Annotated in this window: 34 protein-coding genes (2 of these 34 only partly in view); 11 read left to right on the top strand and 23 right to left on the bottom strand. The window is 42.4% G+C overall.

Going from position 1 to position 57,671, the window contains the following annotated elements; genetic code table 11:
• Positions 1-2,107, bottom strand: the 5' portion of a protein-coding gene (locus tag V202x_RS12270; protein ID WP_145174963.1) for a PQQ-binding-like beta-propeller repeat protein. 914 nt of this gene lie to the left of the window's left edge; the window shows 2,107 of its 3,021 coding nt (coding positions 1-2,107); it begins with the start codon at positions 2,105-2,107; the stop codon falls past the left edge of the window.
• A gap of 511 nt (positions 2,108-2,618) precedes the next feature.
• On the opposite strand from V202x_RS12270, the gene V202x_RS12265 reads away from it, so the two are divergent.
• Entirely contained in the window at positions 2,619-3,938 is a 1,320-nt protein-coding gene (locus tag V202x_RS12265; RefSeq protein ID WP_145174960.1) for a hypothetical protein, read from the top strand.
• A 27-nt stretch (positions 3,939-3,965) separates the two neighbouring features.
• Here V202x_RS12265 and V202x_RS12260 read toward each other — a convergent pair whose 3' ends face one another.
• On the bottom strand, positions 3,966-5,036 hold the full coding sequence (locus tag V202x_RS12260; RefSeq protein ID WP_145174956.1) for a glycosyltransferase family 2 protein: 1,071 nt from the start codon (positions 5,034-5,036) through the stop codon (positions 3,966-3,968).
• On the bottom strand, positions 5,033-5,764 hold the full coding sequence (locus V202x_RS12255) for a class I SAM-dependent methyltransferase (RefSeq protein WP_197993358.1): 732 nt from the start codon (positions 5,762-5,764) through the stop codon (positions 5,033-5,035). Before V202x_RS12255 ends, V202x_RS12260 begins: the two co-directional genes overlap by 4 nt.
• 248 nt (positions 5,765-6,012) lie before the next feature.
• Between V202x_RS12255 and V202x_RS12250 the strand changes: the two genes are divergently transcribed.
• Positions 6,013-7,767, top strand: a complete 1,755-nt coding sequence (locus V202x_RS12250) for a hypothetical protein (RefSeq protein ID WP_145174950.1) — start codon at positions 6,013-6,015, stop codon at positions 7,765-7,767.
• Positions 7,768-7,840: 73 nt separating this feature from the next.
• Here the strand turns inward: V202x_RS12250 and V202x_RS12245 are convergent, their stop codons facing one another.
• From V202x_RS12245 to V202x_RS12225, 5 genes are all read right to left on the bottom strand, one after another.
• On the bottom strand, positions 7,841-10,270 hold the full coding sequence (locus tag V202x_RS12245) for a YfhO family protein (RefSeq protein ID WP_145174947.1): 2,430 nt from the start codon (positions 10,268-10,270) through the stop codon (positions 7,841-7,843).
• A gap of 269 nt (positions 10,271-10,539) precedes the next feature.
• Positions 10,540-11,394 carry a carbon-nitrogen hydrolase family protein gene (locus V202x_RS12240; RefSeq protein ID WP_145174944.1) on the bottom strand — a complete coding sequence of 285 codons (855 nt, stop codon included), beginning with the start codon at positions 11,392-11,394 and terminating at the stop codon, positions 10,540-10,542.
• A gap of 126 nt (positions 11,395-11,520) precedes the next feature.
• The gene (locus tag V202x_RS12235) at positions 11,521-12,234 is read right to left on the bottom strand and encodes a metal-dependent hydrolase (protein WP_144986213.1); all 714 of its coding nucleotides are present in this window, start codon (positions 12,232-12,234) and stop codon (positions 11,521-11,523) included.
• A gap of 135 nt (positions 12,235-12,369) precedes the next feature.
• Positions 12,370-13,173, bottom strand: a complete 804-nt coding sequence (locus tag V202x_RS12230; RefSeq protein WP_145174941.1) for an inositol monophosphatase family protein — start codon at positions 13,171-13,173, stop codon at positions 12,370-12,372.
• An 86-nt stretch (positions 13,174-13,259) separates the two neighbouring features.
• Positions 13,260-14,504, bottom strand: a complete 1,245-nt coding sequence (locus tag V202x_RS12225; RefSeq protein WP_145174938.1) for a lactate racemase domain-containing protein — start codon at positions 14,502-14,504, stop codon at positions 13,260-13,262.
• Positions 14,505-15,011: 507 nt separating this feature from the next.
• On the opposite strand from V202x_RS12225, the gene V202x_RS12220 reads away from it, so the two are divergent.
• On the top strand, positions 15,012-18,338 hold the full coding sequence (locus V202x_RS12220) for a DEAD/DEAH box helicase (protein ID WP_145174935.1): 3,327 nt from the start codon (positions 15,012-15,014) through the stop codon (positions 18,336-18,338).
• 8 nt (positions 18,339-18,346) lie between these two features.
• Here the strand turns inward: V202x_RS12220 and V202x_RS12215 are convergent, their stop codons facing one another.
• The 7 genes from V202x_RS12215 to V202x_RS12185 form a co-directional block, all read right to left on the bottom strand.
• Positions 18,347-21,892, bottom strand: coding sequence for a hypothetical protein (locus V202x_RS12215; RefSeq protein ID WP_145174932.1), 3,546 nt, complete (start codon positions 21,890-21,892; stop codon positions 18,347-18,349).
• A 156-nt stretch (positions 21,893-22,048) separates the two neighbouring features.
• The gene (locus tag V202x_RS12210) at positions 22,049-24,328 is read right to left on the bottom strand and encodes a glutamine amidotransferase (RefSeq protein WP_145174929.1); all 2,280 of its coding nucleotides are present in this window, start codon (positions 24,326-24,328) and stop codon (positions 22,049-22,051) included.
• A 49-nt stretch (positions 24,329-24,377) separates the two neighbouring features.
• Positions 24,378-26,864, bottom strand: a complete 2,487-nt coding sequence (locus tag V202x_RS12205; RefSeq protein ID WP_145174926.1) for a BatA domain-containing protein — start codon at positions 26,862-26,864, stop codon at positions 24,378-24,380.
• An 89-nt stretch (positions 26,865-26,953) separates the two neighbouring features.
• The gene (locus tag V202x_RS12200; RefSeq protein WP_145174923.1) at positions 26,954-27,814 is read right to left on the bottom strand and encodes a hypothetical protein; all 861 of its coding nucleotides are present in this window, start codon (positions 27,812-27,814) and stop codon (positions 26,954-26,956) included.
• 282 nt (positions 27,815-28,096) lie between these two features.
• Positions 28,097-29,377, bottom strand: coding sequence for a dihydroorotase (locus V202x_RS12195; protein ID WP_145174920.1), 1,281 nt, complete (start codon positions 29,375-29,377; stop codon positions 28,097-28,099).
• Positions 29,374-30,354, bottom strand: coding sequence for an aspartate carbamoyltransferase catalytic subunit (locus tag V202x_RS12190; RefSeq protein ID WP_145174917.1), 981 nt, complete (start codon positions 30,352-30,354; stop codon positions 29,374-29,376). Before V202x_RS12190 ends, V202x_RS12195 begins: the two co-directional genes overlap by 4 nt.
• 158 nt (positions 30,355-30,512) lie before the next feature.
• Entirely contained in the window at positions 30,513-32,843 is a 2,331-nt protein-coding gene (locus V202x_RS12185; protein ID WP_145174914.1) for a serine/threonine protein kinase, read from the bottom strand.
• A 242-nt stretch (positions 32,844-33,085) separates the two neighbouring features.
• On the opposite strand from V202x_RS12185, the gene V202x_RS12180 reads away from it, so the two are divergent.
• Entirely contained in the window at positions 33,086-33,895 is an 810-nt protein-coding gene (locus V202x_RS12180; RefSeq protein ID WP_145174911.1) for a hypothetical protein, read from the top strand.
• Here the strand turns inward: V202x_RS12180 and V202x_RS12175 are convergent.
• From V202x_RS12175 to gyrA, 5 genes are all read right to left on the bottom strand, one after another.
• Positions 33,867-35,171 (bottom strand): DUF1080 domain-containing protein, encoded by a 1,305-nt coding sequence (locus V202x_RS12175; RefSeq protein WP_145174909.1) that lies wholly within the window; start codon positions 35,169-35,171, stop codon positions 33,867-33,869. The genes V202x_RS12180 and V202x_RS12175 overlap by 29 nt on opposite strands.
• A 52-nt stretch (positions 35,172-35,223) precedes the next feature.
• A protein-coding gene (gene prfB / locus V202x_RS12170; protein ID WP_197993356.1) for a peptide chain release factor 2 occupies positions 35,224-36,334 on the bottom strand; the annotation gives its coding sequence in 2 pieces (ribosomal slippage) (positions 35,224-36,264 and positions 36,266-36,334; 1,110 coding nt in all).
• 134 nt (positions 36,335-36,468) lie between these two features.
• A complete protein-coding gene (locus V202x_RS12165; protein ID WP_145174903.1) occupies positions 36,469-37,779 on the bottom strand; it encodes a UDP-glucose dehydrogenase family protein in 1,311 nt (436 codons plus the stop codon).
• A 143-nt stretch (positions 37,780-37,922) separates the two neighbouring features.
• Positions 37,923-38,945 (bottom strand): dTDP-glucose 4,6-dehydratase, encoded by a 1,023-nt coding sequence (rfbB, locus tag V202x_RS12160; RefSeq protein ID WP_145174900.1) that lies wholly within the window; start codon positions 38,943-38,945, stop codon positions 37,923-37,925.
• A gap of 52 nt (positions 38,946-38,997) precedes the next feature.
• The gene (gene gyrA, locus V202x_RS12155) at positions 38,998-41,778 is read right to left on the bottom strand and encodes a DNA gyrase subunit A (protein WP_145174897.1); all 2,781 of its coding nucleotides are present in this window, start codon (positions 41,776-41,778) and stop codon (positions 38,998-39,000) included.
• A gap of 493 nt (positions 41,779-42,271) precedes the next feature.
• Here gyrA and V202x_RS12150 point away from each other — a divergent pair, with 493 nt between their 5' ends.
• The 3 genes from V202x_RS12150 to V202x_RS12140 all read left to right on the top strand — a co-directional run bounded on the left by V202x_RS12150 (position 42,272) and on the right by V202x_RS12140 (position 47,354).
• A complete protein-coding gene (locus V202x_RS12150) occupies positions 42,272-44,512 on the top strand; it encodes a serine/threonine protein kinase (RefSeq protein ID WP_145174893.1) in 2,241 nt (746 codons plus the stop codon).
• Positions 44,513-44,560: 48 nt separating this feature from the next.
• On the top strand, positions 44,561-46,333 hold the full coding sequence (locus V202x_RS12145; RefSeq protein WP_145180555.1) for an adenylate/guanylate cyclase domain-containing protein: 1,773 nt from the start codon (positions 44,561-44,563) through the stop codon (positions 46,331-46,333).
• Positions 46,334-46,757: 424 nt separating this feature from the next.
• Positions 46,758-47,354 carry a PleD family two-component system response regulator gene (locus tag V202x_RS12140; RefSeq protein WP_145174891.1) on the top strand — a complete coding sequence of 199 codons (597 nt, stop codon included), beginning with the start codon at positions 46,758-46,760 and terminating at the stop codon, positions 47,352-47,354.
• Positions 47,355-47,506: 152 nt separating this feature from the next.
• Here the strand turns inward: V202x_RS12140 and V202x_RS12135 are convergent, their stop codons facing one another.
• Both V202x_RS12135 and V202x_RS12130 read right to left on the bottom strand, forming a co-directional pair.
• On the bottom strand, positions 47,507-49,159 hold the full coding sequence (locus V202x_RS12135) for a hypothetical protein (RefSeq protein ID WP_145174889.1): 1,653 nt from the start codon (positions 49,157-49,159) through the stop codon (positions 47,507-47,509).
• Positions 49,160-49,533: 374 nt separating this feature from the next.
• Positions 49,534-52,020, bottom strand: coding sequence for a hypothetical protein (locus V202x_RS12130; RefSeq protein ID WP_145174886.1), 2,487 nt, complete (start codon positions 52,018-52,020; stop codon positions 49,534-49,536).
• Positions 52,021-52,347: 327 nt separating this feature from the next.
• On the opposite strand from V202x_RS12130, the gene V202x_RS12125 reads away from it, so the two are divergent.
• The 4 genes from V202x_RS12125 to V202x_RS12110 all read left to right on the top strand — a co-directional run bounded on the left by V202x_RS12125 (position 52,348) and on the right by V202x_RS12110 (position 56,928).
• Positions 52,348-52,851, top strand: coding sequence for a GAF domain-containing protein (locus tag V202x_RS12125; RefSeq protein ID WP_145174883.1), 504 nt, complete (start codon positions 52,348-52,350; stop codon positions 52,849-52,851).
• A 173-nt stretch (positions 52,852-53,024) separates the two neighbouring features.
• The gene (locus tag V202x_RS12120; protein ID WP_145174881.1) at positions 53,025-54,020 is read left to right on the top strand and encodes a M50 family metallopeptidase; all 996 of its coding nucleotides are present in this window, start codon (positions 53,025-53,027) and stop codon (positions 54,018-54,020) included.
• Positions 54,021-54,574: 554 nt separating this feature from the next.
• Entirely contained in the window at positions 54,575-56,233 is a 1,659-nt protein-coding gene (locus tag V202x_RS12115; RefSeq protein WP_145174878.1) for an HD-GYP domain-containing protein, read from the top strand.
• 65 nt (positions 56,234-56,298) lie between these two features.
• A complete protein-coding gene (locus tag V202x_RS12110) occupies positions 56,299-56,928 on the top strand; it encodes a hypothetical protein (RefSeq protein ID WP_145174875.1) in 630 nt (209 codons plus the stop codon).
• A gap of 9 nt (positions 56,929-56,937) precedes the next feature.
• On the opposite strand, the gene V202x_RS12105 is transcribed toward V202x_RS12110, so the two are convergent.
• On the bottom strand, positions 56,938-57,671 hold the 3' portion of the coding sequence (locus V202x_RS12105; RefSeq protein ID WP_145174872.1) for a beta-ketoacyl-[acyl-carrier-protein] synthase family protein. It continues 550 nt past the right edge of the window; the window shows 734 of its 1,284 coding nt (coding positions 551-1,284); the start codon falls outside the window, past its right edge; the stop codon is at positions 56,938-56,940.

The raw sequence follows: 57,671 nt of genomic DNA, 5'->3' as shown, positions 1-57,671 counted from the left end.
GGTGGTTGTTGACGGTCGGTGGATAATAAATAGCGCCTCCGGTATATCGTTTCCAGATCAATTTACCCTGCATATCAAATGCACTGATAACGCCATTCCGGTCGCCCACAAAAATCATTTCTCCTGCGACAATAGGTGCCGTAGGTAATGAGGACTTTGTTACTTGTGCTGTCCAGGCAAGTTTTGATTTCATCGGAATGGGGGATTTCGTCGTGGAAGATTGCCGATTGTCACCACGAAAAACAGGCCAGTCATCATTCTGGACTGATAGCGATTCGACATCTGACAGTTTACTTGTATAAGTCACTCTTCGTGGAGGAGTTTGAGCGGATGGCGTAGAGGAATTCTTTTCAGGGCCCAAGCAAATGTGTCCATACAGAGACAACTGGCAACCGCACATCCAGGGACCCCAGTATAACAGGCCATTAGAAACGATGACTCCATCCTGACAGGGAGGCCGCATAGGGGCAATATGCTGGGCAGTATGTGAGTCCGTTTCCAGTCGAACAGTTCCTCCACTAGTACGGAAAAAGATGCTGTCGACACTTCCTGTAGCTCGAGTACAAGCCCGGCGGGTTGGTAGTGAAGCGATTTTCTCTCCGGTTGCATAGTCGAGTTTCATACCTGTTTCTTTAGGACCAGCAGCGTAAATGCCGTCATCACGCAAAACTAATTGGAGATTTCCATGCTCTTTTTCCCACAACCAATAACCATCAGCGGCGGATGCCGTTACGAGATGTAATCGCTGTGGTCCTGCAAAAAACAGATAGTCGTCACTGCATTTCAAGTAGGTGGTCGTTGCGTAGCCTGTGACATAATGTTGCGCTTTTTGATTTGAGCCAATTGAAGCCAACAGCTTTTTATCATCATTTTTCCAGACTTGTTTTCCATTTTTGATGTTGAGACAGGCTAGAAATTTGTCTGGACAGTAGTAATAAATATTGTCATTTTTCATACAGACGCCGCGGCTGTCGATATAGTCTTTTTCACGAAAATGCCAGAGGATCTTTTTGTTGGCAGGATTGATGGCAACAAAGGTGCGACCAAAACCAAATGCGTTTTTGGGATCGGAATAATCATGCCCTTTCCACATCCCCCAAGGCCAGTGTCCTAATCCGCGTCTAGCAGATTTTTTAGTGTCCACCTGAACCTCTTTATTGCCAATCAATGCATACAGTGTACCATTCTGCATACCCATCCATTTCCAGACAGGACCATCGGCCATCTTCTCATCAATGACGATTTCATCCCGGATCTTTCCCGTTTCACTATCAATGATTTTACAGGATTCATTATCAGCCATATACAAGGCATCTTCGGTTCCGATCATAGTGTTACGGTGAATCATGAAACCTTCTGGCAGCTTACGTTTCCAGAGAATGGTTCCATTGTAGGCATTGATGCACATTAAAGTGTTTAAGATGGCGTTTTGATTTTCTTTATGCGCAATGTGGCCGAATGCTTTATAAACTTTTCCTCCGGCTGCAACGGATATTTCAGGCATTGGTGAAAATTTGGGATTTGCCAGAAATTGGGTGCGGTAAGGAGATCGCGCATTTTGATCAGTCGATTGAGGGTTGTTATCGGGACGATGATAGGGGTGATCCCAATAATCATTTCCTTTGGGAACTGGCTTTGTTATTTTGGAGTCCGATAAAAAAGCGATCCCCTGAGGTCGTAAGACACGTAAGAGTTCAGTCTTAGAGTCCCAATTTCCCGCGGTTTTTTGTACGAAAATCACATCAGCCAGATTACTGGCCAGAGCAATGGCATTCTTCGTTCCCCGATCAGCAAAAATACGTTGACCTAATAGTCCCGCTTCATCTGACAAGCGGCGGACTTGCGCCACTTCTGCTTGTGACTCTGACTGAAAATAAACTTGTAAATTGGTATTCTGAACTAATTCGACAACGAAGGACGCTTTATCTACCTGAGGTAGTCCCAGAACGACACACAGTCCTTTATTCGATTTCAATTTTTTGAGAGAGGCATCAGTATCGGAGGAAACGGTGTGCTTATTTTTCGGGGTTTCTGCCAGAAGTGGAGTATGAATCACTAAACACAAACAGTAGATGAGAAACAGTGAGCATATTTTGGTTCGATTCATAATTTGATTCCTCTGCAGGTCTTGTAGAGTAATAAGCTGTGAGAATCATTTCCATTTCGAGTTGGAATCTCAGATCCAATAACGTTGATTTGTTTTTTATCATCTCAGCATTGATTTCAAATTTCAAAGTGAAATTTGAAAAAAACAGTATTCCTATGTGAGTTTAGCAAATGATATTTATGAAGCAAATCATGCGAGTTTTTCTATATTGATGGGCTAATGATTGAAATCATGAGAGTGTGTGTCAGATTATTTATGTGTACTAATGACTCGTGTTGCATTCAGAATCTTTACCAACTTGAGAAAAATGCGATTAATCGACTGGTTATAATTTTCAAATCTTTAAACAATGAGTGCAGAATAATCCTCTAATCAAGATTAAACATTGATTTCAAAGATCAATCTTGGAATAGGTGTAAAAGTTTGGGTAAAAACAAGGGGACCTGTTTGACGCTCAAACAACGAATCGTTTCGACTGGTGATCAATTCTAATCACTGGCGGTATTCACGTATGGATCACATCTTACCCGATTATTTTGTCAGTGAAGCAACATGGTTCTATCTATCCTTGTTGCTGTCGATCGCGGTCTTTTTCCGATTTGATCGTATCCTGTCCTTGCGCAATTTAGACTTATTGTTGTTGCTTTCGATTTCTCCAGGTCTGTTGTTTGTCGGTACCAATCCTATATTGGGGAATGTCTGGTTGTTTGTGGGAACCGGGTTATTTGTGGTTCGGATGAGTGTTGATTGTTTTTTTCAACGCAGGCCGCGTGGTGAACAGAATCTGAATAGTTTCGGAATGGCTTTTCTGTGTATTTCAATATTCACCTTTTTGATGATTCGCGTATTCACGGAAATCCCTGCACCGGAAACCATTCAAACCGTAAAGCAGGCAGATAATTTATTGAGTATGCAAGATGTCACAAAAACTCAAATACAAAGAACTCCTGAAGCCGGGCCAACTGCTCGTTTATTAGCGACGCCTGTTGTTCCACTTTCAACTGCCATGGTTAACGGACTGGATGCATCCACTTTGGCAGCACGCATTATGGCGTTTCTAGCGCATGCCTTTGTCGTGGTAGGATTGATTATTATGGGAAAGGTTCATTTTTCCGATACTCAATTGGGACTAGCGATGGCATTACTTTATCTTTTGTTGCCATGTACTGCATATGATGTAAGTAAAGCAAATCACGTGCTGCCCGCTGCGTTACTGGTTTGGGCGTTTGTGACCTACCAGAAACCCATTCTATCGGGCATTTTTATGGGGCTGGCATGTGGCGCCATGTTTTTTCCCGTATTTCTGTTACCTTTGTGGGCCAGCTTTTATTGGAAAAATGGATTCAAACGCTTTGCTTTGTCCGGGAGTGTTGTTGGTATTATCTTATTAGGTAGTCTTATCCTGACATCTGTTGATCGCTTTTCATTTACAAAACAAACAATTGGTTCGATCGACTGGTCAGTTCTCAAATTTGAGGGAGGACAAAAAATTCCCGGATTCTGGGGGGATTATGAATCGGCTTATCGTATTCCCGTCTTTATTGGTTTTGTACTCTTAATTGCCTGTCTGACGATTTGGCCGCGTCGAAAGAATTTAGCCCATCTCATGTCACATTCGACGGCTATCATTATTGCGACGCTGTTGTGGTATCCTCAACAAGGAAGCGTTTATTTGCTGTGGTACTTACCGATGCTGCTCATGGTTGTCTTTCGTCCACGGCTCTTACATACTACCCAGAACAAAGACGTGGATCGGCATCAACAAAGTAGCGAAAAGCCCACTTCACGTTTTCAAGATTCAGTCAGCATTGTGAAACCGACGACTCAATAAGACTTCGATTGATCTCGAACAAATCTGCTAAGAAAAATTTTCGGCAGCATCAAGAGCGTCATCTTCTTTAGCGATTTGATTTTTTTCTAGTTTGGCTAGTAGTGGCGCTTCGATTTCAGGTGAGTCAAAATTGGTTTTAGATCCAACAATGAACATCGGCCGGGCTCTTACCTGGTCATAAATTCGGGTGACATATTCACCGAGAATTCCAATTCCTAATGCATTCAGCGCTCCGAAAAATGATGCGGTAATTGTAGTCGAAGCCCAGCCAGGAATTGCTAACTCAGTGAATAGCTTATGATAAAGCACAAAGGAAATCAGTCCGATACAGACAACAGCTGATAAGGCGGCGATCACATAAAAAATCGTAAGTGGTAAAAAAGAAAAGGAAAAAATAGCGGTTTTTGCTAAGCGGCACAGTTGAATAAAAGACACGCGAGGATTTTCGTCATAACGGGCCAGGCGTTCTACCGTAACACCTATCTGACGATAACCAACCCAGGATCGGAGTCCGGGAAAGTAGCGGTCTCGATCGTGAAGCTGTGCGATTTGAATGGCTACTTTACAGTCAATTAAACCAAAATTGCCAGCATCACGTGGAATGGGAGTACTGGAAATCAGATTCAGAATTTTATGGAAAGTTTGAAACGCCCACCGTTTTACAATATTCTCTTTTCGTTCTGTACGTACCGCGTAAACAACATCATATCCCGCTTGCCAGTGCATGATAAAGTCAATGATGGCTTTAGGACAATCTTGCATATCAGAGTCCATAATCACAATGGCATCACCGGTTGTGTGCAGCAAACCCGCTTGAACTGCTGCCTGATGTCCAAAATTTTTGGCGAAATGGACGACTCTAACACGAGAATTTAATTCGGCAAGATCATCAAGAATGATTCCACTTTTGTCGGACGATCCATCGTTAACAAAGATAATTTCATATTGACATCCTGCTGTTTGTAATGAATCTTCAACAGCTTGTAGTAATTGCGGTAGCACATCCTGCTCATTAAACACAGGTAGAACAACCGAAATCAGGGCATCTGCAATCGGTTTCCTCACAGAATGAGAATGTTCATGATTACATTCATTCATTTGACCAATACTCCTACCAGTGAAAGGCCAAATGGGACTCCTGTCGAATGAATTAGTTTACGTTCAATATTGGCACACGATTTCAGACAGGCGTTTGTAAATCGTGAAACTCTGGCAAAGCGCGGAGGAGAATCATCAGTACGTTTCAGAATTTTATCTTTTCCTCTAATCGCTATAGCAGCGGGTAAAGTAAACGAATTCCAGTATGTCAACCATTTTACTTTCAAGCCTGCTTGCTCAGCATGTTCACGAAATTTTGATTTTGTGTAGCGTCGGAAATGTCCCAATTTTCGATCCCAGTCCGAATAGAGCATGGGGTAAGCGGGGACTGTAATAATGATCCCACCATTGTCAGCTAATGTTTCCTTAGCATTTTTTAATAACTGAACCGGGTTCTCCATATGCTCCATGACATCTAACAGAAGCACCGCTTTTGCAGTGGCCGGAGGAACGGGCCAAGGTTGACTGAGTTCGTGTACGAAGAGATTGTTTAATCCACGCGAACGCCCATGTTCTACTGCATCTTCCATGAGGTCAAATCCAGTCACTTCGTATCCTAGTTGGCTGAATTCCAGTAAGTTACGTGCAGAACCAATTCCCCCTTCGATAATTAAGCCGGGAGCGGGAAATTCGGAGGTTAGAATTTCAGTTACCAACTTACGTTTAGCAACGTGCCACCAATAATTCTCTTCTAATTCAATAAGTTCAGTGAGATGTCCGGGATCCACAATTCTTCTGTTTTCGTTATGGGTTTTAAAATAAAATCGTAATAAGATCTCTGACTAAAAAAATGGCCTACTAAGCCCAGCATAACAGTGCAAATAGGACAACTCTTCCTGTTTCTCCACAAAAATGGCAGTTTTTCATCCAATCTACAAGGATTTATTTTACCTATAGTGTTTATGCCGTCTATAGTATTGGCTCCATCTGGTTCTCATGACAGCAGTAATATGTGTAAATATGTGGAGTATTGATTGTGGAAAGCCAGCCAGCCCGGCAAATCACAGGCTTAACCTGGGTTGCTCTTATTATTTTTTTTCTGATTCTGATCTTGAATGTCCCATTGTTTATCAGGATGCCTTTAGCAACAGATGTCGTCTTATATGACCTTCAAGCGCAAATGGCTCTTAATGATGGGGTTTTATACAAAGATATGTTTGAGACGAATCTGCCGGGAATCGTATGGTTACACATGCTGGTTCGTTCTTTAGTCGGGATGAGTTCTGACGCGATTCGGATTGTAGATTTGATCATTTTCAGCGGCAGTGCCTTGCTTTTGATGTTGTGGAATCGTCGAAACCAACTCTCTATGACCGGCATGATTTGGATCGGTATTGCTTTATTTTCATTTTACTTTTCGATCTCAGAATGGTCTCACTTTCAGCGAGATACATTGATTCTCTTTCCCGCTTTGGCTGCGGTGTGGTTAAGACGTAGACAAAGCGATCAACTCATTGAGAATAGACAGACAGCAGGTAAGCGTTCGTTCGCGTCTGTATGGAGATGGGCTTTCCTGGAAGGTCTCTTGTGGGCAACCGCTTTTTGGATCAAGCCCTTTGTAGCAGTACCAGCCTTATGTGTTTGGATTGGATCACTGTTCATAATACGACAACCTAAAAAAATGCTGATCGATTTTTCTGGTTTACTGTTGGGCGGCTTAGCTTTGGGAGCAGCAGGAAGTTACTGGATGTGGCAGAATGGCGCCTGGCCTGCGTTTTATGAGACCTTTACTGAATGGAATCCAGAGTATGTCGCAGCGCGTAAAGCAGGATGGGAACCTCTACGATTTGCTCAGTTTTTATACCGATTTTACCCCTGGGTTTTTCTGCATTTAATTGCTGTGCCTCTCGCTTTGATGGCTATCAGGGACTATTGGAAATATAGAGGTAACTCCGAACGTGATACTCTCGTTGAATCTGGGAAGCGAGATTCAGTATTGTTGGCTTTAATGTATTTAGGCTGGGTCGTTCAATCTTTTGCTTTTCAACATTTGTTTGATTATGTGCATCCTCCTTCTCTCTTATTAGCAATCACCCTTATTGGAGGATATTTGGACAATCGATATCAGAATGAGGGGCTTAACTGGGGATGGAAAAGTGGATTGGCATTCTTTCTGATGATGGTTGTCTTATCATTCCCTGGATTCAGACCAAACCGCATGATGTTGTGGAAAACTTGTTTATTGAACTCCAGCAATGCGGAATTAAAGTCACAGCTAGCTCTGTTAGTGCAAGTGGACTGGAAAGATCTGGATGCTGTAAAACAATTTCTGCAATCACAAAATTTAAAGGATGGGCAATTGCACTGTTATAACAGTACGCTGGTTTATTTATACCCTGAGCTTGCTGTCAGGCCAGCTACCCGATTTGTCTTTTTTGATTCTGTATTGATTTTTTGTCCTAATCATCGCAAAGAACTTTATAAGGCTGTGAATGAAAGCCAACAGAAATACGTTGTGACTGACCTGATCGATAGCGGTTTTAATAGACAAATGGCTTTAGCTATATCACCTGACCCAAAACAAACGACACCTACAGATTATCCAGTCAGTCTGAAAGGTGCTTATCCCTGGTCGCATCCCGTTGTTTTTCGTTCAGGAAGATATCTGGTTCATAAAATTGAGCGCCCTATCGGGAGATTTGTGGGAGTTGGAAATCTTCCCACTGAGGCACAAGTCAAAGAGTACTATCGACAACAGAAAAAAAAGAAGCAGACAAAACAGTCAGGCTAGTCAAAGAAACCATGATTGCAGTAACACAACATTTATCATATTTGTTCTGTTGATTTCTCAAAGACCAACAGCATTAGTTCGGCTTAACCTCTTTGGACGAACGTGAAGACATTAGCAATAAGATGAGTATCACAGCGAGAGTGGTCAGCGAAATGATGCGACCAATCTTGAATCCTGGCGGAGTGAATGAGAGTTGAACCACATGTTTACCGGCTGGAAGAGGAATCGCTCGCAATGAAAAATTGGCAGGTAAAATTGGAATTGATTTATCTTTGACATGTGCAGACCAGCCCGGGTAATAAATGTCGGAGAGAATAAGATAGCCTGGTGTATCTAACTCAGCCTGTATTTCCAGGTGATCAGGGCCTGCACTCTTAATGGTAGCTGCTTTATAGGATTGCCGTTTGCCTTGGGGCAGGATATCAGCTTGCAGGAATACTTCATTCTTTGGCTGTAGTTTTGCGATGGTTTCGACGATTTGTTTACTTGGTTCATTGGGATTTAAGGTTTTGGTATTTCCAATTAAATATGCTCTTGGTAATGGATTCACGTTTTCGAGAATCAGGTACGGTAATGTGGCTGGTTCGGAATCTCGCAAAGCAAACTCCTCAGGGATGGATCCTTGATCAACGATTTTCCAGCCATCGATTTCAATAGGTTTCTCAGTTTCCAAAACAGCGTATTTCACGCTCATGAGATCTAAGATTGGTTTGCGTGCTGTAGAAAGCTGTGGCTTACTATATCCCGCCATCATCAGTGCAGCATCCGGTTGAGGAAAGGCCGCCGCCGCCAATAACCCAAGACGTACAAGAGGTACTGGCTCATATCCTTGAACTTTGAGTATCTGGTTATCCCATGCTTCTCGATCACTCATTAGCTTTTGGCCGACGAGGACTCTGTGTTGTCCCAGATTTGCTTTCAAGAACTTCGTGATTTTTGTTTCTGCTCGAAACGATGATTGTGGAATTGATCTTAAAATATGATTGCTATGCAGAGTAAGTTCTCCCGTAGCAACAACACAAAGCAGTAGAGATCCACAGATGGCTGATTTATGTGAGAAAGATGCTGAAAAAACTGCGATTGAAAGCGTTAGAACAGCAACGAAAAATGAGATGAGTTGGATCTTAAATACTTGTTGAGGGGCAACTTCGAAAGAAATGACACCTTGCGATGAATAAATCAGATAAAATAAGAGAAGTGAGGTGGTGACCAAGCCAATTAAAGAGAGAATTCGATATCTCTTTTTAACAGTATTAAGGCATAACGACATAATTGATTCACAGCCAAAGCCTGCCAGCAAGGCAATGATTAGCGAGCAGATCCACAGTAACCGCGCAGGCATTCGGAACATGGAAAATCCGGGAACGATGTCATATAGCAATGTATAGAATTGCAAATGAGGGCCGAACGCCAACAGAAACGAAGTCAAACCAATCAAAAACAATCGAAGAACAGTTCGGTTTCGGATCGAAGTCAATATCCCTACGCACGCGAGTAGCAAAGGCAGACAACCAAAATAACAAACCGCTTCCCAATAATATCCACCTGACCCTCTGTAGTGATCTGGCCCTCCCCATACAAAGGGATCCAGTAACTGTAACAAGCTCGGAAGGGAGAGACTCCCGCTTTTCAACGCTATGGCATCAATACCACTGGCTCTGACCGCTTGCTGGGTGTAAATATAAACTGGTACCAGATCAATGGCGACCAGCCCGACTGTTAAAATTCCGGTGATTAGCCAACTCTTGAGTAAGCTACCGGCTGAATAGGAAATACTACTCTTCTCAGGTTTGATTTGATCATGAACGAGTTGATCAGAATCGACTTTCCTATTTTTCTGAAAGAAAGCGATTACAGATTCGATCACGATGGAAGCTGTTAAAAAGAGAAGCAGGTAGTAAACTTCTTGAACATGTCCGCAGAAAAAAGCGAGAGCAATGAAAATAGCCATGACAGCAGGTGCTTTTTTGCGACCTTCGATCAAAAGTTCATAGCCATAAAAAATCCAAGGGAACCAGGCAATTTGAGTGATCGATGTAAAATGGCCCTCTCCCGTTTTGGCGACAAAGTAGGGCGCAGCCAGAAAGATGATTCCTGATAATATAGAACTGAAAAAGTTCAACTGATATTTTCGAGCGAGTAGATAGGTACCCCACCCGGCCCACCAGTGATGAAATATGAGAACCCAACTCATTGTGGATAGCGCATTTGTAAAAAAGAATATCCAGTTGCCTGGATAAAATAGCGATGTTTGAGGATTTCCTAGAACAGGAACTCCCAGTAAGGAGTAAGGATTCCAATACGGAATATGTTGTTGTCGTTCAATCGAGTCTTTTTGATAGTTTTTTAATGCAATGAAGGTGTTTGTCGTATCGTTATGGCCGTTATCTTGCGATCCTACGAGAACATCACTTGGGTTAATCAACAATACTTGAAAGCAAAGTCCGGAAATGAGAGCAAGTACCAAAGCTGCTATTGCATTTTGAAACAGTTTGGAAGTCATGTGGATTATTCTCAAAATTAATTAAAACTGTTGTCAGCAAAGAAATGCGATCAGGTGTTAAGTAACTGATACAATCAAGCACGAAACCGCTTTGAATCAGAAACATTTAAGCTGGTCTCTTCTTCTTTAGAACAGTAAAGAGATAAACATGATGCGGTTGAATTTTACTCAAGTCATGTGATCAACAGCATAGATTGTGCCAAAAAATGATTACAACCGATATTAGTTTGGGATCAAATACAATCACTTAACCTAAATTTGAGTGATTTTTAATTACGACCGGGAGGGTGTAAGCCATGCGGTTCGATAATCTTCTCATACATTTCAGGCCGTCTGTCTGCCAGACGGTCAATCACATGCAAATCAGGTACACGATCGACTCTTTTATTACGAGCAATCGCTGGATCAATGGTAGCATACAGGATTTCTTCATCTGTACCGGAAGCGCGAACTAAACTCTCGCCGGAAGGAGCACAAATGCTGCTCTTGCCGATAAATTGAAACCCGCGCTCCAAACCGACCCGATTGATGGCACAATAATAAATTCCATTCTCCATTGCGCGCATATTGATTCCATGTTCTGCCATACATTCAGCTCCGGAAGGCCAGTTTGTCGGAAGTGTGATCAAATCGGCTCCCAAAAGAGACATGACTCTGGACGATTCAGGAAAGGCACTATCGTAGCAGATATTGAGACCAATGATTGCTTGAGGGTGCTTGTAGACATCGAATTCACGATCACCGGGAGTAGCAAATCGATCAACTCCGAGAAATGGAAGATGAATTTTCCGATAATTCCCTAAGACTTCCTCTGGTGTGATGAGAACAGCAGCGTTATAAACCCCCTGTTTTTTTTCTGTCAGTTCAAGCATTCCAATCACGATGGAATGATCTAATTCACGGCAAACCTGTTGTAATTTTTGTGTAGATGGACCAGGTATTGGTTCCGCAAAAGGGATGGCTTCTTCTAAACTGGCGAAACAGTAACCGGTTAATGCGCATTCCGGGAATACGGAAAGGTTGGCACCCTGGGACGCGGTTTCGTTCATTTTTTCAATCACACGATTTAGATTTTGTTCCTTTTCCATCAAAGAAACATCCATTTGAATGCCAGCAATTTTCATAGACACCAATTCCTGAAAGATCCAACAAGCGATTGCAGGGACTAAATATTCAACATGTCAATGCATTGATTATAGAGAGTCGAATTCTGAGTCGCTATTGTCTTCACTCAATTACGAGAAAATTCGTTATCGACGCATGAATTCAAAGGGGGATGCTTGTTGGATAGGCTTTGAGTTTTCTGTAGGTGCGACTTGTTGTGGCGGGATGAGTATACCTGATTCAACTAAGGTAATATAGGTGAGGGTAAATAGAATCGCATAAGCGACAGCATTCCCAAAGAGTCCTTTTCCAAACCATTTTATCGCGGTTCCTGCAGATTTTTTCAGACGGATTTTCGCCCCCTTGCGCTCAACACTATAGACTTCGTCCAGCACAAGATGAGAAAAGAAGCCCAGGCAGACACCCCCGGCCATTAAAAATTTTACTGCATAAGATTCACTAGTGTATGCCAGGAAAACTGCTTCGCCTGCAATAATTAGAGCGGGAAGACTATGAAACATTCCTCGATGAACGGCAAATTTCGCCATTAAGGCAGAAGCACCATATCGTACCGCCGCATAAGTAATCGCTGCTGCCAACAGAGCAGCATCAGGGTCGGCTCCGATTCGAACCATACTGCGCATTGCCACAAATGAGGCAATGGCTGCAGTCAAACCAAAAAGTTCTCTTACAGGTCGTCCTGTTTCAGAATCCAGATCTGGTAGCATCCCGCCAATCCAGGTGAGGACGCCTGCTAATATTCCCTGAGCGGGTGTGAAGCCTAATAGTAGAGAGGCGATTGTTCCATATCCAATGCCTAGCATTCCACTAACACTGATATGTTCCTTGTAACCGGCCATACTTATCTTCCCTGAAGCTGCGGTACAATTCTGGTTTCTGTGAAGCAAGTCTTTATGAAGAGGATGGTAGCAAAGAATGCTAAATCGGATCAATGGAACTTCAATTTCAGGTGTTAATAGACCGAAAATGCTAGCTTATTGCGAAATGATCCGCAAAACTTCGTCTTTTAAAGCAGCATTCACAGCCATTCCATTCCCTGTGTAGATGGAAGGATTGCCATCAAAGTCGATCCAGTGCCCCCCTGCTTCTTCAAGGATCGGAACCAAAGCAGCAGCATCCCATGGGCTTAAAACAGGATCGACCATGACATCAGCTCTCCCAGTTGCGACCAGCATATGACCATAACAGTCTCCCCACCCACGAGCCAAGTAGGAATTTCGGCAAAGATCCTCATATGCTTTTTGTTTACCGATTTTTTCCCAACGGGTCATGGTTGTTGTGCAAAACACAGATTCAGAGAGTTGTGATTTTTCAGAAACTTTTGCCTGTCGTGGTTCTAAGTCTCTAATTTTCCACCACGCCCCAGATCCTTTAATTGCATACACAACTTCATCGAGTGCAGGGAAGCGACACACGCCGAGAACGAGTTTCCCGTTTTCCTCTAAGCCCATGAGCGTTCCAAATAGAGGGACACCCTGAGTAAATGGTTTTGTGCCGTCAATGGGGTCAAGAATCCATTTGAACTCGTTCGTGCCTTCTACTGGAGGGAGTTCTTCTCCCAAAATGCTGTCTTCTGGGAAAGCTCGAATGATTTCTTCTCTTAGTAATTCTTCTGCACCGCGATCAGCGATGGTGACAGGTGAATCATCGCTTTTGCGGTCTACTTTGAGATCGGGAGATTGATAGTATTTGAGAATTAAGCTTCTGGCCTTTTCAGAGGCGGATAAAGCTAATTCGAGTCGTGCTTTTAATTCAAAGCTTTCAGAGTGTGTATTCATGATATTGTTTTCGTATTAATTTTTTAAATATGAGGCTGATCTTTAGTTGGAAACCAATGAACATAAGCTGAAGGTCTAGAAATTCCCTACTCGTTCTCCAGGCGATAAAGGTGCTCCCCTGCTTTTCGAACCAGCAGAATACCTTCTTCTTCACGGTTTGCAAACGATTCCACATCAATACTTTTCGGATCTCGGTAACCAAGGTTAATTTTTTCGCAAAGTTCGGGTGGAATTTGTGATGCCAATGTGACTTGTACTCGAGGGTGTTCTATACCACCCTCAAATGATCCAGTTCCTCTCACGTGAGTGGAATGAGCTAATATCCCCCAGGGAATATCCTTAAACTGGTTCCATTGTTTCGTAAAGTAGTCACGAACATGATAACCAACTTTTTCGATCAATGTTCCATGTGTAATTGAGATTTCTTTCATATGAGGGGCGTAGATAATCAATTCTCCTTGATCTGCTACAACGGGTTCCAACTTGTACATACACTTTCCGGCAACCCATAATTCATCATACATCAGTGGCGCACAGGAAAGAACTTGTTTGAATGGTTGGGGCTTGCGTTTGATATGAATCTGACCAGATAAATCTGCAGCAGATTCCCAGGCAGATTCAGGGGTACCATAAAACAGACCATAAAGGGAGCTATCCGGTGCTACCACAAAAGTAATACAACGCTTATCGTTCGGAATCATTGCAGCAGAGAGGTTTACGACCTGTCGAACGGGAGTCTGCTTGACTCCAATAATTCCCACATTCGTGATCAAGGCTCCCAACCAATGGAAGAAATTCAGCAGATCGGGACCGGAAATGCCCGGGAAGAAATATTTGCTTCCCCCAGAGAATCCGACTACTTCATGAGGGAATACTGGCCCCATAATTTGTAGGATATCATAATCCTTAATACGAGAATTAATGGTGACAGGGACATCCATTTCCAGAAGTCCCTCAGAAATAGCAGACGTTTGTTCTTTTGTGAGCGTTCCGATCTGAGTGAGTTTATCAGGTTGGTCCCACTCATGATTGAAAAGCCCTACATTCTTGTATTTTGATTCACGCTCGCTTTCGGAAATTCCCAATAACTGGCAAATGTCTTCCTCTGGCATCGGAGGGTGTGTACCGAGTGCAACCAAAACGTCGATCTGTTTTGCAACCGGGCTGAGAATTCGATGGAAGGTCGAAAACAAAAGAGGCAACGGCGCGGTTCGGGTCGCATCGGGAACAATAAGCAGAATGCTTTTATATCTATAATCTTCAACAGGAATATGGGACTCGAACCATTGAATCACTTCCTGTTGTGTAAGAGTATTATGGACGTTTTTCATTAAGAAAATTACTTTCAGACAAGTCTATTTAAGATCATTTGTTCTTCATATTCTGGTGGGACAACGAAGAAAACTATTATATAAATATTTTTTGTAAAAAGTGAATCGTGCTCCCCCTCGTTCCAGGAAAGTCGTAATATCACACTGACTGTGGTCAGACCAGTCTCATGGGAATGAACTTGTGAGACTCTTGATGGAAATAGAATGTTCACATCACTTTTTTGATGGAAGTCAAAAATTCATAAGAAAACTCACCAGATAGACTGGTCAAAAGTAGCGTCGATCTAGTAACCTCGTAAGATGCGCTGTAGATTTGATTTGAGAGCTTACGCTCTCATTTCTAAACTGAGCCACTTTGGCTTTTTTGTTGAAGTCGAGAGATCAAAATCATTGTGTTCAGACCGATAAATTCGTTGGTCCAGAATATACTCAGGACTGACTTATGCAAATAAATGGGAGTGTTTCCATTATGCGAGTTGCGTTTTGGGATCAGGCAGGAGGCCGTCCATGACGTTAGCAGAACTGCTGGAAAATCAATTTCGCGCAGATATACGTTTTCGAGGAGCAGCATATATCGAAGCAGAACGAGTTGAGTTAACTCGAATTACTGCCGATCATATATTTGCTGTTGTTCGTGATGGTGTCGAATATCAGACGCAATTATCACGTGACGATGGTAATTTGAAAACGTATTGTACTTGCGACCAGTTTCAAAAGTTTAATGTCTGCAAGCATCTTTGGGCATCGATTCTAGCTGTGGATGATGCGGGATATTTGACAGGTACTGTCAAACCAGGATACATACCTCCTTTCATTATCGAAAATGCTCCACTCTCATTTGATGAGGGAGACGAAGATTTCGATTTCTCCATGCCTGCTGAGTTTGAATTGGGGAGCCCTCGTTCCAGAAAGTCCAAATCAGGCGACAGTCAATCAACAGCAGTTTCTGCTAAGCCCCGGTTGCGCGAATGGGAAACCCGCCTGGTCGATCTCAAAAACGAATTTGCGCTGGCACCTGTACTTTCGAAAACAACTCAACAGGAACGCGAAATCTTTTATGAGATTGATGTGGAAGAAAGTCTGGAGTCAGGGCAACTTGTAGTCCAAACTTCACAGCGACAGCGTCGTGCAAATGGTCAATGGGGCAAGCTAAAGCCACTCAAGCTGAAGGCTGGTCAGTTGCAGGAAGTCGAACATGAAGACGACCGTCGGATTCTTGCTTACCTATCCGGAGGAACTCCCGAAAGGACAAATTGGCGGGCTCAGCAAACAGAAACCCAGATTGCAGCATTTCGATACCGGGTTCCCTATGAATTATGTGAATTGATTTTACCTCTCATGTGTGGAACTGGTCATGTTCGATATCTGGACCGTCAGCCTGATGATGTTGATTCTCTGATCTGGGACGCAGAAAATTCCTGGGAATTTTGCATGGGGGTCGAACGGAACCGAAAAGAGTCAACCTGGAGGCTGCAGGGCCACTTAAAACGTGAAGAGGATATTTTAAAGATTTCTGCAGCAAGATTGATTGTTCCAGGTGGTTTGGTATTAACACACGATCGAATTACTCCGTTGGAAGATTACGATGCGTTTCCATGGATCAAAATGATCCAGTTAAACGAGACAATTGAAGTGGAGGATGGAGAACAGCAGGAACTGGTAGATCGCTTATTAGATATGCCCGTTTTACCTCGGTTGCAGTTACCTGAAGAATTACATCTTGAAGAGATTACCTGTGAACCATTGCCAGAGTTATTAATTCATTCTCCGCAAAAAAAACGTTGGCAACAGGACCGCCTTTATGGCGAAATTCACTTTAATTATCTAGACCATTTGGTTTCAGGAGCCAGTACACAGTGGGCCATCGTTGATAGGGAAGAAAAACGATGCATTCTGCGTAATCGAGAATTGGAATCGAAGGCCTGGACTTTATTGCAAGACAGTGGTTTTCGCAGGCTCTTGGATCGTCGTATTCAAGGACGTGATGTCGAAATTGCGGCGCGGGACTTGGGGAATGCGGTTCGTGAATTAATTAAAGAAGGTTGGGCGGTTCGTGCTGATGGTAAGCAGGTTCATCAACCCTCAGCCATGCAATTCAAAGTACAGTCTGGAATCGACTGGTTTGAATTACATGCCGACATTGATTTTGAAGGTCAGACCGTTCTCTTTCCTGAATTACTTTCTGCATTGGCGCGCGGCGATACTTCTATTCGACTTGATGATGGATCACTTGGAATTCTTCCTGAAGAATGGATTGAGCAATATGGGATTCTGGCTGGACTCGCTGTTACCGATGAAGATCACCTCCGTTTTGCACCTAATCAGGTCGCTTTACTGGATGCCCTTCTGAATGCACAAGAGTTTGTAGAAACAGATGAAGTTTTCGATGAGTTCCGGGAAAAGATTCGCTCATTTTCAGGAATTTCGATCGAAGACGAGCCTGATGGATTTGAAGGTGATTTAAGAAAATATCAACTTGAAGGTTTAGGGTGGTTACAGTTTTTACAGGATTTTCATTTTGGTGGCTGCTTGGCTGATGATATGGGCCTGGGAAAAACGGTTCAATTACTTGCATTGCTGCTCAGACGTAAAGAGACTCGCGAAGAACATTTACCATCTTTGGCTGTTGTACCAAAATCTCTGATGTTCAACTGGCTGCAGGAAGCGGGTAAATTTACACCTTCTCTTAAAGTCATTGAATATTCGGGCGGTGATCGTAGTAAAATCATCGAGCAGTTACCCGATCATGATTTAGTATTAACGACTTATGGTACGATGCGTCGAGATGTAACACTCATCAAGGATATTCAATTTGATTATGCTGTCCTTGATGAAGCTCAAATGATTAAAAACTCAGGATCACAAGTCGCGAAAGCATCGCGCCTGCTGAAAGCAAAACATAGGCTTGCATTAAGTGGTACTCCTGTTGAAAATCATTTAGGTGATCTTTGGTCGATCTTTGAGTTTCTCAATCCGGGAATGTTAGGGCGTAGTTCCGTCTTCAAAACCTACACGAGTGATATCGAGGACAAGAATTCGCGAGTCATGTTGGGGAACGCATTACGCCCCTTCATATTACGGCGGACGAAGGAACAAGTTGCCAACGAACTACCTGAGAAGGTTGAACAAACTCTGTATTGTGATATGGGCGAAGAGCAATCTCGGCTTTATGACGAGTTGAGACAACACTATCGTGACTCAATTTTAGGGATGGTCGAATCAAAGGGGCTTGGCAAAACCAAAATACACGTTCTCGAAGCATTACTGCGTTTGAGGCAAGCGGCTTGCCATCCAGCTCTGCTTGAACGTGGTGAAGCTATGGATGCTTCAGCAAAAATGGATGTTTTAATACCACATCTGGAAGAATTGATTGAAGAGGGACATAAGGCCCTTGTGTTTTCTCAATTTACCAGCATGCTTTCCATTGTACAGGAACATTTAGATCAGAAAGAGATCGTTTATGAGTATTTAGACGGTCAAACCCGTGATCGTAAAGAACGAGTTGAGCGATTCCAGACTGAGAAAGAGTGTGGCATTTTTCTGATTAGTTTGAAGGCGGGTGGTCTCGGATTGAATTTGACTGCCGCGGATTATGTGTTCATTCTAGACCCCTGGTGGAACCCGGCTGTAGAAACACAGGCCATAGACCGTGCACATCGTGTGGGACAAACGAAACGCGTCTTTGCTTATAAGCTGATTTGCCGTAATACGGTTGAAGAAAAAATTACGGAACTGCAGCAGCAGAAACGTGAATTGGCAGATGCGATCCTCGAAGAAAATCAGAGCGTACTTAAGAATCTGTCGAGTGATGATCTCGAACTGCTCTTGTCTTAATACTAACGTTACTTACCAGACGATTGTTTTTCAGACAGCCCTCGTGTAAATGCCTCGTACGCTTCGCGGTATTCCTCAGGCACTGGTAGTCTGCGGGGGCCAAGACTATCGTTGGTTTGCTTTCGAGTACTTGTGCGATTTCGCTGTGCGGCACGCGATGTTGGTTTCAATGATTTTAACATCTCTTCAAATTGGCGTTTTCGAGCGAGAGATTCTGGAGTCTGTTGCTTTGCGTCCGGACTTTGAAGTTGTTTTTGTAAGCGTTCAGAAAAACGCTTCATTTCTTCTTTCGACCAACCTAATTCGTCTAGTAATTCCTGGTTGACTTCTTTCCGCTTTAGTTCATCTTTAATACGTTTTAAGACTAAGTTTGCTGCTTCTTTACCATACTCCAAATTGGCATCTTCAGCCTCAGGGAGGCTGGAATCGTTACCTGCCCCCGTTTTTTCATTGCCATCGCCGGATGCTCGTCCTCCGCTGGTGGCACTGCTGCCTTTAGGGTTATCTGTTTTAGAGCCTGCACTGGAACCTTGCCCTGGTTTTGATCCTGGCTTCGATTGGCCTTTTCCCTGTGATGCCCCTCCCTTGCCTTTCGAGTCTGCGCCTTTCTTACCAGAACCTGATTGATTGTTTTTCTGGGATGAGCCCTTTCCTTGAGAACTTTTTTGATTATTCATTGGCTGTTTAGAACCAGATGAATTTTTTTGAGTTCCTTGTTCTTGATTCCCCTTTTGTCCTGTAGAGTCACCTTTACCTGATTGTTTGCTCCCTTTTTGTCCCTGATCATTTTGAGAGCTATTTCCATTTTCTCCGTCCTGCGGGCGTTTTGATTTTTGTTCCGTGGGTTTGTTCTTACCTTTGGGTGGGGTATTAGCACCATCGACTTGATCTTGTTTTTTCTTATTATCAGTCCCGTTCGATTGTTCTTGCTCCTTGGAAGGAGATGGATTTTGATTTGAATTCTCAGGCTTCCTCATTCCCTTCTGAGGTTTATTTTCAGAAGAGGGAGACGCTTTTCCTGGTGATGTATTTTCTTTGGGAGTCTGCGAATCTCGTTTGTTTTTTGGGGAATCAGGATTATCTTTTTTACCAGGACGAAGAGCGGGCTTCTCTTTAGGGTCACGTTGAATATCGTTGCTGCTTTTTTCCGGTTTGGCATCGGGGTCATGGTTCGGAGTGGCTTTCCCTTTCGTGTTACCATCTGATTTACTTTTCATTGCATTGTCAGAGGGGGGAGCCGGTTCTTTTTTCCCTTTCAGAGGCTGGTCAGATTGCTTTTGATTCGGTTTAGTTTTGGGGTCATTATCAGGCTCGTTACCTTTTGATGAAGGTTGTGCACTAGAGTTCTTATTTTCGGAACCTTTGGCGTCGGGCGTTCCTTTAGAGTGATCAGAAGACTTTGAAGGCGATTGATTTGGTGTTTGAGTTTGTTTTGACGAATTTTGATCCTGTGTATTTGGGTCAGAAGATGAATTCTTTGAATCTGATTTTTCTGTATCAGGTTGTTCTGGTTTTGAATCTGAATCAGGCTGTTTTCCTTCTTTCTTCAATTGTTCCAGAATCTTTTTGATCGCCTCCTGATCGTCTTTACCAGTACTGTCTAATCCTTTTTTATCTTCCGATTTTTGATTGTTTTGTTTTGTTGAAGGCTCATTTGATCTTTGTGGATTTTCAGAATCTGACTGTTGCTTTTCTTTTTTATCTTGGTTGTCCTGGTCAGTTCCTTGTTTGGATTTGTTTCCTTCTTCAGTGCTCTTTTCCGATTTGTTTCCTTCAGATTGCCCTGACTTCATCTTAGAGGAAGAACCTTTGCCAGATTGAGGGTCTCCACCTTTTCCCTTCTCCGTTTGATTTTTTTGGTTCGAACTTTGTTTTTTATTTTCCTGTGCTGTCTCTTGTTTTTGTTCCTGCAGTTGTTTTTGCGCTTCTTCCTTCGAAACAGGTTCCAGAATTTCAACTTTTATTTTCGGTGTATTTTTACGATTGCCTGAAGGTTGTTTATTATCGCGGGCTTCAACCCATAAAAAAACAGTTTCTCCAGGAGTAAGTCGCAAAGGCTTTAATTCAAAGTCATGAGTCAGGTCGACGCTCTTTTGGGCTCCTTCAAATAATGTTTTATCGAGCACACGGATTTGTTCCTTATCTACTCGTAGATTGAGATACCTGATTTTAAAATCGGGATCCTCGGCGATGACTGAGATTGGAATGGTACCATTTGCTGGCATCTTTAAATCTCGTTTTGGAGACAGCAACGAGATTTCAGGGGGTAAATCTGGACGTATTACGAGTGGATACACGGTGGGCGAAAGCGTGGTTTGGCCTGCCTCGTTGCGACATTTAATCTGGTAAAAGTTAGGAAAGCTACCGTCAGCACGTAATTTTAGTTTCCAGGACGCCGTAATTGTATTGTCCTTGATTGTTTTTTCTATTTTGAATTCTTCCAGTAGAGACTTCGAGTTTTCTTCATCTGAGAAAAGAACTTCAAAGGAACTGATTGGCATATTCGTTGTAGCATCAACAGTAACTTTTGTGCCTTCCCAGGCATCAATGGCGCCTCCCGGTTGTTCAACTGAGGAAAGCTCCATGTATTTAGGATATTCATAGCGAACAGAATGAACGGTAGCAGAAGGAGGCTGAATGACTTTTACCTGAAAATCTTCAGAAACGGCATCACCAGCTTCGATGTGATAGGTCAATTCCTGTCTGATACCTCGCCCGTTTACACCAACAATTACTCCTTGATAACGTTTTAAGGTATCATCCATCGAGCGCAATGTAACCGGCTCATCGACACTGCCTTGATCGTTTGATGTGTAGAAGAGCGTCACCTTTTCAGGAACTTCGCCACGTAGATCAACAATTACTTCTAACTGGCTACCAGAGAGGACCTCTGTATTACCTGGCGTTACAGAATTGATTTGAGTTTGAGTGGCAAATTCTCGTTGAGTCGAAAACGACATTGCCGCTGAAAGTGAGGGCCAGATTTCTTTGGGAGAAAACAAGGCGTAGAAGCATAACAATGTTACAACGCCTAACAGAGCATAAGAGAGTCTCATTAAGGGACGACGGTCGATAGCTTGGTCAGTATCAGTTTTGGAAAGTGTCAATGCCGCTTTTTTTTCTAGTGAATTAATAATTGCTGGATTAACGGGGCGTTCTGACTTCTTTAAATCGATCAGATTCAGCAGTGAGCCTTCCATTTTATCAGAAGTCTGTTCCAAAGAATGTGCAGAATAAAGCTGCGTGACTTTTTTGAAATACGGAAGGACAAGTTTCCAAACGGCCCAGCCCAGACAGGCTAGCACGACACCTGCGAGCATTAGTAAGCGGGGTATATATCCAAATCCCCCTTTAACAAACCAATGGTCGAATACAACAAATACCAGCAAATAGCCGAGCAGAATTGTGGAAATTCCGACGGCAGTTGTGAGCAGGTCATTAGCTTTAATATTAGAACTGGTTTTTGAAATCTGATAATCCACATATTCATCGAACTTTGCATAGTGCTCAGTACGATGCTCTGTCGATTGAGATGATTTGGATGCCGTTGACATAAAAAGCCTGCTGATTCGTAGAATCTTCTTTGTGATCTTCCATATCTATTATAGGATGATCGACGCGGGCAATGGAGTTAATGTTCCTGATTTTTTATCCAGATTCATTTTTCCTGATTTTTCAGAGTGTTTTATAGACAAATCACCAGAAATACCTTAAACCAAACCTTTATTTTTTCTTAAAAACCACTCTGCAGTCAGGAGTGCGACAAATAAAGCCAGGAAGAACCAGTTGTCCCAAAGTGATATCCGCCTGTATCTTACCAGATCGCTATTCCAAGATTTCTCTTTATTCATACGGGTTAAGAAACTTGACAGTTCTTCGGGGGGAAGCGAACTCCCTCCAGAAAGCGAAGAGATTGTTTCCAGTAATGAATAATCGGCTGCCGGATTATCCATTTCGAGATCACGTGGATCAACGATGAATCGTGTTGTTGCATCAAATCCAAGTGAGACGCCATTTTTTTCCGCATGCACAGTGACCCAATAGTCGCCTGGCTCTTCAGTGAGAGAAAACGAAGTGACTGTGGAGTCTCCCGTGCTCGTTGATTCTACTTTGCTAAATTTGCCTGAGGGATTCTTCACTTGAACTGTGAAGTTAACATCAGAAATAGGATTCCCTTCGGCATCTCTCGCTCCAAACTGGATGGGGACGTTCGCTCCCGGTGAGAAGTTTCTGGGAGAGACACGTGCCCAAACGGTCTGACCAGAATCATTTTCTTTATGTGCTAACCAAAGAATTATCTGACGCCAGAATCGTTCATGTTCAGTCCGATTACCTGAGAGAAACCATTGAAACGTAGTATCACCGGCAAAGGCCATGATGCGCGTCTGTCCTACTTCATAAGCAAAGAGGAGTGGAACCGCTTCGTTTCCCGCCGATTGTGCCAGGACTTCAACCAGATCATGCTTTTTCCTTAGTCGATTGGCTCCTTTCAATGGAGCCAGTGAATTCCATTTTTGCTGGTTATTGGTTGTGGAACTATCCAATTGCATCACATATCGTCTGAGCCCGAGAGCTGTCGGTACCATTTTTAGGTCCTGAAAATAATGTAGATCTTTTGCAATCGTATTTCCCGTCTGCTTTTCACTGGGACGCATTTCTACAGGAATAAAATTATCTAACGGTGTATTCGCGTAACCACCTGGCCCGAAACTATGGTAACCACCGGTTGTCAGCAGCCCCGCTCCTTTATCGAGTCGGTCAGCAATCTGTTTGAGGACAGCTGCCCCTAGCAGATCGGCTGGAACATCTCCGATGATAAAGACATCGTACTTTGACAAATCTACTAGTTCTGAACGCAATTTTTTTTGATTATCAGAAAAGCCGCTTCCGAGAGGAATATAATCCAGTTGTATTTTGGGGTCGTTTAAGGAGCGAATGAATTTTTGTTCTGGACGTAGAGAGTCAAAATAAACAACTTGTATGCCACCTTTTTGAACGGTAACAATGGTCTCCAGGCGGTTATTGGTTTGTTTGATTTCTCCTTCCAAAGGAACGACTTCAACGGCAATTTTATATTCCCCAGGAATTTCAGGCGTCCAGAAAAGTTCAACTGTACTGAGTTCATTATTCTGGGTGGGATGAATTTGTGTTGCTACACGGGAATTGCTGTAGGCAGGAGCAGGTATCATTTTACCAGCTTCACCATTTTTCTTGCCAGTACGGTCTTCCACTAAAAGGCGCACTGTCAGATCACGATTGGCAGCGCCCAAGCTACGAACTTTCACGCTGATCGGTGTGGTTTTTTTTTCGAACACGACTGGATCGATCACCAAACTTTCCAGAACCAAATCCAATGTTGTATCTTGCAGACTTGATGATCCAAAGCCAATTGTATAAATCGGAATCCCTGAATCACCAAAAAAGCTGGCCCGTGATCTTACATCAATGTCGTATGGAGGGAGTGCCCGCTCTGCTCCATCTGAAAGCAACAGGAGTCCGACAAGATGTTCCTGTTGTAATTGAGCTGCAATAGTTTCCAGTGAATAACCAATGGCGGTTTGTTCTCCGTTAGACTCTTCAGTAAATACTTCAACTGGCATAAGCTCTTTGGAAAAGTTAAATCTCTTAATGCCAATATTGGGTTCCATGTTTTCAAATAGTTTATTTACAGAATTCAGAGTTTTTACTAATTCGTTTCGTCGTGTTGTGCTACCTGGGCCATCGGCAGTCTGCATGCTACGGCTGGCATCTGCCAGGATATAAAGCCAGGACTGTTTTTTTGATTTATCTGTCAACTCGATTGCGGGGCGTAACAACATAAATACAAGCATCGATACAGTGAGTAACCGCATTGCAATCAGCGATCGACGAAGTACGGGAGATAAGTGTTTGACTCGTTTGGGATATGTTTGGAGAACCAGTAAGATCAATGCGATGATGATCAGAATCATCGTCGGCCAGGACCAGATTGGTTCAAATATTGGTTTCATAACGTTCTTGAAATCAATGAAAAAGTGATAAAAAGCATGCTTTTTTATTTCAGGAAGAAGCTTCCGCTGGTTGGTCAATTGCGTAAAAGTAGTTTGCTGTGAAATGTTCCAGACAGAAAACGATTAAAAGTAACGCCGCTAACATAGGAAAAATTTCCACACCCAGTCGTTCGCTACGAATGGTTCGTTTAAGCCCTTCCATATCACGTGAGAGACTATAGCGTCCTTCACCCAAAAATTGGTTAAGTTCTTCAACGGATATCGGTTGAAAATTGCTTTCCCTGGCGGACACATTAACGCTGAACCCTGTTGCTAAACGAGTTTGATTATTGGAGTTGTTAATGAGTTGATAATGACCCATAGCCGTCGTGTCAGGGATTAACACGGACGATTTTCCTTGCTCGACTGTAATCGGAAGTTGCTTTAAATCGGGAGTTCTTAATAGAAATGAAACCGGGGGATTCGCGGATGCAGGCCATTGATAACTGGCCACTTCACCTGCAAGATAGTTTGTGCGATTGGATCTTGTATGTATCAGGTATCGGGTCAATTGATCGGCGAATGCCAGATAAGCCCAGCGTGCAAACAAAAACTGACTCCAGCCTTTTGCGTCAATACCGGTTGTTAATGCGATCACTTTCCCCCTCCCCAGAGACTGTTCAACAATTGCAGGGGAATTTCGGGAATCGGTATAGTGTGCAATCACCTGCCCTCGCTTGGTAGGACTGACACGCCAGAAGCGAGAGATTTCCATGGAAGCAAGTTCACCTGTCCCGCCCAGATCTTGAAAATAAGAAAATAGTGAGTGTTTATTGTTCTCCAGGTCTAAAAATTCAGGTGGGATGAATTTCAAAGATCCGAGTAATTCGATGGGAAGTAATTTCTGAGCTGCTTCCGAATTGAAGGAGACAATCATAGACTCTGGTGAATTTCCGTCACTTCCTAAGATAAAGCAAACGCCCCCTCCTTTTTGAGCATATTTTGTCAACTGTTGCCAGCTTGTTACCGATAAACTCGATACATTGATTAAATAGACAGCTGCAAACTCTTCAAGCGGAATCGATTCGATTTCATTAAGAGAAGCAACTTTGCAGAGGTATCGATTTTTATTCAAAGCAACCAGTTTTTCAGGTGCCAATACATTACTCCATAAACTTGCGGAGTTTTGATCTGGACTGACAATCAAAATATGAGGTGGTGGCTCTGCTACGATCGTGAAATAGCGAACGTCATCTGGCAAATATGGGTCTGACGAGGTGATGCGTACTTCCCCCTGAGTGACTGACTGATCAATATTTGAAAGGCTCATTTCCAATTGCGCTCCCTGATTTAAGCCAGCGTTGTTACCATTGTCCCTATTCTCCGAAGAAGCGATTGTTGAGAGTGGTCGTTGATCGCGTTTGATCAATTGTCCTTTTTCATTTTGAGTGAATAATTCGAGGATCGTATTTTCTGCAGTGATTCCGGAAGAAACGATTTCCGTTTTTAAAGTCACAGAATTTCCGAGCGTAACTGACTCGCGGGAGAGTCGGATTTGTGAAATGCCAATGTTTTGTGGGTTGGTAACACCGACATCAATGATATAAATGCCCAGCCACTTCAGTTTTTCCAGTTGCTGTTTCATTAATTGTGAAGGCTGACTTCTCCATGCAGATCGTGCTAGATCTGTATATAGATAAATTTCTCGTACATATTGACTTGATCCAGACGATTCTGTTTGTGACCCTGTCTGCTCATTTTGGCTACGTTTTAAATCATCTTCCTGACGGTTGATTGCTGTGCGCAAACGATTGTCCAGGAATAATGAATAGGCAGATGTTTTGAGGGCTTTGATTCTGGATTGAACTGCTGATAAGTCTGATTGGTAGGGTGAGATATCTTCGCTGCTGCTGCTTAGCACTGAAACTCTACTTTGCGCTGGCAAATTGCTTAGGTGTTGGCCAGCAATTTCTTTTGCTTGATCCAGGCGAGATTGATTTTCCTGTCGGTAATCCATACTGAGACTGGTATCAAACAGAAATATGGCTGTGACAGGAATGTTCTCTGAAACAGCAGGTAACGGCTCTGATATTTCTGCAAAAATTCGGCGCTGATACGGCCAAAAAACAAATAATAACAACAACAAAAAGGTCGCTAATCCGACTCCACCTCGCAGATAAGTACGCTGAGTATTCAAAGTTTGTTGAGAGACAGAGTGTTGTTGAAAATATCGGATTAGGCCAGTATATGACAGTAGCGCGATAACGATGATGGTTATCAGCATCACCAATTCGTATGTTGAAAAACTATAGTTGGCAGGTGGAAGTGAAGGTCTAGACAGTGCAATCACAATTGCGATAATGATCAGTATTCTTAGTAACAATAACCACAAATGCCGTAATTTCAGTCTACGCGAGTTTTGGATTTTACGGCGTTGGAGTAAGGCTAAAGCAGGAAAAATGATTTTCTTAGGTTTAGAGCGAAGCAGGAAATGCAAAATGATCGGGATGATTGCGAGAGCGATTCCAAATAATAAACCAGGGTGTATTAATGACATCTATCCAGTTAGTTCAATCTTCAGATCAAAAATATACTTAATTCAGTTTACAGTATTCAGGTTACAGTGAGCGAAATTCGTGACTCAGGTTAAAAACTAGACCGTCCTGATGATGAATTCTGTCCACCCCTTGAGTTTTGAGGTGATGTGATATCGACGGTTTCCAGGCTGTAGTCCATATGCTCATTCAATTTTGATCCACGCGATATATTTTTAGGTATCACAAGCAGGATCACAACTTGGTTTTTTTCTGATTCGTCCAGATAAATTCGAAATTGGTAATCAACGCCCTCAATTTGTGTTTCTGGTTCGAATTTACCCACTAAAAAAGATTTGGCTTTGGTATAACCCTTTCCTTGCGGAAATCGTTCAGAGGTAAATTCTTCAAGATTTAAGAATTGGTTATCAGGATTTAAGAATTGGTTAAATGTACCTGCGATTGCACCTAGAACTTTATTATGAAAGTCGGATGCTTCATCCATGTTCTTTTCTTTTATCAGGTAATTGTTACTGAGAACATAAAGATAGGCGGGACGGTCAACAATTTCATTATCCAAATCAACAGGAACTTCGCCACGCCACGCACCTTCCAGCCCAGGTAATTCGAGATCAATATAATCAGGTTGTCTGGTGTCGATTGTTTCTACTGTTTCTGGTGAGGTTTCTTCAGGAGGAGCCTCTTCAGAAGTTGTCACAGGAGCTTTTTTAGGTGCTTCAAGTTGCGTGAACTCAATTGGTATTCTCATTTTGATCGTTGGTGCAGACCAGATTCCAGATAACGCCTGATTCCGTACGTCAACATATTCAAAATACTTAACTGTTTCCTTCAGTCTTTGCTCATATGTCTCAGATCCACAACCATTTAATAAGAAGATTGTGATCAATAACAAAATGACTGGGGCGCTGCTATTTTTGAGATGAATTTCAGAATTCAATGATCTGGTTGGCATAATTAATTCTTTTGTCCCGTCATAAAAGAGGCATGGGATCTTTTATTATCTGATTTTCTGGTTCAGGCTCAATCACTTCAAATAAATAGATAAGTTTGCGTAAAGAATCTCTCACTATTGTATCTCTCATACGACACAAAAGAGGAATCTTTTAATAAATAATTTAATGCAGACTTATTTAGAGTAAAGCAAATAGCCAGAATACTTTAGATTTAATCTGCTTATATTGTCGGTGATACAGTGAGGAACGTCAACTTCGATCATTTTGTGTAACGAAGATTATTATTTTTCAGCTCTGTAGCGGACTTCACCGGAAACTAGGACTATTTCTGCCCTGCCTTGCAGTTCTTTCCCCAGAAATGGGGTATTCTGACTGGAGGATTTGAGGCTGACAGGGTCTAACTGATATTTGATATCAGGGTTAATCAGTGTGATATCTGCATCAGCGCCCTCTGCCAGCGTACCCTTTGAGAGTCCCAAGATTTTAGCTGGACCGCAAGTCAATTTCCTAATCAATTCAGACCATGTTAAATGTCCTGGGGTAATGAGACTCTGCAAACAAACAGGAAGCAAGGTTTCCAGGCCGATGATTCCAAAATCTGCTCCTATAATTTCATCAGTCTTTTTCTCTGAAGCATGCGGTGTGTGGTCCGAACAGATAGCATCGATGGTACCATCTTTTAATCCTTCAATCAGAGCATCGATGTGTTCCTGCGAACGTAGTGGAGGCAGAACCTTATAATGGGGGTCATATGTCTCCAACATCTGATCTGTTAACGTTAAATGATGAGGAGTCACATCTGCGGTGACATGAATATCTTTTTGTTTGGCTCGTCGAATTTGTGACACACTATTTTGTGTAGAAATACACATCAGATGAATGCGCCCACGAGTCAATTCAGCGAGTGCAATATCGCGATTCACCATAATTTCTTCTGCAGCCGCTGGAATTCCTTTTAATCCCAGTACAGTTGAATGGAACCCTTCGTGCATTTGTCCTTTCTCGGCCAGTTCAGGGACCTGAGCACGATTCAGTATCGGGCGATCAAACATGCGTGTATATTGTAAAGCACATCGCATGATCTCTGCATTTTCAATCGGTTGATCTGCATCTGTGAATCCAACTGCTTTGCCGGCTACAAGTTGTCCGATTTCGGCGAGTTCTTTCCCCTCGTGATTTTTGGTGACAGCACCCAGAGGGAAGACATGGCAATTGGCAGCGCGGGCAGCTTGAAGGAGAATGAATTCGGCAGAAGAACGATCATCCACAACAGGAGAGGTATTGGGCATACAACCCAGCGAAGTGACGCCGCCAGCCAAAGCGGCTGCAGTACCACTTTCGATTGTTTCGTCTTCTTCAAAACCAGGTTCACATAATGAAACATGGATATCAATGAAACCCGGACTGACAATAAGACCAGAAGCATCGATGACTTCATCGGCAGTCGTTGTTTCATCACAAAGACCTTTGATTTTGCTATCTTCAATCAGCAAATTTGCCTGTTGATCAAGGTTTTGCGATGGATCGACAATGTGGCCATTTTTGATGAGGATTGATTTCATCCCGGTATCCCCAAGGAAGCAGTACGCTGTAGATGAAGAAGATAAAGACAGGCCATGCGGATGATTAAACCATTACTGACTTGTCCCAGAATAACTGAATGAGGGCCATCAGCTACATCAGGAGTGATTTCAACACCTCGGTTGATGGGGCCAGGTGCCAGGATGAGAACATCCTCTTTGGCTTTGTTGATTCTTTGTTTATTCATGCCGAATAGATGTGCGTACTCACGTATGGATGGGAAAAAATGTCCTCGCTGTCGCTCAAACTGGATCCTCAGTAAATTCAGGCAGTCAGTTCTGCTGATGACATCATCAAGATTATTTGAAACTTCAACACCCAGGTTAGAAATTTCACTGGGAATGAGAGTGGTTGGCCCACAGACAATGACATGCGCGCCTAGTTTCTTAAGCCCCCAAATATTGGAACGTGCGACTCTGCTGTGAAGAATATCGCCGACCAGAGTCACTGTAAGTCCTTCAATTTTGCCGAAGTGCTCCCGAATCGTGAAAATATCAAGTAATGCTTGAGTCGGATGTTCGTGAGTACCATCTCCCGCATTTAGAATATTTGCGTCGAGGTGTTGAGCCAGCAGTTGCGGGGCGCCGGGGGTTTTATGTCTGACGACAACATAAGAGACTCCCATTGCTTCGATCGTTTTGGCAGTGTCGACGAAGCTTTCCCCTTTAGAAAGACTGCTTCCTGAGGAGGAAAAGTCGACAGTATCTGCACTTAGTCGTTTTGCTGCGAGCCCAAAACTGACCCGAGTCCTTGTTGAAGGCTCGAAGAATAAGTTAGCGACAACGGTACCTGACAAGGGAGTGAGTTTGGTTTCACCAATCGCGGCTAAACGTTTAAATTCCGATGCTTGATTAAGGATGATATTGAGTTCGTCTTTAGAAAGGTCCTGCAATCCTAAAATATGCTTACGGGTCCAGCCGTTTGAAATGTCTGTTCGGTACTCATGATCAATATTCATAGTCATATCAGGTTTGAGTGTGTGCGTTTTCAAATCGGGTCGTAGACAAATAAAATTGACGCACTCCGATCGTGTCGTTTACTCAGGGTTGGAACAAATATTACCAATCCCCCCTGCTCCCTTCAAGGAGTTGGCTTAGAGATATTTCATACAGACTCTTAGTTTTTAAGAGTTTGTATGCGAGAAATGAAATCAGGAAACTGTTCTGCTTGAATCCCTGGAGGCAATGCGGATTTCCGTGGGACCTGTGCTTCAGTAATCATCGAGTCTTCAGGGTTAAGGCTGAGAGGGGCAGCATATTCAAATTTTCCTGTAGAGAGCCCTTCAATTCGCATTGTCGAAGCGTCAAACTCCTCTAAAGCCAGATCTTTTGCTTGTTGCCAGGCCGCAATGCGGATTTCTGAGGAAGCAATGGAGCCTTCCCCAATAAAGCCGATTGAAGAAAGCCAATTTTCAGGTGGCTTAAATCCGGCGACTTGAAATAACGCAGACTGGGCCAAATCAAAGACGCAATCTTTAGCTTCGATCTGGATTGCTCCCGGAATGATCTGGGCATCATTCCAATTAAAGAGCATGAGCGGCCCGGCCTCTCTCAGGGTAAGCTGTCGTAAGTTTAAATTGATCTGATGATCAATTTCTGGTGGGTGTTCCAAGAAAAAGGTTGATCTCGAAGTGATATTCAGACAGTTTATCAGAGAAAGGCTTTGTGGTGTCTGTGTCAAATGAATGGCATGCCCCGAAACAGCAAACATAGAATTATAAATTTCCAACTGACTTCTATTTTGTTTTTGAGGATCAATGAGCTTCCAATAAAGGGCGTCACGTTCAATCTTGCGACCTTCTACCTGTTCATCATCCAATTGAGCAAAAAAGCAAGATTTCAAAATCAAGCTTTGAGTTGTGACGTTTAAAAGTGAAGGATGCAGGGTATTTTTTGTTGCTTGTGTTTTTGATGAGGAATTTTCTGATAGATTAATGAGGATTACATTTTCCAGCGTCAATTGTTCTGCAACAATAGTCAGTCCATCTTCATTGATATTTATGATAGCAGGTTTCTTTGCGGGACCCCTGATTACGAGAGATCCAACAGTTGTAATTTTTGTCGGTTCATAGGGAGTGGAAGAATCGAGTAAAATGATTCCCTGTTCGTTAGGAGGAGGGATCAATCGGGGTTGGGAAGTTGCAGATGTTGCTCGTTGATTTTCATCCTTCGTAGACGTTGCTTTTTGAGGCTTAATCACACTTTGTTTATTGAGCGAAACTTGTGAGGTGATTTTTAGGAATTGATTACGCGCCCCTTCATTCAAAAGTGTTAATGACAGTCCTGAGAGCACGAAAATTAAAGCAGCGACGATTGATAACTGAGCTGTTTTCTTTGGTTTAGAACGCTCTGATGATTGAATTACCTGAGAATCAAATGAAGAGTAAAAGTTCGTTAGTATTTTATGCGACATCTTCGATTGAGTAGGCCAGATATTTTGGGCTTCTTGCATATTCGAAGGGCGTTGTTCTGGATTGGAAGCAGTCAATTTCAGTAAAGCTTCTGCAAGTGTATCTGGTGTCTCAGGAGCCCAAGTGCGAATATCTGGTATTGTTTTCGTTTGATGGCAGGCAAGTTTTGCTAATGGATCTCCGGTAGTAAATGGAGGGCGGCTGGCCAATAGTTCCCAGAGCAAACATCCAAGTGCGTAAATATCACTTTGACAATTCGGGAAATTGCCTGTACCAATTAATTCAGGGGCGATACCATCGTAACAACGAGGGGGTAATGAGGCATGGATGGTGAGTTCAGGAGAAAGAATTGATTCAATACCTGTATCCACTAAAGTGGCAATTCCATTTGAACTCAATCGCACATTCCAAGGGCGAATATCACTGTGAACAATTTTTCGTTTTTCTAATGATACTAAAGCATCAAGTAGCTGGGCTCCAATCGCGAGCACGACAGGTACAGGAAACCGCCCTCTTCGAATGAGTAGTTCAGATACAGTTGCGGATAGGACATATCGGCTCACAATGACAATTTTGTCTTGGAGCTGTTTTATGATGCGAGGATATACCAGAGAAGGATGATCTAAGCCTTTCAAGCTTTGTAATAATTTCTGAGCATTTTGTTGGAGGAGATCAAGATTATCTGACTGTGGTCTGGTGATTTTTAAGACGCAGCGCTCTGTACTCTCTGGAACATTAGCAATATAAGTATTGGATTTGTGGCTATGACCTAATTCAGAGATGAGCAGATAAGGCCCAATTGCCAGTTGTTCCGGATTCCCTGACTCTAAAGTGCGTGCCTGGAAAGGAGTGATTTTCTGTGCCTGGACAAGTGCATCAATCCAGACGGAATCAAAAGCAGGAATACCCCTTGCTAGTTTTTTAACTCTACGTCGACAACGCTTCAAATCAGCGGGTGTGCAGAGCTTTAACTTTGTTAATCGCTGAATTAATTCTTTGGAAGGAGGTTCCAACAATGTGAATGAGTCCTTTTTCACATAAAAATTCTAAAGAGGCAGTGACAGGCAATTCATTATTTTCTGTCGTCGATTTGATTACACGCTAATAAGGTGAAATCGGGCCTATTTATGACAAAAAATAGTAAATTTCGCAAGAGCGATCTATCTGTGGCTAGCAACGTGAAAATAACAGAGAGATCTTTTCTAAAACTGGTAATCTGGGGTATAAGGTAAGCTGTAATTATCCTCTCTCTAGTGAATTAAACAAGAAGTTTTGACTCATGAATTATTCTGAACAGGAGAGTGTGCTGATCGTTGGTGACTATCAGACTCTCGAAATGAGGGCTGTTTTAGATTCTCTTAATGAAATTTGTTCTGAAGCAGGGCTTTTTCATAGTAAGAAGATAAACACCATCTCAGAAGAATTAGAAGCTCCTGCATTAATCATTATCTGTCAAAACTGGCCAGATGAATTCGATTCGGATGAATTGGGAGGGCTCATCAGCCGTTTTCCAATCAGTCGTTTTATTTGTTGTTATGGAGTCTGGTGTGAATCAGATGGAAGAACGAGAACAGAATGGCCTCTCAGTGTTCGTGTTCCCGCTCGCAGCGCTCACGTACGGATTCGGCAAGAGTGGGATATTGTCCATGGAAAGGCAATCGCATTACCTCTAACAGCAGGACGTGATGAAGTTTTTCAATCGGAGACTTTTTTTGAACAGTTCAGATTAGATATCGATGAAGTTTCTCCCTTGATCCAATTGAATTCGGGGGACTGTCACTATAAAGCGATGTTGGAAGAGCTGATTCTTTCCTGGAAAGGCCAGATTGCAAAGCAAGATCAGAATCAAGATGTGGATCTATTGATTGTTGATTTAGATCCATGGGAATTAGTCGTGGGGAAACTATCTTCGCAGGATTCTTTGCCTGTAATGATAGGCGTAATGGGTCTAGCCCATCCCGAAATCGTTAAGGCTGCCAAACAACTCGGGATTGAAGTGGTTGTATGTAAAGTAGGACCCGAGCAGGCACTGTTTCAGGCAATCACGCGCGTATTGAAGATTAAGGCGACTCCGCAGGCAGTGAACTGACTTTAAGATTTTTAAAGTTTAAGTCTGTGGTAGGATCATGTCCTTGCAGACTGATATGTCCCGCTTTTAAGCGAAGTCCCTTTCGGGGATTTTCGTCTGGTTTTCTCGTATCTTCCCAATCCGTTACCTGATATCCATCTACCCATACCGCGAAATGAGATCCATAAGCGGCAAGAGTTGTCGTAAACCATTCATGGTCATTTGAGACAACGCGCCGGGCCTCTGTTCTTCTAAAAATTGCTCCCGTCCCCGCATTTTCTGGTTTGGTTCGATCTTTATCTTTAATTCCATTATGAATCTGAACCTCGTATCCATTCGCCATGCCACTTTCAGAGCCTTTGATTGCTCGAAAAAAGTAGCCACTGTTTAACGATGTTCCATTTGACTTGGCGGTTGCCTGAAAGAGAAAGTTATCCCAGGTTTCCTCGGTTTCTAAATAGCCCTGTTTCTCGGCAGTAACGTGAATCGTGCTATCGACGACTTCAAACTTACTTTTCGATCCCGGAACAACACGCCAGCCTGCGAGATCGACACCATTAAAGATTGTTGACATTCGAAGTGGCTTTAAATAGATTTTTCGAAACTCAATGGGGCCTTCATTTTTTTGTAGACCGATGAAACCGATCTTACGCTGCTGCTCTGAAGTATCTTTAAAATTAAGAATTTCTTTTCCATTGAGTGAAGCCTGAATCTTTGAGCCTTCCAAACGTACGATAAATGATTGCCATTCTATACTGGGAGGAACTGGCTCTTTGATCTTGCTACGTCCAACTATACTGCCTGTAGGATATTCTGTTAATTGATCACAGAGATTGAGTTCATAACAATCTTTGCCGGGATCTTTAGGATCAAAGATTGTTCTGAGAAAGACACCGCTATTCGTTTTGGGGGTCAGTCGAAATTCGAACTTCAATTCATAGTCGGCGAAAGGCGTGGTTGTCAGCAATAATCCGGGTTTGCCCATATCTGCCTTGATGATCCCTTCTTCAACTTGCCAGTTAACATCGTTATTAGCTTTCCATCCGAACAAACTATGTCCATCGAATAGTGCAATCCAGCCCGCTTCAATTGCTTCAGCTGTGAGTCCTGTTTCAGGGACCACATCACTGGCAGGTTCAGTCGTTTTTTCTGATTTCTGAGATATAGGAACTTCACCAGCCTGTGGTTCTGCATTTGATTTTGCAGCAGGAGAAGGTGATTCTAATTTTAGGCAACCTGCCAACATAAATGGAACTAAGGCAATGAAAACTACGAATTTGATCGTATGCCGTGGCATGATGTGCTCCCAGTATTTGACAATGAAAATGGGGATATTTCTGATTTTGATTTTAGTCCCCTGACATTCCCCACCGAAGGAATGATTCCAGAAATCCGTCCAGATCACCATCTAGAATGGGGCCGGGGTTACCGGCTTTATATCCGGTACGAGCATCCTTTACATATTGTTCTGGGTGTAAAACATAATTGCGAACGGTTTGGCCTCCAAATCCGATTTTAGATTTTCCTCCCCGTTTGGCAGCTAGTTCAGCATCCCGCTTTTCTTCTTCAATTTTGAATAATTTCGCCTTTAACATTTTACGTGCTTCAGCTCGATTTTTATGTTGGCTCCGATTGTTCTGGCATTGTACAACAACGCCAGTTGCGAGATGAGTTAAGCGGATGGCGGAATCTGTTTTATTAATATGTTGCCCCCCTGCTCCACTGGCACGATAAGTATCTTCACGAACATCTTGATCCCAGTTGATTTCAATTTCTGCGATTTCACCCATATCAGGAGAGACATCAACGGCCGCAAATGAAGTATGACGCCTTCCTGCTGAATCAAAAGGACTGATCCGAATTAAACGATGGTTTCCTGTCTCACCTTTCAGATAGCCATATGCATAATCACCTTCGATACGGATTGTTGCGCTGCGGATGCCTGCTTCTTCCGCATCAGATCGATCAAGTAGCTCTACTTTGAAACCCCGTCGTTCACACCATCGTAAATACATCCGTAATAACATCTCTGCCCAGTCTGAAGAATCGGTTCCCCCTTCTCCTGCCTGGATACTGAGATAAGTGGCAGAACCATCTTCCGGTGCTGACATCATTGCTTGAAGTTCAAGTTGATCTAGTAAATCTGAAAGTCTGTCTCCAGTCGCAGAGAGTTCAGGGATACTCTCTGCGCTGCCTTCTTCCTCAATAAATTCCAGTAGGACTTCAAGATCATCAGCGCCAGTAACCAGTTCTGTCAATGGTTTGACAATCAGTTGAAGTTGTTGCATTTCGTTTACTAACGCCTGGGCTTTCTCCTGATTATCCCAAAAACCGGCTGCCCCCATGAGTTCGTTAATCTCGGATGCGCGTTTCTTTTTTGCTTCATAGTCAAAGAGAGTCTCGTAGTTTTACAATGCGATCAATAATTCCATTACATTTATCTTTAAGTTCATGGTCCATTACTAAGTACTTTCGGAATATTTTATATTGATTTGGTCTAAGAGCCTGATTCTGTGATCGGTAAAACCAGACGGATTATAAAGTGTTTAGTTCCTATCTGCCAGAAACCTGTTGGCTGGGATGAATGAATGCGCTTACTTTACAGAACTGAGCCCAATTCCGAAGTAATCAATTCCTTTTTGTTTCATTTTTTGCGGATCGTAAAGATTTCGGCCATCAAAAATAACGGGAGTTGATAATCTGTGAAGGACGTAATCAAAATCGGCATGTCGGAACTCATTCCATTCAGTGACGATGGCTAACGCATCGGCCCCTTCCAGAGTATCATAATGATGATCAAAATAAGAAAGTTTGTCTCCATAATGAGCTTTAACATTCTCCATAGCAACTGGGTCATGTACTTTCAGCTTAACACCTGCTTGCAATAATTCGTCAATCAAGACCAAAGAGGGAGCTTCTCTGATGTCATCTGTTTTGGGTTTGAAAGCGAGTCCCCAGAGTGCAACGGTCTTTCCTTCCAAATCTCCTTTAAAATAATCGCTGATTTTTTTAAATAACACTTTTTTCTGTGCGACATTGACTCGATCTACGGCATTCAGAATAGTTGGCTCCATATTTTGGTGTTGTGCAACAGAAATCAGAGCTGAGACATCTTTCGGGAAACAAGACCCTCCATACCCTACGCCTGGAAAAAGAAAAGAAAAGCCAATTCGCTGGTCATGTCCTATTCCTCGTCGAACCTGATTGATATCTGCACCAACACGCTCACACAGATTTGCCATTTCATTAATAAAACTGATTTTTGTCGCCAGCATACAGTTTGCGACGTATTTGGTCATTTCCGCACTTTCCAGTTCCATTGAGAGGAATGGGTTCTCTGTGCGCAAAAATGGTTGATAGAGCTCATGTAATGTTGCTGAGACTTCCGGACGAGAAACGCCGACGACCACTCGGTCAGGCTTGGAAAAATCATCAATGGCAGTTCCCTCTTTTAGAAATTCAGGGTTGGAAGCTACATCAACGACTCTTCCCGTCAAAGATTCAAGTAGTTCTGCTAATTTACGATTAGTACCGACAGGGACCGTGCTTTTAATCACGACGATCGCTTCTTCAGACAAATGAGGAGCTAATACATTAGCCACCTTCCAGAGACTCTCCAGATTCGCAGAGCCATCTGAACCTTGAGGAGTTCCAACAGCGATGAATATGCATTTTGCGTCAGGAATTGATTCTTCATAATTGCTAGTAAAAAATAATCGCCGCGCTTTGATATTACGCTTGACCATTTCTTCCAACCCTGGTTCATAGATCGGGATTATGCCAGACTCGAGCTGTTGAATTTTTTTTTCGTTGATGTCAACGCAAGTAACATGATTTCCACTTTCAGAAAAACATGTTCCTGTCACTAGACCAACATATCCAGTGCCAATAACTGCAATTTTCATAATACTCTCGAGGTTTAGAGATAGATTCAGTATCGATATGTGTTTAACTCTCTTAGCAGCCCGGAGTGACACATTTAAGTTCGTACAAAGTTAGTCGACTCGATAGAGAACTGTAAAATTAATTATTTCATGGCAAAAAAAGACTAGGACTTTAAACGATTTCCATATTGTTGATCATAAAATTTCAGATAGTCCCCAGAACGAATTCGATTAACCCACTCCTGATTATCTTGATACCATTTAATCGTGCCTTCTAATCCAGATTGAAATTCTATCTCTGGTTCCCAGCCTAATTCTAATTTCGCTTTACGGCAATCAATCGCATAACGTAGATCGTGGCCTGGACGGTCTGTGACGTATTTGATTAAAGTTTCTGGCTTTCCCAGTAAACCGAGTAGCAATTTCGTGATTTTGATATTTTGCATCTCTGAATTACCACCGAAATTGTAAACTTCGCCTATAGCTCCTTTTCTTAATGTGGCATCAATACCACGGCAATGGTCAAGCACATGAATCCAGTCACGAACATTCGTGCCTTCACCATAGACTGGTACTGGTTTATCTTCCATCGCGTTGGAAATGAAGAGTGGAATCAACTTTTCTGGAAATTGATAAGGGCCGTAATTATTTGAACAACGAGTGATGATCGCAGGTAATTGAAACGTTTTGACATAACTGCGAACCAATAAATCTGCTGCAGCTTTGGAAGCAGAATAAGGACTATTAGGGGCGATAGGAGTCTCCTCAGTAAAGAATCCCTCTGCTCCCAAGCTACCATAAACTTCATCGGTAGAAACTTGAATGAATCGATTGATATTGTGCTTGCGAAATGCATCAAGCAGAACTTGCGTTCCTACGATATTGGTTTGAATAAAGGGGCCTGAATCAAGAATACTACGGTCTACATGTGATTCTGCTGCAAAGTTAACAACCGCATCAAAATGCGTTGAACTCAAAAGAGAATTCACAAAATCATGATCTGCAATATCTCCCCTTACAAAATTGTAGCGTGAGTCAGACTCAAACTCTTTCAGGTTCTCTAGATTGCCAGCGTAAGTCAATTTGTCGAGATTTGTAATTGAAACCCCAGGATACTCGGAGAGTTCGTAGCGAATAAAATTCGATCCGATAAATCCACACCCGCCAGTAACTAATATTTGTTTCATTTAAAACTACCTTATACCTGATTAATCAGATTTCTTTCTACTAAAGAAACTGTCAATTGTTAGATTCAGAATCATTTTCGGGGTTCTCATCAGTCTGAGGAATTTCAGTTGGTGAGTCTGAATTGGCTGGTGCACCATTTTCAGTAGCGTAAACGATTTCTGCCGGAATTCGAGCTAAGGAAACGAGCTTGTCATTGTCATCAAGTTTAATGACACGAACTCCTTGAGTATTTCGACCCACCTGACTGATTTCGCGCCCTCGAACTCGCTGGATTTTTCCGCTACTGGTTACCATGAGTACTTCATCGTCCTCAGCAACAGGAATAATATCAACAGCTTGTCCATTTCGCGTTGAAGTACGAATGTCTCGAACTCCTTTACCTCCTCGTTTTTGTCGGCGGTATTGCATACCACTTCGAGTTTCCGTTTCATCATCAGAACCATCTTCTAAATCAGATTCAGAGAGATCTCCTTCCGTTTCAGCGATCTCGTCTTCAATCGTTTCTGTCGATTCCTCTTCCGAATCGGAATTGCTGGAAATGAAGCCAAACGGAGTCCGCTTGCCGAAGCCGTTTTCACAAACTGTTAATAGACAAGCATTAGGATCTGCAATCACCATCCCAATCACATGCCCTGATTTCGAGAGTTTGATTCCTTTGACACCGCGAGTGTTACGCCCCATACTCCGCGCATCAGATTGAGCGAAGCGAATGGACATCCCGTCAGAAGTGGCGAGTAACAAATCTTCTCCGGGTGAAACAATTAAGGCTTCAACGAGTTCATCTTCCTCATCGAGTTTGATTGCAATGATGCCTCCACGTTGGGGACGGCTGTAGGCGGAAAGTGGTGATTTTTTGATAATTCCATTTCGAGTTGCCATTACAAGGAAACGTTCTTCATCAAACTCACGCACCGCAACACAATTAGAGACAGTTTCATCTTCCTGGAGCGTAAGCAAGTTCACCAATGCTCTTCCCTTGGCTGTGCGACCTTGCAGTGGTAGATCATATACTTTTTGCCAATAGACACGGCCTCGATTTGTGATAAACAAAAGATAGGAATGTGTGCTGGCAACAAAAAGATGCTGGATCGGATCCTCATCATCGGTTTTGGCGCCTTTGACTCCTTTTCCGCCTCGATTTTGTGCCTGGTAGGTATTTAATTGAGTTCGTTTGATGTAACCTCTTTGTGAAAGAGTTACAACCATAGGTTCCTCTGAAATCAGGTCATCCCGATTGACGTCTGTCAATTCTTCTTCAGAAATATCAGTCCGACGTTTGTCGGCGTACTTCTGTTTGAGTTGGAGCATGTCATCATGAATTACCGCTCGGATATGATCTTCATCAGACAGAAGATACAAATATCCTGAAATCGCTTTCAATAGCTCTTTATGCTCATCACTTAGTTTTTCTCGTTCCAGATTTGCCAAAGAACCTAGTTGCATCGACACAATTGCTTCGGCCTGATTGGCGGAGAGCGAATAATATTCGTGAACTCCCTGTTCATTTTGATATTCTTTAAACCCTTCCTCACCGAGAGCTCGTTCAATCAGTTTACCATCAACCTGCATCCCCTGTAGGCTGATTTTGGCTTCGGCTCTGCTAGGAGAATTACGAATGGTCTTTATCACTTCGTCGATATCGATTTGGGCAATCATTAACCCTTCGACGGTATGTTTTCGCTTACGGGCTTCTGCCAGCAAGAACTCAGTGCGACGCCGAATAACGTCTATCCGGTGTATGATAAATTGTTGTAATAGTTCTTTGACGGACAGCGTTTCAGGACGGTTTCCTACGAGTGCCAACAAAATAATGCTGAACGTGCTTTGAAGAGGGGAAAACTTAAAGAGTTGGGCCAGCACAACTTCTTTGTCGGCATCCCGCTTAAGAATGATCTGAAGATGAACTTTCCAGGGAGGGACATTTCTGTCTGTCAAGTCGACAATCCGCGAGATCCCCTTGACTCGGTCGTCTCGGACTAACGTTTCGAGTTTTTCCCTGATCCTGTCACGCGTTTCCATATAGGGAATTTCAGTTACAACGATCACATCAGATTGTTTTTCCGTTTCGAAATGTGTTCGAGCACGAAGCGTAATTGTAGATCGACCAGTGGCATAACCTTTCCGAATTCCGTAACGTCCACAAATAATGCCACCAGTGGGGAAGTCTGGACCAGGCATAACTTGCAGAATATCGTCGACCGTCGCATCAGGATTATCAATCAATAGAGTAACGGCATCGCAGACTTCTCCCATATTCTGTGGAGGAATACTTGTCGCCATTCCGACTGCGATTCCGCTGGATCCATTGACCAGCAAGTTGGGAAATTTAGCGGGTAGGACTACGGGTTCATTGTTCCGTTGGTCGTACGTGGGAACAAAATCGACGGTATCACGATTAATGTCATCCAGCATTTCAGCAGCAACCGGGGCAAGTCGGGCTTCTGTATAACGCATCGCAGCAGGAGGCAAACCTGCGAGTGAGCCAAAGTTCCCTTGTTTATCAATCAAGACGTTTCGCATGACCCACTCTTGTCCCAGACGGACAAGGGTTGGGTAGATAGAACCATCACCGTGCGGGTGATAGTTACCACTGGTATCACCAGAAATCTTTGCGCATTTTACCCGAGATGAATTTGAGCCCAAATTTAAATCGTTCATCGCTACAAGAATACGACGCTGTGATGGTTTCAGGCCATCGCGTGCATCAGGCAGTGCGCGACTGATAATCACACTCATGGCATAGGTGAGATAGCTGTCACGCATCTCATCTTGAATGTCCAGGTATTTAATGTTCTCTGAAGTATTTGAGTCTTCGCCGTTGTCGCTAGCCAATCCTTGTTCTCCTTAAGGAATACAACTACTGATAATCTGTGTATTTGAATTTGACTCGTGATTTGAACTGCCAATACGGTTGGCATTCAGAAAAGATATGTAGTGAGCCACTTCCGATGATGAGGAAACGATTCGGTTTTTGTTAAATAAGTTCCGGTTTCCTTACTGTTAAAGTGATGATACTCTCTTGAGAGCAAACTGATTTCGGCAAAATAGAGACCAAAAATCTCATAATTTTCGATAGAATTTAGGTCGCAAAACCTTCACAAAATTGTATCGATATTTCAATAAATTCACAACTAACTCAGGGGCTGAATTTTGCCAGGTTTACGGGGAGAAATACCTTGAAAATCAATAAGTTACGTTCTGATTTTAATTGTTGAGGCTTGCCTGTCCTTTGCATAGAATAGAGCAAGTACAGAAGTGGATTATCAAGTTGCAGTGGAGGCGAGAATTCCTTCGATTGGCAGCATTGCAATAAAGATACTTTTCTATGAATCAATCAGAATCTAAAGAGGATTTGCCGCTCGCTGAGGATCAACAACCTGTGGAGGTTGGTGGACGGGAGATTGAGTCAGGTGACGTAGATTCTCATAATAAAACGCTGAAACAATCTTCAGAAGAAAGGTCGCACGCTGCTAATTTAAGCAAAGATGGGCGTTCCTTACCAGCCAAAATACCAGGCTATATCATCATTCGCTCTTTGGGAGAAGGGTCTTATGGATCGGTCTGGCTTGCACAGGAGGAAAACACTGGCAAGTATGTTGCAATTAAGTTTTATACTTATCGACGCGGTCTGGATTGGTCGCTCTTGAATCGAGAAGTAGAAAAACTCGCTGAGTTGTACACATCCCGACATATTATCAGCCTTCAGGGAGTTGGTTGGAACAGTGATCCGCCGTATTACATGATGGAATACCTTGAAAATGGTTCTCTATTATCCTTTTTAGATTCAGGTCCTCTTCCTGTCTCTGAAGCGGTTCGTATTGCGAAAACCGTTTTGCTTGCGCTGGTACATGCACATGGTCGTGGTATTTTGCATTGTGATCTCAAACCGGCTAATGTTTTACTCGACGCTAATTTTGAACCAAGGTTATGTGATTTCGGGCAATCACGCCTTTCAGATGAGCAAAGTCCCTCTCTCGGAACTCTATTCTACATGGCCCCCGAGCAAGCCGACTTAGAGGCAATACCCGATTCGCGCTGGGATGTGTACGCTTTGGGAGCTTTGCTATATCAGATGTTATGTGGAAAAGCTCCCTATCGAACACCTGAGAATGAGCTATCAATTCGAAAGTTGGATTCACTCGAGGCCAAATTGGAGGCATATCGAGATTTAATACGATCTTCTCCTCGTCCTGCTGAGCATCGAAAGGTTTCTGGTGTTGATCGACGTTTAGTTGAGATTGTTGATCGGTGCCTTGAGACCGATCCCAAAAAGCGGTTTCCCAACGCACAAGCCGTACTGACAAATTTACTGCAAAGAGAACAACATCGCGCGAGAAGGCCTCTTATCGCGTTAGGCGTAATTGGTCCTTTATTATTAATACTAGGGCTCATACCTGTTGCAGGTGCAGCGGTAAGTCAGATGGAAAATAGATTTCGAGAAAATCTGACAGAACGAGCCTTAAGAAGCGATTCCATTACTGCCAATCTATTGGCACAAAATGTGGCGCGGGATTTACAGGACCGTCAGGATCAACTTGTAGATCTATCTAAAAGAACATTGTTGAGATCATTACTGGAAGACAAAGAAACACCAGAAGAAAAACAATCATATGCGAAGTTAATTGACTATTTGGAGCAAGAGAAAGCACTGGTTGACGAGAAGCGATCGGCATTAAATCGAGAGAAGGATACAAGTTGGTTTATTACTAATGATAAGGGAAAGCAAATTTGGCGTAACCCTGTAGGACCTACTATTGGTCAGAACTTTTCCTATCGAGATTACTTTCACGGGCATGGTAAAGAGTATGAAAAAGGAAATGCTCCGAAATCAATTAAACCAATTACTGAACCTTATATTTGTCAGGTTTTCAAGAGTGAGGCGACTAATCAATGGATGGTGGCTATAGCCGTTCCGATTTGGAATTTGCAAAACGATAAAGTATTAGGAGTCTTAGCTAGAACTACACATCTCGACCAATTACTGTCAAGCTATGATGAAAGTATACGAGGGGATTCAGAAAACAGTGGAGATCGAAAAATTGCGTTGATAGACAATCGAGATGGAAAAGTGCTGGCTCATCCAAGAATGACTGCAAATAATTTACGAAAAATGAGTCGTCATCAAGTAGACCGTTTAGTTCTCAAAGAGAATCATTTTGATCAATTACAATCATTTAAACTGGCACAGAAAAAAAAACAAACTGATCCATTGTCAGCAATGATCAGTGATTATCATGACCCTGTTGAAGCTGTGCTTTCAATTGATGACAAGGATAATGTCTGGTTAGCAGCGTTCTCACCAATTGGAATGACTGGTTGGACAGCGGTCGTTCAGGAGCGTCGGAGTATGGCGCTGCGTCCTGTTACAGAAATGAGAAGTTGGTTGATCCAATATGGTTTGATTGTATTGGCAACGAGCTGTCTTTTAGTGTTTACTGTCTGGTATTTTGTGATGAGAGTTTTGACAGAACGGCGTGCCTGGGATTGGGCTCGTCAACAGTCTGAAAAACGAACAGATCAAGGTTCCACTTCGTCATCCAGTTGGCCTAATCAACACCGTGAATAATCATCAGAAGGCTATCGTTTATATTGGGAGACTTTTTTGTTGGAATTAATGGTATATGGATCGAATCATCAGCAGTCTTGTAAATTCAGTCTGGAGACCGGTCAGGAGCTTGTGTTGGGCCGATCAGTTGATGCCGATGTTCAAGTGCTATGGGATGACCGAATTTCCCGTAAACATGCGCTTTTGACTGTGCAGGAGAAGCAGATTTCCGTAAAAAAATTTGCCGCTGCTGAGAACCATATTTACTCATTTGGGGAAGAGTCTGATGAGCTTCTTCTTGAGGTCGGCAACTCTTTCGTAATCGGTTCAACAACTTTTCAATTGGTTGATTCTGCTTCCAGCTTTTCATCACCCCGCGAATCACCATTGGAAGAGGTCACATTCAAACCAAATGAACTGCTCAAAGTCAAGTACCGTGATGCCGATCAAAGAATTGATGTTTTAGCACATTTGCCCGAATTGATTATGGATGCGAGAAACGATGCGGATTTATTTCATCGTTTAGTGACCATGTTATTATCAGGTGTAAAGCATGCGGAGGCTGTGGCCGTTGTGCGGCTAAATGATGAAAATCGAGTGGAAGTACCCTTCTGGGAAAGACGACGCCAAACGCAGGGAAATTTTCGGCCGAGCGGGCGGTTAGTATTGGAAGCTGTGAAAAAAAGTAAACGAACTGTTTTACATGTCTGGGCAGCTAGGGATGAATTAGAGCATCAGGAAGATTATACAGCCGTTGCCGAATTTGATTGGGCTTTTTGTACTCCAATTGAAGATGGTGCATCTGGAAACTGGGGACTCTATGTTGCTGGAGAATTAAACCACCCTTATCAAGTTGCGGTTCCCCAGGGAGTCAGTGGGATAGAACTTCAGGCGGATGTGAAATTTACAGAGCTCGTTGCTTCAATCATTAAGTCAGTGCGCAGGCTTAATCAATTGGAACGACAGCAGGCAGGTTTAAGACAATTCTTTGCGCCTCCGATTCTGTCTGCCATCGGAGATAATCTTGATACTGATATCCTTGAACCCAGGGAATGTGATGTTACGGTTTTGTTTTGTGACTTGAGAGGTTTTAGTCAGCACGCGGAAGATTCATCGGGCGATTTAATTGGTTTGCTGGACAGAGTCAGTCAAGCGTTGGGGATCATGACCTCGCATATATTAGAATTTGGAGGAGTAACTGGTGATTTTCAAGGCGATGCGGCATTGGGATTCTGGGGGTGGCCCTTCTCGTCAGATTTGGCGCCTCTTGATGCCTGCCGAGCTGCGTTAGCGATTCGAGCTGCCTTTGAGCAGATCAATTTGCAAGCCAATCACCCACTTGCTGATTTTCGTATGGGAATTGGGATTGCCCATGGAAAGGCAGTCGCAGGTAAGATTGGGACGAGCGATCAGGTGAAAGTGACAGTTTTTGGACCAGTCGTCAATCTGGCCAGTCGTCTGGAAGGTTTGACGAAACACTTGCGTGTTCCGGTTTTAATGGATGAGACAACGGCACAAATCGTAAAGACCAAGCTGGATCAACGTGAAGGTCGGGTTCGTAAACTAGCGCAAATCTTACCATACGGGATGGAAAAGCCTGTTATCGTTAGTGAGCTTCTTCCACCAGAATCAAAATTAGACTCGCTCAGTAATGAACAAGTTGTGTGTTACGAGACAGCTGTGAATTCTTTTATTCAAGGCAACTGGGAAGAAGCATTTCGATTGCTGCATGAAATTCCTCCCTCTGATCGTGCTCAGGATTTTCTTGCCCAGCAGATTACTCGAAATAACAGGGTTGCGCCTACTGATTGGGATGGCACCATCAGATTTGACAGCAAGTAGAATTGTCAAGTCGTTTAGAACTTCTGGGTTCGTCTAGTTGGTCTTACTGTTCCGATTTTACTGTTTGGATGGAATGCCTACGCTAAGAAATCCCTTATCAGACCATTTTTGCTAGAAAGACAGGTCATCTGTTTAAAGCTGGCCTATTTTTTATCAACGGACAACACTTGGATACATTTGTGATTTGGCCTCTTATAGTTTGGGATGATCAGAATAACTGAGAGAATATTCATGAGCGATACAGAGATACTCGTAGAACCAGATTCGGAATTATCAGAAACTGATGAGAACTCTATAATTACTGATCTTGTTGAATTAGATCATCGTTCTCAGGAGATGCTGCTCGTTTTAAACGAAGTCTTTGATTCTATTGCTCCTTCTAGTAAGTCTTAAATTGAATTGTTTTTTGAAGTAGGCTCCTCTCATGCTACAGGCTTCCGAAAAATCAACGCCGCGAGTTTTAGTCATTGACGATGATCCGCTCTTTAGAAATTTAATGGTTTCATTTTTACGGAGAGAGTACATTGTTTCTGTAGCCAGTGATGGTTCTGAGGGATTTTATAAAGCTTTAGAATACCCTCCGGATGTTGCGATCGTTGACGTGCAAATGGCTGTTTGGGATGGGCTACAAACGTTGAAGGCGTTTCGTTCACATCCAACTCTTAGTCAGACAAAAATTATCATGCTGACATCCGATGCAAGTAAGGAAACAGTAGTTGCTGCTATTCATGGTGGAGCAAACGATTACATCATCAAAACCAGTTTTTCCAAGTCAGAGTTTCTGGAAAAAGTGCGAAAATTTACTCAACCTGATGGCTTTCAAGGTGCGAATTCGCCTCATTCTTCTAAGAGACCGAATCTGGCATCAGTAGTTGTGACCAAGCAAAAAGCTGAGGAACAACCAATCGAGCGTCGTGCAGTGAACATGAATCCTCATTCGGTTGAAGATCAATTAGTAGAGCTTTCTATGGATCAAATCGAAGAAGAACAACTGCAAGAAATAATGGAAGATTGGGATTAATTCTTCTTCTCTTGTCAGGATCTTAAAAGAAGCTTCTGACTTGAATCAAAATAGAAGTGAGTATGAAGTAAAAATTGCATACTCACTTCTACAAACTCAAATTAGTATATTGATCATGAATTAATCTGCTTTCACTTTCTGAATAGTGGGACTTACAGAGTTTCTTTTGAGAACTTGGCAATGAGATTTCCGATGAATTTTAGAATTCCTTTATCTAATTTCGCCTTGCCATCGATAGAATGCTCTTCTTTTTTCATGACAAACGTGAAGGTGTCATCAGTATCCGTCAGAGATTCTAAGGCAATCTCACGCATTTCCTGATTCCCTTTCTTGCCCCGGAGTTTGTTGACCATTTTTAACCAGGGAAGTGTCTTCACATTCAGTTCAATGACATTAGGATTGACCGTTTCAGGAGGAGCTTCACTCACTAGCTTGGCAGCTGTTTTGATACGTTCTATAGAATTAGGGCCTGCAGCCATCCAAAGTGCATCAGGTGTACTTCCCACATATAAAGCCTCCCCTGCCCCAAAAAGTTCGTCAAAACCATCTTGGTACTGTTCTTTAATATTGATTTTGTGAACGCTCAGAGTGTCTTCCTTGACAACATCGAGTTCAACCGTTTGATTTTTGAGTACTTTGGGAAGAAGCTCAACAATCTCTCTGAGTTTCGCTCCATCTTTTGATCGAATGCCTCCCAAAAGTTCATTTTCCCCATCGACTACAGGATTCGTATCGATGAATCCATCGATCAGGGAAGTCTCTTTACCTGCATCAAGCATTTGAATGACGAGTTCAGAAACTTTTGTAGCAGCAGTCTTTTGTTCTTCTGACAGTTTTTCGTTTTTTGTAATACGTTCTTTCAAAGTGGGAAGAAGTAATTTGTAAAAATCGGTAATATTTTTTTTTCTCATTTCATCCAGTGGATGATTGATTCTGCCATTCAGAATTCCGTCTTGCTTCACAGGAACATTAGCAAAATAGCTGGGCTTTTTGGCAAACTGTTCTATGCTGTCGTTCAGCGAAGTGCCTTCAATGGCCTTTAATGTAAAGTCAAGACGACCCTCATTCTTTGTCGCATCAGTCGTCCAACCAATAACCATTTTTTCGGATTCTGCAAACAGCCTCTCCACTTCATCCATCTGGTGAGTGAACGCCAGTTTTCTTAGTTCAAATGCACTTTCTGTTTCGTCTCGTTTTTTCTGGATCGCAGCAAGTAATTGTTTGCGCGTGTTATCCATTGTTTTTTTACGCGCATCGACTCCTTCTTTTTCATTAGTAATCAAAGCACTGAAGTCATATTTTTCGTTCAAGAGCTCTTGAACTCTTTTGAGCGGATCTTTGATCTCATCCACTTCCGAGAGTTTTTCAGAAATCACGACATACTTGAAATCTTGCAAGTACTTCATAAATCCTTGAAAAAGATTACCTAATTTATAAGGGCCATTCCTTTGCTTTTTTGATGAGATTTCAAAAACTTCCAGGTTGTTACGAAAGTCTTTTAAATTACTGATGGGAAGAATTAACCGATAACGTTCCTGCTGGTTCTCCCCAAGCAAGATGTCGATACGCATTGGGCGTTTTTTGTCAATTCCATCGAGGAATGTAGGAAGGATTTCCTCAAGATTGTTCCATCCCTTCTTGTCATTGGCTAGATCCAGAACCAGATATTTGAGGTCTGCAATCATGCCATCTGCATTAATTTGGACAAGAGAGATGTTAGGAGCAGAAGCGTTTTCAGCAATTACTGTGTTCGGGATCAAGAATCCAATTGACAGGATAAAAGCAAAATGAGCAATGCGGCTCATACAATTCCTCCATGATGTATTTCTGAGGATCATTGGGATCTGAGATTAATTGTTTGGGTTTGAAACAAATTTAATTTAAACCAGTTCGTAATTCAAAAACTACAATTTGGAGATGTTAGTTTATAATGAAAATGTTGAATAGGGAACTCTGGTTGAAGAAATAGCTAAAGTCTGAAATCGTTGAAATCAAAATTCAGTATGCTTGGTGAATCCAGGGAAGGGTTCTTATGTTCATTTGTTTTGCTTTGGAACTTTGAAATGCCTAAATTAAAGTTCGGCGGAGATTCCTCGAAATAGTTACTGATGTTTGGCAACTAATAAAGAAAAAATAGAACTAAGGCATAACTTACAGGACATTTGACTTACATAAAAGTTTACAAGTTTTTCGGTTGTGCCTGTGGGGTTGATGTGCCTGCCTGCTCATTTGGAAGGGCTTGAATACCATAGATTAGCCCTAGATAGCCTGAGATTTTTTCGGTTGGGGTATAAGGGTTACTCTGTAGAAGTTTTTCTATGACAGAGATGTTACCCTCTATGACCGCAACTGCACTAAGCGTATTCAACATGTCTTCGCGCAAAATCGGATCGTCAAGAGCAGTAATAAACTGAATTGTCTGTTCGAATTGGTTTTTATTCATCAAGATCGATAATAACTGCAGAGAAAGCTGTGCTTTCCACGCTTTTTTAAGATCTGACTGATTGATATCATGTGCCGCCTGTTCTGGTCTCCCATTTTTTACCAGAGAACTAACTTGTTGAATCAGCAAATCCTCTTTAGATAACCCTGAAATACTGTCATTCAAAGTTTTTTTGATCTGTGAAACTAACTCATTGTTACTCTGATCCACAGATTGAATAATGACAGCAGGCAAGCTGGACTGCAAAAGTGCGTCTTTGAGATTAACGTTTGTGGTCTCATGGCTTTCCAAAGCGATTTTCCAGGCATCTGCGGCTAATTGAGATCGAGAGGCTTGCGAAAGAAGCTGAATCAAAAGCGCGAGTCTATTTTCTGCAGCAGATTTTAATTTTCGCAATTGTTTTCGGTACTCGTTGATCCCTCTTCTGACCCGATCATTGCTACTTAGGTTAAGAGCTTCTTTGATTTGATCTTTAAAATTAAAGTTAGATGTTTCATTTATTTTACTTTGAACTGCTTCGACACTCGGTGCAATCGCACGAATTGATTGTACAGCATTGTTGAGGAACTTTGTTGCTTCTACCTTTTTTCCTAATTTAGATTCGACGCTGGCAATTTGTAAATTTGCCTCAGCCAACATTTTTAAAGGGGCTGTCAGAGGAAGAACTAAATCATTTACAGCTTTGATATTTCCCAATTCTATGGGGTCAGGTATTGGTGTACTCGTAAGAAACGATTTTGATTTTTCCAAAAAAATCTCTGCTGGGTTGGGTAAGTTCAGTGAGATTAATTTTTGGGCGCATAGCGCGTACATAAACGCGCTTCCAGTTGAAGACAGCTTCGTTTCAGCAGGTTGAATAAGAGATGTTTCTAGTTTCTGCTTTTGACTGACAGCCCGTGCTACTTGAGATAAAGCCCATTCTGTCACCGCTTCTGTTCGAGCGATAGGTTCAGGTGCAAGTGCAGCCCAGTTTAAAGCTTCTTGTGGATAACCTTTGTTGATAAGAATTAAGGTAACTGCTACCCACTGTGGAGAATTCCATTGTTGGTGCAGGTCAATCAAAGACTCAAAATTATATTGATTCGTTTCATGTGCGACCTGAAGATGAGCTGATAGTTGTGCTAGGCTATCCTTTTTTTGATATTTTCTTATTAAGGTCTCAGCCAGATCTTCTTTGCCTGCAGCAATCCAGAATGCCGCAAGTCGTGCAATAAGATCAAGAGTGTCTCTCCCCCCATATTCGGGAATTTGTTTTGAAAGCTGTCCTGTTTGGTCCAGTGTTGTTTTCAAGCCAGAGCTATCTTTTTCTTTTAACTGAAGCCAGCCAATTTCGATCAGAGGGAAAATTTTATAAAAAGGGAGTCGTGGACTAACCCGATCAATGTAGTCGATCTGTTCCTGAGAAGATTTAATATCACCAGAGAGTGCATAGGCTTCAGCCGCTAATCGCCTACTATATGGCTTACTTCGATTTTCTCTAGCACGAGAAAGCTCAATAATCATCTCTAACGCTTCTTTTTGAACAGCTTGCGTAGACTTCTGGGGCTTTGGAGACGTTTTGCTCGATCCAGTCTTAAGATTAGAGTTGGCATCAGGAGAATTCGTTTTGTTATTGGTGGGAGTGCTGAATGATTTCCTGGATGCATCTTCAAAAGCTGAGTGATCAAAAGGCTTACTCAATTCTGAACCATCGGGAACACGAGTTAAGTAGTAATATCCACCACCCAGTAACACAACAGCCACTAGCACAACAGTGACGAGGGGTAGTTTAGACTTTTTCTTTTCCTTGGGTTTTTCCTGCTCAGTGGACTTTTGATCTTTAGTGTCTGGATTAGGAACCTGGAATACAGGAGCTAAGCATTCTGAATTACGGCACTTGACTTCTTTTCCTACGACTTTAGAAGATGCAAATCCAGGTGTATCACACATCGGACATACAACACGAAACATTTTACCCTTAACTGGTTTTCGCAATAAGGGAATTACTTTTGTTGTTTGTTGCTGTCGTTCCAGGTCGAAGGGATCATCGTCGACGATTGTTTCACGCTTTGTCCGTTTGTTATTGGGAGCTTTTTTAATAGAAGGTTCTTGGGATGGCTGCTTGGTTCCACTGGGCTTTCCAGAAGCAGCAGACGCGGACATGGCTGCACCACAAAAAGGGCAATCTGCGGCGTCTTCATCAAGAACTGATGCACCACAAGAGGGACAAGTAGGAAGATCCATGATCAGTAGTCCGATATGTTTAAAATTGTCAGAGTTTGGAAAGTATTGAGCTGTGAAAAATCCGTAGATTGAGATGTTGAACGTATCTTTTTATGGCTGAACTCAGAAGTGTATTGTTAAGTATTTTGAATTAAAACTGTAAATTATATTGTATACAGTAGATAGCCTTTCGTTCAAGGATTATCTAGGAGCTGGCTGACTTCTTTGGTTAAAGCAGATACATTTAGTGTTGCGATGTGAGTGAATCAGCGGATTCACTCACAGTTCTCATGTTAAAACAGACTGTAGTCAGTTTGGAGCCAAATATTTCGAAGGAGTAAAGTATAGATGCAACAACAGATTGATGACATACTGGAACAGATCGAGCAAGCATTTCGGGAAAAAACGTTCGCGCCTGTTTTGGATCGAATCATGGACTTTCTCAAAGCAAGGGCCATAGGTATGTGGCGCTGTGATAATCAGGGCCAGCTAACTCAAATAGGGTTTCGAGCAGTAACTGAAATGGATGAACATATACGTAAACAATTTACTTCGTTTACAAAACAAGTTTCGTTAGATAATAAGGGCTTAGGGATTGTAAAAGCGGTAGTTGAGAGAAAACCTGCGATTGGGACATTACGAGGAGAATCTGGACTTCAAGGGTCTTCTGAATGGCTAAAAAAATTTGGAGCACAACAATCATATGCGGTACCAATTTTTGAAAATGATCAAGTTGTTGGAGTACTAGCGATTTCAACTACTTGCGTCCATCAAATTGGAGATTTCGAGTGGGAGAGTTTAAAGAAAATTGCTGCAGGAATTGGTGAGAAAAATTTTTTGGGGATGTTTTAGCCTACTAAATTGATTATGATTCACTAAAGAAAAAGAGTGGAATTTTCAAGAGTTAATTCGCCGTGTATCATACTGGTATGAGTCAAGAATACTGAAGTTGAAACGCCGAATTTGCTTTTTGAATTGATCTGAAATTAAGCGAGATAGGTTTAAATTCTTCAGGTTTTTGTAAGATGAGTCGGTCGAACCCATTACATTGGTCATTTCCCATTGGGACTTGGTTTCTAACTCAGGTCCGTGTCAGTATTTTTCTACCTGTTTTACTTCTCGTTTTTTGGGTTCATTACTCATTGGGATTGGGAATTGCGTTATTCAGCATTCTTTTTTTGAGTGTCTTTCTACATGAGATGGGTCACGTCGTGGCCTGCCGAATGACAGGTGGAGAAGGCGATCAGATTATATTATGGCCGTTAGGTGGGCTTGTTTCCTGTAATCCTGCTCATGCTACTACTGCACAAATTCTGACAATTTTGGGTGGTCCGATCGTTAATCTGCTGCTCTGTGCAATTACAATTCCCGCAGTGATCTGGTCAGGTGAACTTTCACAATCTTTAAATCCCTTTCAATTGCCTGGCATTGATCTAGATAATAATCTCGGTCAGGCGGTCCTGTTGATGATATTTAATATTAATTGGCTTCTTTTATTGATTAATTTGATCCCTATGCTTCCTCTAGATGGAGGAAAAATTTTACAGATCATTCTCTCACGCCGCTTTGATGAGACAGTGGTCCATATGGTCCTATTTAACGTGAGCTTCTGGATCGGCGGGCTCGGAATGGTAATCGGCCTTTGCAGCTTGGCTGTGTGGGTCGTCTTTTTTAGTGCATTATTGTTGATGCTTAACTTGTTAGAGTTTTCAACAGTATCCAATCAGGACTCCTACGATGATTCCACCTTTGGTTATGATTTTTCGCAGGGTTATACAAGTTTAGAGCGATCTAGCGGTCAACTGGGGGAGAAAAAGATTGGATTTTTTCAGCAGTGGCGGAAAAAAAGAAAGCTTCAGAAAGAACTTCGTGAACGAGAAAAAAACTTGAACGCTGAAAAGCAACTTGATTCATTACTTCATAAAGTACATGAATTTGGATTGGAGTCATTGACTCCGAAAGAGAGACAGCAGTTAAACCAAGTGAGCGCTCGATATCGCAAGACTGATTCCGATCCTTAAAATCAGAGTTCTCAATATCTCTGACCTGCCATCCTAGATTGATTTCCAGTTATCAATATTGGATGTTTCGACATGTTTACCCATCAATTCTGGTGTTTGAGAAATCTATTACACTTCCGGCTGTTAATTTGGATTATTTCTAACAATCCATATAAACGGACTTTCATGGGGCAGACTCTCATTTTGATGCTAAGTTTGTAGTGAACACCGTCCCGCTTCCAATTTAACAATTCATATACTTGATGGTTATGATCTTAACGCTGTAAGTGTCTTTATGGTAAAACTTTATATGTGTCGCTGATCCTGGAATGAATAAAGCCACAAAGCACAACAATGGTGTTATCTTGATTTAAATTCAGATACTTAGCTCGATGTTCACGATGTTTTTTCTATGAACTTGTGGGCAAACTCAATGTGTCTGGGGGCAAAAAAATGGCTAATTTGGGTTAAGAATGAGTTATTTAAGTGCAGATTGAGAAATCTTGTTTGCGAACTCAAGACTACGAACTAACTTTTTATTGGGAAAATTCCTTTAGAAAGTAGAGAGTAGCCTCATGGTTTTAGGAACGACTGATTCATTAAAGAAGTTATCTAACTTCAGCAAACATAGTGGTGTCTGGGAGCTCGACTTGCAAATCGACGCAAAGATTGAGCTAGCTATCAGCAATATGAAGCGAATTTCAGAGCTAACCGGTCTGACGATGTTCTGTTTTGATTCAAAAACGGGGATGATTTTGGACAAAACAAGCACCCAGGCTCTCCCTTTCTTTCCTGAAGATGTTTTGAACGAAATCAAAAATGTGGATGGGTTAACGCTGACTGAAAGTACGAATGGAGTTTCTCATTTTATTTTTCCATTGATTGAAGATGATTTTCATAAAATTACAGCCGCTGGTTTTGTCTTTTCTAAAGAAAAACGCAAGCTAACTGAAATGGTATTAGCGGCTGTTGAAAGAGAATGGGCTATCGAAGAATTAGATTCCTGGATCGAATTGCAAAGGGTCCTGGACATTAAATCGTTACATGCTCTGCTAAGCCTTGCGATCCTTCATATTGAAGAGGAACAACAGCTTGGTGATTTGAATGAGGAAGTCGATAATCTGTCAGAATGTCTGGATGAGACATTCGAGGAAATCAGCCTGTTACACGAAGTGGCACAGCATTTAAAAATATCTGAAAGTCCAGAACAACTGGGAACACTATGTTTGGATCGAATCGGAAATTTGATCGAAGCAGAGACCAACGTGATCTGGTTTGAAGGGCAAGAGTGCACGTCTCAATTTATGGCAGACAGTAAAGTCGATTTTGATGAGTTAAATTTAGCGCGCCTTGTTGCTCAGTTTGACGGTCATAATTGGAATCAACCATTGGTGATCAATCAGGTAGAAAGTTCATTGCTTTCACTTGAGTTTCCAGAACTCAAAAACCTGGTTTTAGTACCCATTTCAGATGGTACCAACTCATACGGTTGGATTTTAAGTTGTAATTTGATCAAAAGTGATGAATATGGGACGATCCAGGCCAGTCTTTTAAATTCGATTGCATCGTTTTTAGGAACCCACTTGAGGAACGTCGATCTCTATGCTCAACAGGAAGAGCTGACGTTGAGCTTTGTTAAATCCTTCATTTCAACATTGGATGCCAAAGATCCTTATACGAGAGGTCATAGTGAGCGAGTTGCTTTAATTGCACAGCAATTAGCGAAACGTTTGGGATACACTGGTGAATTTTTGCAGGATATCTATCTCTCTGGTTTATTGCACGATATCGGTAAAATTGGAGTTGATGATGGAATTCTTCGTAAGGAAGGGAAACTGACAGATAAAGAATTCGCTCAAATTCAAAAACATCCCATGATTGGTTACAAAATCTTATCAGGGATCAAAAAATTACAGAATATTTTGCCAGGTGTTCGAAATCATCATGAGCAAATCGATGGACTTGGATATCCAGACAAATTGAAAGGTAATGACATTCCGTTGATGGCGCGTATCATTGCTGTCGCGGATGCTTATGATGCAATGGGCAGTGACCGCCCTTACCGAAATGGAATGCCTCTGGAAAAACTTGAATCGATTTTCAAACAAGGTAAAGGGTTTCAATGGGACCCAGATGTAATTGAGGCCTATTTTGAGATTCGGGAGGAGATCATCCGCCTTTCACAAAAGTATAACGATGATACTTCAAGTCTGGATGAACTGTGCCTCAATTGATAGACTAAACTCCTATTAACGGAATTCATCAAATTGTATTCTCCGTCATATGTAGGGGGCTTAAAGTGAATCAGATTTTTCGACAGGTTCGATTTGTTGCATTTTTTCTTCTATCTATGATATTAGGTTTTTACGGTTGTCATACCGATGACACTGAATCAAACTTTGATTTGCCGCTTCCCGAAGCCGAACCGCTTCACTTGAATCATTCAAAACCGAGCATGCCAAAGACACAAGTGTCTGGAAAGAAAAAATACGACGGAATTGTATTTCACGTGCCTGAGGGATGGGAAGAAGTTCCCTTATCTCCCGCTCAACAAGGCTTAATCTCTGCCAGTTTTAGAATCCCCAAGGCGGGGGACCAAGTCAAATTAACGCTTTCTTCAGTTGGGGGAGGTATTGATGCCAATTTACAGAGGTGGAGAGGTCAGTTTCAGTTACCTCCTGGAGAAACTCCGACACAGGAAACAATTCGAGTGGACAATACGGATGTGATCTGGCTGGATTTAAGAGGCACATTTGAATCTGGGATAGGTTTAGAGTCTGCTACTAAATCGGGAATGAGAATGATTGGAGTCGCGATTCCCCGTAGTCCCAGAGACTTTTATCTCAAATTAACAGGTCCGCGTGACCAGTTAATGAAAGTTGAGAAAGAGTTTCGAAAATTTGTGAAATCAGCTCGATTTGCACTATAGCCAGCGTGGTTAGGAATGATCCCATTTCCTTACGATGCCTGCAACCAGATGTCCTCCGAAACCGAAGGAGAGTTTCAGCGCGGTCTTAATTTCTTTAGACTCAGCTGTGAATGGTGTATAATTCAGATCACACCGTGGATCAGGTTCTTTTAAATTAATTGTTGGAGGGACGAGATTGTCACGCATTGCTAACAATGTGAATCCTAACTCCACACTTCCCGCAGCCCCCAGTAAATGTCCCATTCCGCCTTTAAGGCTGGAACAACTAATCCTCTTAGAGAAAGAACCCATCGCAGTATGAAGCGCACGTGTTTCATAGAGGTCGTTGATCTGAGTTCCTGTACCATGCAAGTTGATGTAGTCGATTTCAGATGGAGATACGCTGGTTTGTCGTAGCAGTCTAGAAATCAGTTTTGCGAGGCTTTCCGCTGCAGGGTCAAATTGCATCAAATGGGTCGAGTCGGAACCACAAGTTCCGGTTAACCATTCAGCATAAGGAATGACGTTTCGATTTAACGCATGTTCCAGCGATTCCAGTACGAGGATTCCTGCACCTTCGCCGACGACAAATCCATTTCGTCTACAATCATAGGGCTTACAAGCTTCTTTGGGTCTTTGAATGTCTTTGGCTAAGACTCCCATACGCTGAAATGAACCTAATACTGTCGGTAACAGGGAAGCATCTGCACTTCCAGCAAAAACCGTATCGCAGACACCATCACGTATTAATTCAGCTGCTCTCA

The organism is Gimesia aquarii (assembly GCF_007748175.1).
In the GTDB taxonomy this organism is placed as follows: Bacteria; Planctomycetota; Planctomycetia; order Planctomycetales; family Planctomycetaceae; genus Gimesia; species Gimesia aquarii_A.
The sequence above is the reverse complement of the archived record's forward strand: the minus strand, read 5'-3'. Positions and strand labels throughout refer to the sequence as shown.

What these genes read in the sequence shown, in the direction of transcription:
- V202x_RS12175 (WP_145174909.1), bottom strand. Translation starts at nt 35,171, where the DNA reads ATGCCACGGCATACGATCAAATTCGTAGTTTTCATTGCCTTAGTTCCA.
- V202x_RS12140 (WP_145174891.1), top strand. Translation starts at nt 46,758, where the DNA reads ATGCTACAGGCTTCCGAAAAATCAACGCCGCGAGTTTTAGTCATTGAC.
- V202x_RS12225 (WP_145174938.1), bottom strand. Translation starts at nt 14,504, where the DNA reads ATGAAAAACGTCCATAATACTCTTACACAACAGGAAGTGATTCAATGG.
- V202x_RS12135 (WP_145174889.1), bottom strand. Translation starts at nt 49,159, where the DNA reads ATGAGCCGCATTGCTCATTTTGCTTTTATCCTGTCAATTGGATTCTTG.
- V202x_RS12230 (WP_145174941.1), bottom strand. Translation starts at nt 13,173, where the DNA reads ATGAATACACACTCTGAAAGCTTTGAATTAAAAGCACGACTCGAATTA.
- V202x_RS12215 (WP_145174932.1), bottom strand. Translation starts at nt 21,892, where the DNA reads ATGTCAACGGCATCCAAATCATCTCAATCGACAGAGCATCGTACTGAG.
- V202x_RS12125 (WP_145174883.1), top strand. Translation starts at nt 52,348, where the DNA reads ATGCAACAACAGATTGATGACATACTGGAACAGATCGAGCAAGCATTT.
- V202x_RS12120 (WP_145174881.1), top strand. Translation starts at nt 53,025, where the DNA reads ATGAGTCGGTCGAACCCATTACATTGGTCATTTCCCATTGGGACTTGG.
- V202x_RS12220 (WP_145174935.1), top strand. Translation starts at nt 15,012, where the DNA reads ATGACGTTAGCAGAACTGCTGGAAAATCAATTTCGCGCAGATATACGT.
- V202x_RS12145 (WP_145180555.1), top strand. Translation starts at nt 44,561, where the DNA reads ATGGTATATGGATCGAATCATCAGCAGTCTTGTAAATTCAGTCTGGAG.
- V202x_RS12235 (WP_144986213.1), bottom strand. Translation starts at nt 12,234, where the DNA reads ATGGCCGGTTACAAGGAACATATCAGTGTTAGTGGAATGCTAGGCATT.
- V202x_RS12210 (WP_145174929.1), bottom strand. Translation starts at nt 24,328, where the DNA reads ATGAAACCAATATTTGAACCAATCTGGTCCTGGCCGACGATGATTCTG.
- V202x_RS12115 (WP_145174878.1), top strand. Translation starts at nt 54,575, where the DNA reads ATGGTTTTAGGAACGACTGATTCATTAAAGAAGTTATCTAACTTCAGC.
- V202x_RS12265 (WP_145174960.1), top strand. Translation starts at nt 2,619, where the DNA reads ATGGATCACATCTTACCCGATTATTTTGTCAGTGAAGCAACATGGTTC.
- V202x_RS12150 (WP_145174893.1), top strand. Translation starts at nt 42,272, where the DNA reads ATGAATCAATCAGAATCTAAAGAGGATTTGCCGCTCGCTGAGGATCAA.
- V202x_RS12245 (WP_145174947.1), bottom strand. Translation starts at nt 10,270, where the DNA reads ATGACTTCCAAACTGTTTCAAAATGCAATAGCAGCTTTGGTACTTGCT.
- rfbB (WP_145174900.1), bottom strand. Translation starts at nt 38,945, where the DNA reads ATGAAACAAATATTAGTTACTGGCGGGTGTGGATTTATCGGATCGAAT.
- V202x_RS12260 (WP_145174956.1), bottom strand. Translation starts at nt 5,036, where the DNA reads ATGAATGAATGTAATCATGAACATTCTCATTCTGTGAGGAAACCGATT.
- V202x_RS12130 (WP_145174886.1), bottom strand. Translation starts at nt 52,020, where the DNA reads ATGGATCTTCCTACTTGTCCCTCTTGTGGTGCATCAGTTCTTGATGAA.
- V202x_RS12200 (WP_145174923.1), bottom strand. Translation starts at nt 27,814, where the DNA reads ATGCCAACCAGATCATTGAATTCTGAAATTCATCTCAAAAATAGCAGC.
- V202x_RS12165 (WP_145174903.1), bottom strand. Translation starts at nt 37,779, where the DNA reads ATGAAAATTGCAGTTATTGGCACTGGATATGTTGGTCTAGTGACAGGA.
- V202x_RS12205 (WP_145174926.1), bottom strand. Translation starts at nt 26,864, where the DNA reads ATGTCATTAATACACCCTGGTTTATTATTTGGAATCGCTCTCGCAATC.
- V202x_RS12180 (WP_145174911.1), top strand. Translation starts at nt 33,086, where the DNA reads ATGAATTATTCTGAACAGGAGAGTGTGCTGATCGTTGGTGACTATCAG.
- V202x_RS12195 (WP_145174920.1), bottom strand. Translation starts at nt 29,377, where the DNA reads ATGAAATCAATCCTCATCAAAAATGGCCACATTGTCGATCCATCGCAA.
- V202x_RS12240 (WP_145174944.1), bottom strand. Translation starts at nt 11,394, where the DNA reads ATGAAAATTGCTGGCATTCAAATGGATGTTTCTTTGATGGAAAAGGAA.
- V202x_RS12190 (WP_145174917.1), bottom strand. Translation starts at nt 30,354, where the DNA reads ATGAATATTGATCATGAGTACCGAACAGACATTTCAAACGGCTGGACC.